This is a genomic window from Clostridium sardiniense (assembly GCF_016907995.1).
GTDB lineage: Bacteria > Bacillota > Clostridia > Clostridiales > Clostridiaceae > Clostridium > Clostridium sardiniense.
Map to the genome: position 1 here is coordinate 1 of NZ_JAFBDA010000002.1, position 57,671 is coordinate 57,671.

General features: G+C 27.4%; 56 protein-coding genes, 1 pseudogene and 1 riboswitch. Of the genes and pseudogenes, 46 read left to right on the top strand and 11 right to left on the bottom strand.

Annotated features, from left to right (window positions below):
* Positions 1-144: 144 nt before the first annotated feature.
* The 8 genes from JOC62_RS02295 to JOC62_RS02330 all read left to right on the top strand — a co-directional run bounded on the left by JOC62_RS02295 (position 145) and on the right by JOC62_RS02330 (position 8,437).
* Complete coding sequence (locus JOC62_RS02295; RefSeq protein WP_204593560.1) at positions 145-1,236, top strand: ribose-phosphate pyrophosphokinase; 1,092 nt, start codon at positions 145-147, stop codon at positions 1,234-1,236.
* 267 nt (positions 1,237-1,503) lie between these two features.
* Positions 1,504-2,217 carry a glycerophosphodiester phosphodiesterase gene (locus JOC62_RS02300; RefSeq protein WP_204593561.1) on the top strand — a complete coding sequence of 238 codons (714 nt, stop codon included), beginning with the start codon at positions 1,504-1,506 and terminating at the stop codon, positions 2,215-2,217.
* A gap of 389 nt (positions 2,218-2,606) precedes the next feature.
* Positions 2,607-3,713, top strand: coding sequence for an ABC transporter ATP-binding protein (locus tag JOC62_RS02305; RefSeq protein ID WP_204593562.1), 1,107 nt, complete (start codon positions 2,607-2,609; stop codon positions 3,711-3,713).
* A complete protein-coding gene (locus tag JOC62_RS02310; RefSeq protein WP_204593563.1) occupies positions 3,694-4,971 on the top strand; it encodes an ABC transporter substrate-binding protein in 1,278 nt (425 codons plus the stop codon). The genes JOC62_RS02305 and JOC62_RS02310 overlap by 20 nt, the downstream gene beginning before the upstream one ends.
* The gene (locus JOC62_RS02315; protein WP_204593564.1) at positions 4,961-5,839 is read left to right on the top strand and encodes a carbohydrate ABC transporter permease; all 879 of its coding nucleotides are present in this window, start codon (positions 4,961-4,963) and stop codon (positions 5,837-5,839) included. The genes JOC62_RS02310 and JOC62_RS02315 overlap by 11 nt, the downstream gene beginning before the upstream one ends.
* Complete coding sequence (locus tag JOC62_RS02320; protein WP_243424993.1) at positions 5,820-6,659, top strand: carbohydrate ABC transporter permease; 840 nt, start codon at positions 5,820-5,822, stop codon at positions 6,657-6,659. Before JOC62_RS02315 ends, JOC62_RS02320 begins: the two co-directional genes overlap by 20 nt.
* Positions 6,656-7,588 (top strand): prenyltransferase, encoded by a 933-nt coding sequence (locus tag JOC62_RS02325; RefSeq protein ID WP_243424994.1) that lies wholly within the window; start codon positions 6,656-6,658, stop codon positions 7,586-7,588. Before JOC62_RS02320 ends, JOC62_RS02325 begins: the two co-directional genes overlap by 4 nt.
* A gap of 12 nt (positions 7,589-7,600) precedes the next feature.
* Complete coding sequence (locus JOC62_RS02330; protein WP_204593565.1) at positions 7,601-8,437, top strand: ABC transporter substrate-binding protein; 837 nt, start codon at positions 7,601-7,603, stop codon at positions 8,435-8,437.
* 75 nt (positions 8,438-8,512) lie between these two features.
* Here JOC62_RS02330 and JOC62_RS02335 read toward each other — a convergent pair whose 3' ends face one another.
* Together JOC62_RS02335 and JOC62_RS02340 are read right to left on the bottom strand one after the other, a co-directional pair.
* Entirely contained in the window at positions 8,513-9,037 is a 525-nt protein-coding gene (locus tag JOC62_RS02335) for a Gx transporter family protein (protein ID WP_204593566.1), read from the bottom strand.
* Between the two features lie 5 nt (positions 9,038-9,042).
* Positions 9,043-9,438 (bottom strand): NusG domain II-containing protein, encoded by a 396-nt coding sequence (locus tag JOC62_RS02340; protein ID WP_207758136.1) that lies wholly within the window; start codon positions 9,436-9,438, stop codon positions 9,043-9,045.
* A gap of 202 nt (positions 9,439-9,640) precedes the next feature.
* On the opposite strand from JOC62_RS02340, the gene JOC62_RS02345 reads away from it, so the two are divergent.
* From JOC62_RS02345 to JOC62_RS02365, 5 genes are all read left to right on the top strand, one after another.
* Positions 9,641-10,117, top strand: a complete 477-nt coding sequence (locus tag JOC62_RS02345) for an FMN-binding protein (protein WP_204593567.1) — start codon at positions 9,641-9,643, stop codon at positions 10,115-10,117.
* A gap of 298 nt (positions 10,118-10,415) precedes the next feature.
* Positions 10,416-11,462, top strand: a complete 1,047-nt coding sequence (locus JOC62_RS02350; RefSeq protein ID WP_204593568.1) for an FAD:protein FMN transferase — start codon at positions 10,416-10,418, stop codon at positions 11,460-11,462.
* A gap of 14 nt (positions 11,463-11,476) precedes the next feature.
* Positions 11,477-12,355: a LysR family transcriptional regulator gene (locus JOC62_RS02355; protein WP_204593569.1), complete on the top strand. Its 879-nt coding sequence runs from the start codon at positions 11,477-11,479 to the stop codon at positions 12,353-12,355.
* 280 nt (positions 12,356-12,635) lie between these two features.
* Positions 12,636-14,561, top strand: a complete 1,926-nt coding sequence (locus JOC62_RS02360) for an FAD-dependent oxidoreductase (protein WP_204593570.1) — start codon at positions 12,636-12,638, stop codon at positions 14,559-14,561.
* A gap of 89 nt (positions 14,562-14,650) precedes the next feature.
* Entirely contained in the window at positions 14,651-15,619 is a 969-nt protein-coding gene (locus JOC62_RS02365) for a polyprenyl synthetase family protein (RefSeq protein WP_204593571.1), read from the top strand.
* A 36-nt stretch (positions 15,620-15,655) separates the two neighbouring features.
* On the opposite strand, the gene JOC62_RS02370 is transcribed toward JOC62_RS02365, so the two are convergent.
* Positions 15,656-15,802, bottom strand: coding sequence for a hypothetical protein (locus JOC62_RS02370; RefSeq protein WP_204593572.1), 147 nt, complete (start codon positions 15,800-15,802; stop codon positions 15,656-15,658).
* 379 nt (positions 15,803-16,181) lie between these two features.
* Here JOC62_RS02370 and JOC62_RS02375 point away from each other — a divergent pair.
* The 9 genes and pseudogenes from JOC62_RS02375 (at position 16,182) to JOC62_RS02415 (ending at position 27,237) form a co-directional block, all read left to right on the top strand.
* Positions 16,182-17,352: pseudogene (locus JOC62_RS02375) on the top strand (AI-2E family transporter).
* Positions 17,353-17,944: 592 nt separating this feature from the next.
* Positions 17,945-19,678, top strand: a complete 1,734-nt coding sequence (locus JOC62_RS02380; RefSeq protein ID WP_204593573.1) for an ABC transporter ATP-binding protein — start codon at positions 17,945-17,947, stop codon at positions 19,676-19,678.
* A gap of 1 nt (position 19,679) precedes the next feature.
* Positions 19,680-21,461 carry an ABC transporter ATP-binding protein gene (locus JOC62_RS02385; protein WP_204593819.1) on the top strand — a complete coding sequence of 594 codons (1,782 nt, stop codon included), beginning with the start codon at positions 19,680-19,682 and terminating at the stop codon, positions 21,459-21,461.
* Between the two features lie 181 nt (positions 21,462-21,642).
* Positions 21,643-22,218: a TetR-like C-terminal domain-containing protein gene (locus tag JOC62_RS02390; RefSeq protein WP_204593574.1), complete on the top strand. Its 576-nt coding sequence runs from the start codon at positions 21,643-21,645 to the stop codon at positions 22,216-22,218.
* Positions 22,219-22,418: 200 nt separating this feature from the next.
* Positions 22,419-22,910, top strand: coding sequence for a CarD family transcriptional regulator (locus JOC62_RS02395; RefSeq protein ID WP_204593575.1), 492 nt, complete (start codon positions 22,419-22,421; stop codon positions 22,908-22,910).
* Between the two features lie 105 nt (positions 22,911-23,015).
* Positions 23,016-23,183 carry a hypothetical protein gene (locus JOC62_RS02400; protein WP_204593576.1) on the top strand — a complete coding sequence of 56 codons (168 nt, stop codon included), beginning with the start codon at positions 23,016-23,018 and terminating at the stop codon, positions 23,181-23,183.
* Between the two features lie 97 nt (positions 23,184-23,280).
* Complete coding sequence (aroQ, locus tag JOC62_RS02405; protein ID WP_204593577.1) at positions 23,281-23,727, top strand: type II 3-dehydroquinate dehydratase; 447 nt, start codon at positions 23,281-23,283, stop codon at positions 23,725-23,727.
* A 202-nt stretch (positions 23,728-23,929) separates the two neighbouring features.
* Positions 23,930-25,600 carry an ABC-F type ribosomal protection protein CplR gene (gene cplR, locus JOC62_RS02410; RefSeq protein WP_204593578.1) on the top strand — a complete coding sequence of 557 codons (1,671 nt, stop codon included), beginning with the start codon at positions 23,930-23,932 and terminating at the stop codon, positions 25,598-25,600.
* Between the two features lie 209 nt (positions 25,601-25,809).
* Positions 25,810-27,237 carry a potassium/proton antiporter gene (locus tag JOC62_RS02415; RefSeq protein WP_204593579.1) on the top strand — a complete coding sequence of 476 codons (1,428 nt, stop codon included), beginning with the start codon at positions 25,810-25,812 and terminating at the stop codon, positions 27,235-27,237.
* A gap of 55 nt (positions 27,238-27,292) precedes the next feature.
* Here the strand turns inward: JOC62_RS02415 and JOC62_RS02420 are convergent, their stop codons facing one another.
* A complete protein-coding gene (locus JOC62_RS02420) occupies positions 27,293-28,057 on the bottom strand; it encodes a MerR family transcriptional regulator (RefSeq protein WP_204593580.1) in 765 nt (254 codons plus the stop codon).
* A gap of 262 nt (positions 28,058-28,319) precedes the next feature.
* Here JOC62_RS02420 and JOC62_RS02425 point away from each other — a divergent pair, with 262 nt between their 5' ends.
* The 9 genes from JOC62_RS02425 (at position 28,320) to JOC62_RS02465 (ending at position 36,848) form a co-directional block, all read left to right on the top strand.
* A complete protein-coding gene (locus JOC62_RS02425; protein WP_204593581.1) occupies positions 28,320-29,351 on the top strand; it encodes a YeiH family protein in 1,032 nt (343 codons plus the stop codon).
* A gap of 202 nt (positions 29,352-29,553) precedes the next feature.
* The gene (locus JOC62_RS02430; RefSeq protein WP_204593582.1) at positions 29,554-30,501 is read left to right on the top strand and encodes a nucleoside hydrolase; all 948 of its coding nucleotides are present in this window, start codon (positions 29,554-29,556) and stop codon (positions 30,499-30,501) included.
* 72 nt (positions 30,502-30,573) lie between these two features.
* On the top strand, positions 30,574-31,392 hold the full coding sequence (zupT, locus tag JOC62_RS02435) for a zinc transporter ZupT (RefSeq protein ID WP_204593583.1): 819 nt from the start codon (positions 30,574-30,576) through the stop codon (positions 31,390-31,392).
* A gap of 211 nt (positions 31,393-31,603) precedes the next feature.
* Positions 31,604-32,791 (top strand): multidrug efflux MFS transporter, encoded by a 1,188-nt coding sequence (locus tag JOC62_RS02440; protein ID WP_204593584.1) that lies wholly within the window; start codon positions 31,604-31,606, stop codon positions 32,789-32,791.
* Between the two features lie 65 nt (positions 32,792-32,856).
* Positions 32,857-32,901: riboswitch (PreQ1 riboswitch) on the top strand.
* Positions 32,902-33,020: 119 nt separating this feature from the next.
* Positions 33,021-34,001, top strand: a complete 981-nt coding sequence (locus JOC62_RS02445) for a nucleoside hydrolase (RefSeq protein WP_204593585.1) — start codon at positions 33,021-33,023, stop codon at positions 33,999-34,001.
* 56 nt (positions 34,002-34,057) lie between these two features.
* A complete protein-coding gene (locus tag JOC62_RS02450; RefSeq protein WP_204593586.1) occupies positions 34,058-34,618 on the top strand; it encodes an ECF transporter S component in 561 nt (186 codons plus the stop codon).
* Between the two features lie 91 nt (positions 34,619-34,709).
* Positions 34,710-35,270 (top strand): GNAT family N-acetyltransferase, encoded by a 561-nt coding sequence (locus tag JOC62_RS02455; protein WP_204593587.1) that lies wholly within the window; start codon positions 34,710-34,712, stop codon positions 35,268-35,270.
* A 261-nt stretch (positions 35,271-35,531) separates the two neighbouring features.
* The gene (locus tag JOC62_RS02460) at positions 35,532-36,323 is read left to right on the top strand and encodes an HAD family hydrolase (protein ID WP_204593588.1); all 792 of its coding nucleotides are present in this window, start codon (positions 35,532-35,534) and stop codon (positions 36,321-36,323) included.
* A gap of 99 nt (positions 36,324-36,422) precedes the next feature.
* Positions 36,423-36,848 (top strand): UDP-N-acetylglucosamine pyrophosphorylase, encoded by a 426-nt coding sequence (locus JOC62_RS02465; RefSeq protein ID WP_204593589.1) that lies wholly within the window; start codon positions 36,423-36,425, stop codon positions 36,846-36,848.
* A 55-nt stretch (positions 36,849-36,903) separates the two neighbouring features.
* On the opposite strand, the gene JOC62_RS02470 is transcribed toward JOC62_RS02465, so the two are convergent.
* Genes JOC62_RS02470 through JOC62_RS02480 form a run of 3 tightly spaced genes read right to left on the bottom strand, consistent with a single transcriptional unit; the run spans position 36,904 to position 37,934 of the window.
* Positions 36,904-37,473 (bottom strand): manganese catalase family protein, encoded by a 570-nt coding sequence (locus tag JOC62_RS02470; protein ID WP_204593590.1) that lies wholly within the window; start codon positions 37,471-37,473, stop codon positions 36,904-36,906.
* A gap of 20 nt (positions 37,474-37,493) precedes the next feature.
* Positions 37,494-37,742, bottom strand: coding sequence for a spore coat protein CotJB (locus JOC62_RS02475; RefSeq protein ID WP_204593591.1), 249 nt, complete (start codon positions 37,740-37,742; stop codon positions 37,494-37,496).
* An 18-nt stretch (positions 37,743-37,760) separates the two neighbouring features.
* Entirely contained in the window at positions 37,761-37,934 is a 174-nt protein-coding gene (locus tag JOC62_RS02480; RefSeq protein ID WP_243424995.1) for a spore coat associated protein CotJA, read from the bottom strand.
* 256 nt (positions 37,935-38,190) lie between these two features.
* Between JOC62_RS02480 and JOC62_RS02485 the strand changes: the two genes are divergently transcribed.
* From JOC62_RS02485 to JOC62_RS02495, 3 genes are all read left to right on the top strand, one after another.
* Entirely contained in the window at positions 38,191-38,535 is a 345-nt protein-coding gene (locus JOC62_RS02485; RefSeq protein ID WP_204593592.1) for a hypothetical protein, read from the top strand.
* A 145-nt stretch (positions 38,536-38,680) separates the two neighbouring features.
* Positions 38,681-39,148, top strand: coding sequence for a L,D-transpeptidase (locus tag JOC62_RS02490; RefSeq protein ID WP_243424996.1), 468 nt, complete (start codon positions 38,681-38,683; stop codon positions 39,146-39,148).
* Between the two features lie 180 nt (positions 39,149-39,328).
* Complete coding sequence (locus tag JOC62_RS02495) at positions 39,329-39,766, top strand: DUF2383 domain-containing protein (RefSeq protein WP_204593593.1); 438 nt, start codon at positions 39,329-39,331, stop codon at positions 39,764-39,766.
* A 26-nt stretch (positions 39,767-39,792) separates the two neighbouring features.
* Here the strand turns inward: JOC62_RS02495 and JOC62_RS02500 are convergent, their stop codons facing one another.
* Positions 39,793-41,415, bottom strand: coding sequence for a GxGYxYP domain-containing protein (locus JOC62_RS02500; protein WP_279381494.1), 1,623 nt, complete (start codon positions 41,413-41,415; stop codon positions 39,793-39,795).
* 32 nt (positions 41,416-41,447) lie between these two features.
* Positions 41,448-42,350, bottom strand: a complete 903-nt coding sequence (locus tag JOC62_RS02505; protein ID WP_204593594.1) for a fused DSP-PTPase phosphatase/NAD kinase-like protein — start codon at positions 42,348-42,350, stop codon at positions 41,448-41,450.
* 186 nt (positions 42,351-42,536) lie between these two features.
* Here JOC62_RS02505 and JOC62_RS02510 point away from each other — a divergent pair, with 186 nt between their 5' ends.
* The 6 genes from JOC62_RS02510 (at position 42,537) to JOC62_RS02535 (ending at position 48,256) form a co-directional block, all read left to right on the top strand.
* Positions 42,537-42,809 carry a hypothetical protein gene (locus tag JOC62_RS02510; protein WP_204593595.1) on the top strand — a complete coding sequence of 91 codons (273 nt, stop codon included), beginning with the start codon at positions 42,537-42,539 and terminating at the stop codon, positions 42,807-42,809.
* A 205-nt stretch (positions 42,810-43,014) separates the two neighbouring features.
* Positions 43,015-45,291 carry a carbamoyltransferase HypF gene (gene hypF, locus JOC62_RS02515; RefSeq protein WP_204593596.1) on the top strand — a complete coding sequence of 759 codons (2,277 nt, stop codon included), beginning with the start codon at positions 43,015-43,017 and terminating at the stop codon, positions 45,289-45,291.
* A gap of 12 nt (positions 45,292-45,303) precedes the next feature.
* Positions 45,304-45,528: a HypC/HybG/HupF family hydrogenase formation chaperone gene (locus JOC62_RS02520; RefSeq protein ID WP_204593597.1), complete on the top strand. Its 225-nt coding sequence runs from the start codon at positions 45,304-45,306 to the stop codon at positions 45,526-45,528.
* A 1-nt stretch (position 45,529) separates the two neighbouring features.
* Complete coding sequence (gene hypD, locus JOC62_RS02525; protein WP_204593598.1) at positions 45,530-46,606, top strand: hydrogenase formation protein HypD; 1,077 nt, start codon at positions 45,530-45,532, stop codon at positions 46,604-46,606.
* Between the two features lie 21 nt (positions 46,607-46,627).
* Entirely contained in the window at positions 46,628-47,635 is a 1,008-nt protein-coding gene (gene hypE, locus JOC62_RS02530) for a hydrogenase expression/formation protein HypE (protein ID WP_204593599.1), read from the top strand.
* 87 nt (positions 47,636-47,722) lie between these two features.
* Positions 47,723-48,256, top strand: coding sequence for a flavodoxin domain-containing protein (locus JOC62_RS02535; protein WP_204593600.1), 534 nt, complete (start codon positions 47,723-47,725; stop codon positions 48,254-48,256).
* A gap of 37 nt (positions 48,257-48,293) precedes the next feature.
* Here JOC62_RS02535 and fba read toward each other — a convergent pair whose 3' ends face one another.
* The gene (gene fba / locus JOC62_RS02540; protein ID WP_204593601.1) at positions 48,294-49,157 is read right to left on the bottom strand and encodes a class II fructose-1,6-bisphosphate aldolase; all 864 of its coding nucleotides are present in this window, start codon (positions 49,155-49,157) and stop codon (positions 48,294-48,296) included.
* A 319-nt stretch (positions 49,158-49,476) separates the two neighbouring features.
* On the opposite strand from fba, the gene JOC62_RS02545 reads away from it, so the two are divergent.
* A complete protein-coding gene (locus JOC62_RS02545; protein ID WP_204593602.1) occupies positions 49,477-50,532 on the top strand; it encodes a polysaccharide deacetylase family protein in 1,056 nt (351 codons plus the stop codon).
* Positions 50,533-50,569: 37 nt separating this feature from the next.
* Here JOC62_RS02545 and JOC62_RS02550 read toward each other — a convergent pair whose 3' ends face one another.
* Positions 50,570-51,958, bottom strand: coding sequence for a tetratricopeptide repeat protein (locus JOC62_RS02550; protein WP_204593603.1), 1,389 nt, complete (start codon positions 51,956-51,958; stop codon positions 50,570-50,572).
* A 526-nt stretch (positions 51,959-52,484) separates the two neighbouring features.
* Here JOC62_RS02550 and JOC62_RS02555 point away from each other — a divergent pair.
* The 5 genes from JOC62_RS02555 (at position 52,485) to JOC62_RS02575 (ending at position 57,610) form a co-directional block, all read left to right on the top strand.
* Positions 52,485-52,988, top strand: coding sequence for a DedA family protein (locus JOC62_RS02555; protein WP_204593604.1), 504 nt, complete (start codon positions 52,485-52,487; stop codon positions 52,986-52,988).
* 231 nt (positions 52,989-53,219) lie between these two features.
* Positions 53,220-54,548, top strand: coding sequence for an FAD-dependent oxidoreductase (locus tag JOC62_RS02560; RefSeq protein ID WP_204593605.1), 1,329 nt, complete (start codon positions 53,220-53,222; stop codon positions 54,546-54,548).
* 271 nt (positions 54,549-54,819) lie between these two features.
* Positions 54,820-55,692 (top strand): GDSL-type esterase/lipase family protein, encoded by an 873-nt coding sequence (locus JOC62_RS02565; RefSeq protein WP_204593606.1) that lies wholly within the window; start codon positions 54,820-54,822, stop codon positions 55,690-55,692.
* Positions 55,693-55,705: 13 nt separating this feature from the next.
* Entirely contained in the window at positions 55,706-56,188 is a 483-nt protein-coding gene (locus JOC62_RS02570; protein ID WP_204593607.1) for a DUF4358 domain-containing protein, read from the top strand.
* 15 nt (positions 56,189-56,203) lie between these two features.
* Positions 56,204-57,610 carry an MBOAT family O-acyltransferase gene (locus JOC62_RS02575; RefSeq protein WP_204593608.1) on the top strand — a complete coding sequence of 469 codons (1,407 nt, stop codon included), beginning with the start codon at positions 56,204-56,206 and terminating at the stop codon, positions 57,608-57,610.
* Positions 57,611-57,671 lie beyond the last annotated feature (61 nt).

Genomic DNA, 57,671 nt, shown 5'->3' on the forward strand with positions numbered 1-57,671 from the left:
ATAAAATAAATGTAATTATATTAAATTTTATTATGCAAAATGTATTTATAGATATAAAATATTGATATATACTAATAACTAAAGAAGTTTTTTTGAGACAAGTATATTTTATTCTCAAAAATTATTAGAAGGAGAGATAAACAGATGAGTGAATTAAATCATGATCTTGGAATAATAGCATTAGAAAGCTGTAAAGAATTAGGTAATGCTGTAGATAAATATATTCAAGAAAAAAGAAATTGCACAGAAACTTTTTTAATACCAACTAATGAAATAAGATTTTCAAATGGAGAAGGAAAGGTTAAAATTTCTGAAACTGTTAGAGGAAAAGATATTTACATTTTATGTGATATTGGAAATTATAGTTGTAAATATAAAATGTTTGGGTTCACAAATCATAAAGGACCTGATGAACATTTCCAAGATATAAAGAGAACTATATCAGCTATCAAGGGAAAAGCTTCAAGAATTACTGTAATTATGCCACTTCTATACGAGTCAAGACAACATAGACGTAAGGGTAGAGAATCACTAGATTGCGCATTAGCACTTCAAGAGCTTGAAAGATTAGGTGTTGATGAAATTATTACTTTTGACGTTCATGATCCTAATGTTCAAAATGCTGTTCCTTTATTATCATTTGAAAACATATATCCAACATATGATATAGTAAAATCACTTACAAGTGATCAATCTTCATTAGAATTAAATAAGGAGAAGTTACTTGTAATAAGTCCAGATACAGGAGCTATGGATAGAGCTATTTATTATTCAAGTGTATTAGGTGTAGATGTTGGTTTATTTTACAAGAGAAGAGACCATTCATTAATAGTTAATGGTAAGAATCCTATAGTTGAACATGAGTATATGGGAAGAGATGTTTCTGGAAAAGATGTATTAATAGTTGATGATATGATAGCATCAGGAGAATCAGTTCTAGATATTGCTTTAGAATTAAAAGCAAGAAATGTTAGAAATGTATATGTTGCAACTACTTTTGCTTTCTTTACAGAAGGATTAGAAAAGTTCAATAAGTTCTATCAAGATGGAGTAATATCAAAAGTTTACTCAACTAACTTAACATATATACCAAAAGAGTTAAGTAATTCAAAATGGTTCTACGGTGTTGATATGTCAGAATTCTTAGCAAGAATAATCAATAGATTAAACTATGGTAAATCTATTGCTAAGTACATGGATGCGACAGAGATAATACGTAGATTATTAAATGAATAGTTTATAATTATATAAAGCAAATAACAGCAGAAATATTTAATATTTCTGCTTTTTTATTTTTAGAATAACTTATATTATTATCTTGATATGTTAGTATTAAGTTGCTACTAAAAGGTCTTAACATATCAAAAGATTTCATTTCATGAAATATAATTTAATATAAGTGCTTTTAGTACAAGTGTTATTAATTAAGATAATAGGGTTAAGTTTGGATATTTTTAGAGTTACTATGAATATAGTATTTAAAAATAGTTGGAGGTGGATGTAATGGTTAATTTTGCACATAGAGGAGCAAGTGGTAATTTCCCAGAAAATACACTACTTGCATTTGAGAAAGCAATAAATATTAAAGCATCTGGTATTGAACTAGATGTACATAAGACTAAGGATAATAGATTAGTTGTAATTCATGATGAGGATATAGAACGTACTTTTTATGGGAAAGGATTAGTTAAAGACTTTACTTTAGAAGAACTTAAAAAGTTTAAATGCAGAAAAGAGCTATTTAGAGATAATGAAAAGTGTAAGATACCTGCCTTAGAGGAAGTATTAGACTTAACTAGGAAAACTGATTTAATACTTAATATAGAGGTAAAAACAGATAATATCCATTATAAAGGAATAGAAAAAGATGTTATTGACTTAATTAACAGATATTCTTTAAGAAATAGAGTAATATTATCAAGTTTTAACCATGAAACAATTCAAATATGCAAAAAAATAGATAAAGGTGTAGCTACTGGAATGCTGTATGATGAACCTATAGAAAATGTAGTTGAATATGCAAAAAGGATTAAAGTAAATGCAATTCATCCAAGTAAGGATTTAGTATCAAAAGAATTAATAGAAGAAGCTCATAAGAATAATATTTTGGTAAATATATATACTGTTAATGAAATAGAGGATATGAAGAGATTAAAAGAATATAATGCAGATGGATTATTTACAGACTATCCAGAAATACTAAAAGAAATATTTTAGAAAGAGAGATAAGTGTATTAGTTATATTTTATAATGCTTATATATTTAAAAAATGAAATAAGTTAGGGATATATCAGAAGGGAGGAGTGGTTAATAACTACTTCTCCTTTTATTTTTAATTGAATTCTTTTATAAATAGGTGTAATTAAGTGTTATTTAGGGCTAACCTACTAATTTTATGAAATTAATAATTCAAGCGAGTAGAAAATATATTTAATTTATAATGTAGTAAGAAATATTAAATAATATTTCTATATAAAATTTATTTATAAATCTGTTATTAAAGTTATTTATACTGTATAGAAGAATCCTATTTCTCATAAAAGATATATATTTGTATAATTTAAACTGCTTTCAATATTAACAATTAATATATTTATAAACTGGAGATGAGAAGAATTAATTATGTAGTTTTTGAGGATTTAGTTAAGAGGTATAAAGGTAGCAATAAAAATGTTATAGAAAAATTCAATCTATTCATAGACAAGGGTGAATTTATTGTAATTGTAGGTTCTAGCGGAAGTGGCAAATCTACTCTATTAGAAATGATTTGTGGATTTGAAGAAATAACTGAAGGTAGGATATCAATAGATAATAAAATTATAAATGATATAGAACCAAAGGATAGAGATATATCTATGGTATTTCAAAATTATGCATTATTGCCTCATTTAACAGCTTATGAGAATATAGCTTTTGGTATGAAAATTAGAAAAGTGAAGAAAGAAGAAATACATAAAAAAGTAATATGGGCAGCTAGGATTTTGCATTTAGAAGAATATTTAAATGTAAAACCTAAAAAACTATCTGGTGGCCAAAGGCAAAGAATAGCCTTAGCCCGTGCAATTGTCAGGGAACCAAAGTTATTTTTAATGGATGAGCCACTTTCAAATTTAGATGCTAAGTTAAGAAATGAAACCTGTAATGAAATAGTTGCACTACATAAAAAGATAAATGCAACAACAATTTACGTTACTCATGATCAAACAGAAGCATTAACTATGGCGGATAGAATAGTTGTACTAAATGATGGAAAAGTAGAACAAGTAGGGACACCAAAAGAATTATATACAAATCCAAGTAGCATATTTGTAGCAACATTTCTTGGTAAACCTCAAATGAATTTGTTTGAGATGAAAATAAAAGAGGAAAGAGTAATATTAAATGATCTTATAGATATAGGTATATTAGATGAATCTAATATACTAAATAAAGATGAATACATAATTGGGTTTAGAGCTGAAGATATACAAATCAGTGAAGAAGGCAATTGGTCTATAAGAGCAATAATTGAGAAAATAGAGTATTTAGGAAGTGAAACAATTCTTTATTTAGATTATAAAGGAATAAAATTTACAACTAAAACTTATAAAATAAAAGATTTTAAATTAAATGAGAATGTTAATATTAGTTTTAATTTACAAAATGCTAATATTTTCAATAAACATAATAAAAGGAATATAAGGGGAGAACAAAATGAAGAAAAGAATAATTAGTATGATGATAATGCTACCTCTTTTACTTACAGGGTGCGCAAAAGGGACTTCTTCTGTTGCAGAAGGAGAAATAGGTGGAACTATTACAGTAATAACAGATAGAACTGACGCTGATAAATTATTTGAAGAAATGGAAGCTAAGTTTAAAAAATTACATCCTAAAGTAGAAGATATAGTTTTCGAATCATCAAGTGATTATGATAATTACATTACAACTCGTATGAATACAAAGAACTATGGAGATGTTTTATTTGTACCATTTAGTATGAATGCAAATCCAAATGAATATGAAAATTATTTTGAACCTTTAGGTAAAGTTGATGAATTAGAAAAGAAGTATATAGATGTTACAGAGGCAGATTTTAATGGAACTGCCTATGGTATACCAGCAGCTCTTAACTCTTTAGGAATTATATATAATGAAGATGTTCTAAAAAAGGCAGGAGTAGAAAAAATGCCAACTTCATTAGAAGAAATGGTTGAAGCATGTGAAAAAATTAAAAAGCATACTGATGCAATTCCATTCTATACAAACTACAATAACACACTTGGAGTCTGGGGAGGATCTTTAACTTCTTATGGTGGAGAGCAATATAGATCAGAAATGCTTAAAAAGGGAACTGCATTTAAAGAAGGACAACCAATAAGACAAGTTATGGATTTATTCTATACATTATCTTCAAAAGGTATTACTGAAAAGGATCCAATTACAGGAGACTATGCTAAGTCACAACAAATGCTTGCAGATGGAGAGGTTGCAATGTTTATGATGGGATCACAAGAGATTCCAGATATTCAGAAGCTTGTTAAGAATGGAAACAAAATAAATATAGCACCATTCCCAGTTAAATTTAATGGACAAACAAGTATACCATTTGGAGCACCAGCTGTAGTTGGAGTTAATAAAAATAGTGAAAATAAAGAAACTGCAAAAGCTTTCTTAGAGTTCTTAGTGTCTGATGAAAGTGGATATGCAAAAGAATTTGGTGGAATGTCACCAAATAGAGAAGATTTAAATGAAGAACAACAAAAAATGTTTAAAGAAAATAATATAATATTAACTGTTCCGACAGAAACACCAGAAAATGATAAATTATATAGTACTATAGCTAATGAGGTTGGAGTTGGAAGACTTACAGATGTATTACAAAAGACTATAAATATAGGTTTATATCCAAATCAAAATGAAAGTTATGATGAATATGTCAATAAATTAGAAGATAAATGGGAAAAAGCTATAAAGAATAATGAAAAATAGTAACCTAAAAAAAGAAAGAAAGATTATTTTTATCTTTCTTTTTTTTCCAATATTATTATTAATTTTATTTGGATTTTTACCTATAATATCTTTGATTAGTTATAGCTTTACTTCATGGAATGGTTTATCCACTACAAAAGAATTTGTTGGATTTGATAATTTTATAAAGATACTTACAGATCCTAGCTATATTGAAGTGTTTAAAAATAGCTTATATTATTTTGCATCTGGTATATTGCAAATTATAATTGGATTAACCTTTGCAATAATATTGTCTTTTAAGGTTAGGTTTAAAGGTTTCTTTAAAGCAGCTTTTGTATTTCCTTGCCTTATAAGTGGTGTTGCAATATCAATGATGTTTAGAGTTTTTTTCTCACCAGATGGAACATTTGATCAAATATTAACGTCTTTAGGTCTTGCAGATATTATTCACTTTTGGCTTGGGGATCCAAGGTTTGTAAATTATACTTTAGCAAGTATATCCTTATGGAGATTTACTGGAATGAGCTTTATTATGTACTTTGGGGCAATTCAGTCTATTCCAAAGGAGTACTTAAAGTGTGCTGAAATTGAAGGAGCGTCAATATTCCAAAAAGTTAGATATGTTATATTGCCAAACATACATACAGTAATTAAGATAAATTTCATTCTTTTAATTGTAGGATCAATTTCTGTATTTGAAATACCTATGATAATGACAAATGGATCTAATGGGACAAGTACCTTTTTACTTATGACTATGAAGACAGCCTTTGAAAAGAAGCAGATAGGTCTTGCGGCTAGTATGGCAGTTATAATAACTATTCTAATCGTAGTTATGACTTTAATACAAAAGAGGATGTATAGAAATGATGAAGATGAATATTAGGAAGATAATACTAAAGACAATTAAATATACAGCATTAATTTTATGGTTATTAATTTTGTTTATACCTATTATAACTATATTTTTTGGTTCATTTAAAACTTACAATGAGTTTAATAATACAGCTGGAATAGCACCTCCTGAGAGTTTTTTAAATTTATCAAATTATAAGGATGCATTTATAAATGGGAAGATGTTAGTAGGATTTTTCAATACCTTTATCCTAATTCTTTTTGGAGTTTTTGGAAGTGTAATAATTGGTTCTATGGTAGCATTTGCTGTAAATAGATTTAATTTTAGAGGTAAAAAAATAATTTTATTTATGTATTTATTAGTATCCATTGTTCCTATGGAAATATCACAAGTTGCAACATTTAAGATTATTAATGCAATGGGTATATATAATACACGCCTTGCACCTATAGTTTTATATTTAGGGGCAGATGTACTTATGGTATATATATATCTTCAAATGCTTGAGAAGATTCCAAAGGATATAGATAAAGCGGCAAGACTTGAAGGCGCAAGTTATTTTAAGATATACTGGAAGGTTATTTTTCCATTGCTTAAACCAGCAACAGCAACAGCATGTATGATAAAAATAATTTCAATTTATAATGATTTTTATATACCATTTTTATATATGCCAGGTGAGGGGTTAAATACAGTATCAACAGCTTTATTTAAGTTTATTGGACCAGCAAGAACAGATTGGCAGATTATATGTGCTGCCATAATAATTAGTATGATACCTATGATTATATTCTTTTGTTTTCTTCAAAAGCATATATACGGTGGTATAACGTCAGGGAGTATTAAATGATGAGAGAAAAAAATTTTTTTAAGAGAGTATATACAGTATTAGAAGTAAGAACTGGTTTTGCAACTGGACTACCTGTTTTAAGTGGTGGTTTATTTGGAGCTTATCTGGCTGGAAAGTTAGATATAGCTTTATTAGTTCTTATGTTTATTTCAGGATTTAGTTTTAACATAGTATCTAATATAGCAAATGAAATAAGAGGATACTTAAAAAGTGAAGAAAGTGAAGAGACACTAACAGGACATATAGGAAGCGAAGGTCTTGCTAGAGGTGATGCTAAGCTTAAAGATGCAGTTATTGCACTTATATTTATGACTGCGCTTGGAGGAGCATCAGGACTTCTTATAGTATTTATAACTAGAGATTTAAATATATTGCTTATAGGAATTCTTAGTGCATTAGCTGCCATATGTTATTCTTTAGGACCTAAGCCGTATATTCTATATCCAGTAGGAGAGCTTATATCTGGAATTTTTGTTGGATTTATAAGTTGTTTTGTATCTATATATATTCAATTAGGTACAGTAACTGTAGATATAATTCTATATTCAGTTATATCAATGATAATGACAGTATTTTTAATGTCTACTAACAATACATCGGATTATAATAAAGATATGGGAAATAGAACAACACTTCCTCATGTTATTGGATTTAGAAATTCGATTAAGATAATAATACCAGAGGCTATAGTTATGATATTAGCTTGGATAGGGCTATTCTTTAATGGAAGCATAACACTTATTATGTTTATAACTGGTCTTGCTACTTTCTATTATTATGGATATGTTCGTTGGTATAAAGATTATTATAAGATAAAAGAAGTTTATAAAGAGATGGGAAGAGAATGGGGACCAAGACCATTATTATTAATATATAGCTTTCATATAGTAGTATCTTTAGAATTTTTAATTATGATAATAGCAAAGTAAGAGGAGATAATTATGAGTATAATTAATATTACTTTAATAAAGAAAAATCCATTATGTATACCTGCAATTATGGCAAGTGAAATGGGGATATTTAAAAAGTATAATATAGAGGTTAATTTAGAGCTTCCAGATGATTTTGATTTTGGTGGTAAGAATCCATTTCTAGCAGGTGAATCTCATGCTATGATGGGAGATATAACATTCTTTTTCTATATGCTTAAAAGAGGAAAGAATGCTGTTATAACATCAAATTTAACTCGTACTATAAGTTTTTTAGTAAGGAAGGATGCCCCTAAAGATTTAAGGGGATTAAGAGTTGGAGTAAATAGAGCTGGACTTTTTAAATTATTTTTAGAAAATGATTTAAAAAATAAAGTAGAAGATGTAAAAATTACTTGGATTAATAACACATATGAAAGAATTAAAGCAATTGACAATGGAGAAATCGATGCTTTAGTTGCTATAGAACCATTTATAGGAGAACTTGTAGATAAGGGTTATCAAAAGGTATGGAGCTTAAGAGAAAGTGAAAAAAATTTAGTTATGTGGTGTTTTGAAGAGAAATTCTATAGAGAGAATAAAGAAGCGGTTAAAAGCTTCCATAAAGCTTTAGAAGAGGCTAAAGTAATATTTAATGAATTTAGTAAAGAAGAGAAGGTAAGGATTGCTATAGACTATGCAGGATATAGTCTAAATGCAGCAAAAAGATTAGAAGGTTTTACTTTCGAAAAAGGGGAAGTTTATAGGGAAGAAGACTTTAATCTTTGCCAAGAGTGGATGTATAGAGAAGGGGATATTGATAGATTATATAGTCCTAAAGATTTAATAATTAAAGATACATTTATATAAAATAATAAGCCAAAAGTAAAATATATATTTTACTTTTGGCTTTAAAACTTTTAAGGTACTATTAGATTTTAAAGTTTAATTAGTTCTAAAATAAGGTATCTTTCTTAAGTGTGATAATAAATAATTTGCAGATAAGCCTACAAATATTCCGGTTCCTATACCTGCTAATGATAGGACAGGTAAATATAAAAACACACCGAAATTTTCTAATATAAGGGATGCTACAAAAAGCTGACCTATATTATGAAATACTGCAGCAGAAGCGCTAACGCCTATTATTGATACATATTTACTACCAAGTTCCTTAACTAAAACTATAATTGCAAAGCTAAGTAGACCACCAGCTGCACTATATAAAAGTGTTGATATACTTCCTCCTAACATAGTTGATAAAAGTAGTCTTAAAAGCAACACTAAGAATGAGTCTTTATAGCTATCTAATGTATATACTGATATCATTATTACAAGATTTGCAAGTCCAAGTTTGGCACCAGGTGTTATAAATGGTACTGGTATCATACCTTCAAATATGTATAAAATTAGAGCCATAGCAACAAGTAGAGACATATAAAGCATTTTTGAAGTTTTGTTAAATCTCATAATATCTAATGGGAAAGTATAGTATCAGAATCACTATTACTTTCATCTCCTTTAATTTCTATTATTAATTCATTGGGTAAACAAACAATGGTTTGTCCTACCTTGGATATAACTCCTTGCTTAATACAAAGGTCATCCCTGCAATCAGCTTCTATTATTTTAATTGTATTATCTTTTATTGAAATAGTGTTGTTTCCATGATTAGTTTTTACTACTAAAGTCTTTTCACCTTTAAAAGATGAAAGTGGAATATTATCATATACATCGCCAGAAATTTTGATGTTAGCATAAGTACTACTGTAGTCTTTAGATAGAGTTTTTGCAAATATCAAATAAGGAACGAATGACAATATAATAAGAAATAATATTATAATTATGTCTAATTTCTTGAAGATCTTCATTTAACATTTCTCCTAAGTAAATTTAATTGTAGTTTTTTTATTAAAGCTACGATTAGATTTTAAATTATATAAAAAGAAAGGGGTAATAGAAAAAACTTATACTGTATAAAAAATATATATTAATATAAAATGTCAAAATCGTTGTATAATCCTCTTGGGAATAATAAAAAATTAATCTATATATTTTTAGGAGGAAATTTTAATGAAAAAGAAGTTATTAGTAGGATTATGCACAGCTGCATTAGCAATATCACTTGTAGGTTGTGGTGGAAGTGATGATAAAAAGGCAGAAACACCAGACAAAGGTTCAGAAGTTACAATGAAAGATGGTACTTATGAAGTAGAAACAAAGAATGCTGATGATAATGGTGGAAAAGCTAAAGTTGTTCTTACTGTTGCAGATGGAAAAATAACAAAAGCTGCTTACAATGAATTTACTGACAAAGGTAATAAGAGAGAAGACAAAGAATATAATGACATGATGAAAGAAAAAGCAGGTACAAATCCAGCGGCATATGAAGTTGAATTAGAAAAGAAAATTGTAGAATCTCAATCAGGAGATTTCGATGCAGTAACTGGTGCAACAAGCTCATCAGATAAAGCTAAAGTTTTAGTTAAAGAAGCTATAAACAATGCAAATGAAGGAAAAGCAGAAAAAGAATTAATAGAAATTAAATAATTATAATTTATAAAACAAAATTTAAATTAAAAGATTTATTTAATAAATATAAGACTATTAATATAGTAATTTACCATATTAATAGTCTTTTTTTTATTGTTTTAACTTTAAACTAGAAAAAATGTTAATATTTATCAATAGGAGTTTGAGAAAATAGAGCAAATTAAAGAATAATTTGTTGTATTTTACCGGAAAAACTTATAAAATATAAAATACATATGAATAATATGAATAAAAAATTAACAATACGATGAATGGAATCAATTGAAATGATTTCTTTTGGAAGGAGAATACACTTATGGGCAAAAAAGTTATTACTTTTTTTATAACAACTATTTTGATCATTAGTTTAGTAGGATGTACTAAAGAAAAATCGAAAGATACTAAATTGAAAGATCCCATTAGTAGAACTGAATTATTTATGGGAACTGCTATAAAGATAACACTTTATGATGTAGGAAGCGAAGAAATATTGGACAAGGCATTTAAAAGAGTTATTGATCTAGAGGATTTAGTTAGTATTAATAAGTCCGGAACAGAGATTGTAGAACTTAATAAAAATTCAGGGATAAATCCGGTTAAGCTTAGTGATGATAGTTTTAATATTATAGAAAAAGGGTTAGAATATTCAAAAGCATCCAAGGGAGGATATGATATTACAATAGGTCCTCTAGTTAAGTTATGGAGTATTGGACTTCCGGAAGCAAAGGTTCCAAATGAAAATGAAATAAGAGAAGCTATTAAACATGTTGATTATTCCAAATTAAAAATCAATAAAGATACTAATGAGGTATTTTTAAGTGAAAAGGGAATGATGATAGACCTTGGAAGTATTGCAAAAGGATATGCAGCAGATGAAATTGTAAAACTTTTAAAAGAAGAAGGGGTAACAGAAGCTATTGTTGATTTAGGTGGAAACATATATGCTCTAGGTAAAAAGGAAGGTAATAAAAACTGGAAAATAGGAATCCAAGATCCTAATACAGAAAGAGGTAATGTAGTCGGAATGGTTGAGACCTATAATAAATCTGTTGTTACCACTGGGGTTTATGAAAGATTTATAGAAAAAGATGGAGTTAAGTATCACCATATTTTAAATCCTAAGATAGGATATCCTTACAAAACTGATATTGCAGGAGTATCTATAATCGCTGATAAATCAATGGATGCAGATGCATTATCAACTTTAATATTCACTAAAGGATTAGATGAAGGTATTAAATTTATAGAAACTTTAGATGGGGTAGATGCAATATTTATAATGAATGATAGAAAGGTTTATATAACTGAAGGAGTAAGAGAGAGCTTTAAATTAACAAATGAAAGTTTTGAACTTGCAAACTAGAGAGGAGGAAAATTATGCAAATAGATAGTTTGAAATATTTTTATGAAGTGGCAGAACTAAAAAGTATATCAAAGGCCGCTAATAATTCACATATATCACAACCAGCTTTAAGTCATCAACTTTCTAAGCTTGAGAAGGAGCTTGGTGCAAGACTTCTTGAAAGAAGTAATAAAGGAGTTAAACTTACTAGTCAAGGAGAGATACTTTATAATTATGCTAGAGAAATTCTTATATCTCACAATAACTTAATTGAAGAGATAAGTGCAAATAATGTTAGTAAAGAAGAAATAGAAATAACTAATTCAAGTATGTATGCTAATTTTTTAGTATCTAATATTGCTAAAGATATTAGCAAAATATTTAAGAACTTTAATGTGATCATAAACAATCAATTAGAAATTAATGAGCAAGTTTTATTATTACATAATAGATCAGATGTAGTAGTCGGTTGCAAAATGATATATGATGTTGACCTATCATCAAATTATATAGGAAGTGATAAGTTAATACTTATAAGTAAACAAGAAGTTAAAAAAGATAAGTTTGATAAATTATCTATTGCGTTACTAGATGATAATTTAAGTATTCCAAGAAGGGAACTTGAAAAATTAGATAAATCCAATATATGCTTAAAAACAAATTCAATAGATACGATAAGGGAATATTTAAATAACTCTAATACAGCTGCTATTGTTCCAAGAATATCAGTTCAAGCAGAATTAGAATCAGGAATATTTAAAGATTTAGAATGTAAAAGTTATGAAATAGAATATGATTTATTTATAACTTATAAAAAAGATATAGAAAACAGTTTGAAAAAGAAGATTAATCTATTCAAAGATGAATTAGAAAAGATTCTAAACAAAGAGATAGAGAGTAAGGTGAAGTTGTAAGTATTGAGTATGCCTAATATTTAAAATGTTCATACTTCATAAAGAAAAGTTATAACAAAATTGAATAAATTAAATTAAGTTATGTATCTAAAGCGCCTAAATATAAGGGGTTATAAAGTTTCGTTAAAATGAAACGTTATTCATAAATTATATTTATTTAGTAATAAAACATGCTAGACAGTTATAGTTATTAAATATAGAATAGACATGCAAAACAACTTTTGAGATTATTTTAACAAAAGAATATTGGTTAATAATTAAAATGAAATGAGGGAATTATATGTCTACGAAAATTGTTATTTTAGGCGCTGGTTATGCAGGTGTACATGCAGCCAAAAAGTTAGCAAAAAAGTATAAAAAGAATAAAGAGGTAGAGATTACTTTAATTGATAAGAATCCTTACCATACTTTAATGACAGAATTACATGAAGTTGCAGGGGGGAGAGTTCCAGAAGAGTCTGTAAAGGTAGAACTTTCTAGAATATTCCACAGAACCAAAGTAAATGTTGTTGTTGACTACATAGAAAATGTAGATGAAAATAAAAATATAGTAAAGACAAAACAAGGTGAGTATCAGTATGATTATCTAATGATAGGAACAGGAAGTGAACCGGCATTCTTTGGAGTACCGGGAGTAAAGGAAAATGGATTTACTCTATGGTCACTAGAAGATGCCATTAGAATAAAAGCTCATATAAAAGATAGAGTTAAAGAAGCTTCTTATGAAAGAAATGCTGAAAAGAGAAAGAGAATGCTTACTTTTGTAGTTGCAGGATCAGGATTTACTGGAATAGAAATGGCTGGAGAACTATTAGAATGGAAAGAGACATTAGCAAGAGAGTATAGAGTTGATGTTAAGGAAATTAAGATATTAGTAGTTGAAGCAATGTCTACTATACTTAATATGTTAGATAGGAAACAAGCTGATAAAGCTGAAAAATACATGGTCAAGCATGGAGTAGAAATCTTAAAGGATTCTCCAATTGTAGAAGTTACTAAAAACACTATAAAATTAAAGAGTGGAAAAGTAATTCCTACAGAAACTTTAATTTGGACTTGTGGAGTTCAAGCTAATCAAGATTTAGATCAAATTGAGATTAAAAAAATTAAAGCTGGAAGATATGCTGCTAACAAATATATGCAAGCAGAAGGAAAAGAAAATATATTTGTAGTTGGTGACATTGCATATGTAGAAGAAACACCAGGGAATGGTAATCCGCAAATAGTTGAAGCGGCAGAACAAACAGCAGTAACAGCTGTTAAAAATATAGTAGCTTCAATGGAAAATAAAGAAAAAGTAGAATTTAAGTCAAATTACCACGGATTTATGGTATCTATAGGTGGAAGATATGCTGTAGCTAATTTAATGGGAATGAAATTATCAGGTTTCTTTGCTATGGTAATGAAACATCTTATAAATATGGTATATCTATTTAGTGTTAATAATGTTCACGCAGTATATAATTATCTTCAACATGAATTCTTCGCTATGAAAGAAAGAAGATGTATAATGAGAGGACACTTATCATCTAAGGGAAATAGATTATGGTTAGTTCCTTTAAGAGTTTATATAGGTTTCCTTTGGTTAATTGAAGGGCTTAAGAAATTAATTGGTGAAGAAACTTGGACTAAAGCTTTTGATTCAGCTTCTAGCGCATCAGATGCAGCTGGTGGAAGCATAACAGCTTATTTTGATAGTTTAAGCAGCAACTTAACAGTTGGTTGGGATAGCTGGATGAAGATGGGGAATGTTAAGATGCCATTTTCATGGCTTCAAGATACAGTCTCAGGAGCATCACAAGCAGCTGAAGGTACAGCAACAAATATGCCAACACCTATATTTGAAAGTATGCCAAAGTTCTATGAATCAATAATGGAAATATTTATGCCAAATGCTGAAATTGCAGTTTGGTTCCAAAGAATAGTTGTTTTAACTGAAATAGCTATAGGGTTATGCTTAATTGTAGGATTGTTTACATTCTTAGCTTCAGCAGCATCTGCATTTATGACAGTTAACTTTATATTCTCAGCAATGGCTGGGTGGGATATATTATGGTTCACATTTGGTAGTATCGCATTAATGGCTGGAGCTGGAAGAACTTTTGGATTAGATTACTATGTAATGCCTTGGATCAACAAACTTGTAGGTAACTTCTGGATGGGAAAGAGAGAACCTATCTATGATATACATGGTGGAAATAAGTAAAACAATTTAAATAAAAAAGCAGGAATATATTCCTGCTTTTTAATTCAATAAAATTATAAGTCATTTGGAGATGAAACGAGGGGATAAACATGAGTAAGTTTTGGAGCAATTATCCTATAATTGATAGAGAAATTGAAGAGGTTAAAAAACAAATTAGCAAAAATGCTAAATGTAAAGATAAAATTATAGAAAAAAGTATATTAGAGTTATTGAATTCTGGTGGTAAGATGTTAAGACCTGCTTTTACAGTTATAGCTTCAAAATTTGGAGATTATAATGAAGAGAGAGTTATTGCGCTGGCATCAGTAATAGAAATGTTTCATATGGCCACATTAGTTCATGACGATGTTATTGACGATGCGGAGTTAAGACGTGGAAAAGAGACAGTTCAAGCAAAGTATGGTAAAAACTATGCCGTATACATAGGTGATTATCTTTTCTGTTTATGTTTTAGAATATTAGCTACAACTTCATCAATAGAAAGAGGCGTGGATATTGATACAAAGGTAATGTCTAGGATATGTATGGGAGAAGTTGAACAATTAAGCTCAAGGTTTAATAAAGATGTATCAATTAAGGATTATTTAAAAAGAATATCAGGTAAGACAGCAGAGTTATTTTCATTAAGTTTATATATAGGTGCTGCAGAAAGCTCATGTGATAAAAAAACCTGTAGATTGTTTTGGGAGATAGGTCATAATATAGGTATGGCATTCCAAATAATAGATGATATATTAGATTATGTAGGAACAGACGAAGATATAGGTAAAAAGTCTGGAAATGACATAAAGGATGGTATATATACTCTTCCATTACTATTAGCTATGAAGAATAATAAAGAAGTATTTGATAAAATATTAAAAGAAGATAATTATACTGATGAAGAGGCTAGAAATATAATAGAAAAAGTCAAAGAAAATAATGGGGTAGAAGAATCTATTAAACTTGCAGAAAAGTATTCTGAAAAATCTTTTAAATATATAAATAAATTACCTGATAATGAATATAAAGATATACTTTTAGAAGTAACGAAAAAACTGCTTAAAAGAAAATATTAAATAAAAAATAACGGGCAATCCCGTTATTTTTTATTTTTAAAAATGATTGCTTATTTCTTCTCTTTGAATTCTTTTTAAATCTTTAAGTCTTAAGTGTGTTTTATCCATAATTTTTTCAAAAGTTTCTCCATCAATAATCATTTGTTTAGCCGTATCGTGAGCAGACTTATTGTTATTATCCATAACACATTCCTCCTATAATTTTTTCATTAATTATTTTGTGATTATAGATAAAAGTATATTCATTAAAATTTGATATCTATAAAAGTTTGATGATTTTCATGAAGGAAGTTTAATATTCAATAAAAAAACTTGAAAAATCTAATAAAATAATTAAAAAGTTCTTAATATATCTTAAAAATACTTTAGTATATAATTTAGATATGAGTTTTAGTATATAATGGATATGAATAGAAATTTACTATATAAACTAATAATAAGTAAGGATACAAAGAGATACTTTAGTACATATATGATATAATTTAAAACATTAATGTACTAATATAATTAATTTTAAATAAATAGTTAGATATTTATGATAGAGAGGATGAGGGGTGAAAAGATGAAGATTGATTGGAATAAAAAATATAATACTATTTCTGTTTATGCATTTCTTGTTGTATGTGCAATAATTTTATTTAGCAATATCTCAGCTAGGTTCTCTTATGAATAAGATACATGTTGCAATAGGTATACTTAAACCATTTATTTGGGGATTTGCTATAGCATATATACTAGATTTTGTTTTAAGGTTTTATGAAAATAAAGTGTTAGAATTTTCATTTTTTAAAAATTTTTTTAAAAAATTTAATATTAGATCAAAAAGGGGACTTGGATTATTATTTACATATATAACTGCTTTTATAGTTGTTGGATTGTTTATTCAATTTGTACTACCACAGCTGATTAATAGTATAGTTGGTTTAGTTAATGATATACCATCATACATATCTAATACTAGTAAGTTTATTAATGATATAGTAAATAAATTAGATATTCAAGAACACTATTTAGTAATAATAAATGATAAGTTTAACGGTCTTATTGATTATGTAATTAAGGCATCAGCAAACTTAATTCCTATGCTTGGAGGAATACTTACAGTTATTTTATCAAGTATCTGGAATATAGTATTAGGGATAATAGTTTCTATATATCTTCTAATAGAAAAAGAGAAGTTTTTTGGCCTAAGCAAGAAAATGACTTATGGAATATTTCCTATGAAGGCGGCTGAAAAGATATTAGAGTTAACACATAGAAGTAACGATACTTTTGGAAAGTTTTTAAGTGGAAAAATATTAGATTCACTTATAATTGGAGTATTAACTTTTGTTATTTTAACAATAGTCAAGATGCCATATACTCTTTTAATATCTGTAATTATAGGTATAACCAATATAATACCATTCTTTGGACCGTTTATTGGTGCAATACCATCAATTATAATAGTTCTATTTGTTTCACCAATTAAAGCAGTATGGCTTGCAATAATTATTTTAATAATACAACAAATTGATGGAAATATTATAGGACCTAAAATACTTGGAGATTCCATTGGAATATCCGCTTTTTGGATATTATTCTCAATACTAGTTGCAGGTAAATTCTTAGGATTAGTTGGAATGGTTATAGGGGTTCCATTATTTGCAATTGTATATTCTATAATTAAAGAGATTGTAGAGGATAGGCTGAAGAAAAAAGGAATGAAAGTTCGTACAAAGGATTATATGTAAAAATTAAAGGTCATTACAATATTGTAGTGACTTTTTAATTTGTATTTTGTGAGTATATCTTTATTATATATAAATTGAGAAAAGTGTATCAGATATTGATGAGAATAATATAATGCATACAGTAAATATGCATATAGTATACGTGAGAAAACAAATTTAAAATAGATAAGAATATACAGTTTTAATTAAATACACTTGAATTATAAATATTTACAATTAAGATAATATATGATATATTGTGATGAGAATATAAGCAGTAAGGAGTGGTATTAGATGAAAAAAAATTTAGTGAAATCAGATAATGGAAATAGAAAAAAATATACTGCTCTAGAATATTATACTGTTTAAGATGAAAAATTTTAATTAAGAGAGTATTATACCTCGGGCAGGAAAAAATTCTATGCTAAGGTATTTTTTTATACTTAAATTTAATATTTTAATAAGAATTATATTTAATTTATTTAAATAATCGTTAAGTAAAAAAAGATAATCATTTTGGGAATAATAAAATATAAATGTTATTATCTGTAGAATACAAGTGAGTATTTAAATTAATTTTATAAAATGAAACAATAGGAGGAGATGAGGATTAATGAAATTAATTTTAAGGTATTTAAAAAACTACAAATTACTGTTCATAATAAATGTGATATCTGTATTTGGTTTTGCATTAGTTGAGCTCGGGATACCAACAGTAATGGCAAAGATAATAGATATTGGTATAGTAGAAAATGATATACCGTATATAAGAAAAATGGGAATTATTATTGTAGTTATTTCTATAATAGGATCTATGGGAACAATTTTACTTGGATATTGTTCATCAAAGATTTCGACAAGTGTAACAAGAGATATTAGAAATGATATATTCGAAAAGGCACAAGAATTTTCTCATAGTGAGTATGATAAGTTTGGCATATCTTCAATGATTACTAGAACTACAAATGATGCTTTCCAATTGCAACAATTCGTAAATACTGTTCTAAGGGTCGCACTTATAACTCCAATCATGTTTACAATTAGTTTAATAATGATAATAAGAACAAGTTTATCCCTATCTTTGGTTTTAGCTGTCACAATTCCATTTATAATTGCTGGAGTTGTAATCATAGCTAAGGTTTCTCACCCAATGTCAAAAAGTCAGCAAAAAGGTTTAGATAAATTAAATCGTATATCTAGAGAAAATCTAACTGGTATAAGGGTAATAAGAGCCTTTGGAAATGATGATCATGAAACTGAGAGATTTAAAGATACAAATGAGAATTATGCAAAAATTTCTAAAAAGCTTAATAAACTTATGGCAATTACTCAACCGACTTTCTTTTTCTTACTTAATATAGCTATAATAGCTATATTCTGGATATCAAGCAAGATGATAAATGTAGGCTCATTAGAAGTTGGGCAATTAGTTGCGTTTATAGAATATCTATTCCACGCAATGTTTTCAATTATGTTATTTTCACTAGTATTCGTAATGTATCCAAGAGCTGAAGTTTCAGCAAATAGAATACAAGAATTATTAGAAGAAGAACCTCTAATAAAGAGTCCTAAAAAAGGTGTAATAGATACAGTAGAAGAGGGATATATAGAAGTTAATAATGTTACATTTACTTATCCATATGGAGAAGAACCAGTACTTAAAAATATATCCTTTACTGCAAAGAAAGGGGAAACAGTAGCCTTTATAGGTAGTACTGGAAGTGGTAAGAGTACACTTATTAATTTAATACCAAGATTTTATGATGTTACAGAAGGTAGCATAAAAATAGATGGAGTAGATGTAAGAGAATATGACCTTAAGGCCCTAAGAAAGAAAATAGGTTTCATTCCACAAAAAACTTTACTATTTACAGGTAGTATAGGTCAAAATATAAAGTTTGGTAAAAGAGATGCAAATACAGGAGAACTTGAACATTCAGCTAAAGTAGCTCAAGCTTATGAATTTATATCAAAGAAACCTCATAAATTTGATGAAGAAATTAGTGAAGGTGGATCTAATGTATCTGGTGGGCAAAAGCAAAGATTATCTATAGCAAGAGCTGTAGTTAGAAGACCAGAAATATATATATTTGATGATAGTTTCTCAGCATTAGATTTTAAGACAGATGCAGTTTTAAGAGCTAAATTAAAAGAAGAAACTCAAGATTCCATAGTTTTAATAGTAGCACAAAGAATAAGTTCAATTTTGGATGCAGATAAGATTATAGTGCTTAATGAAGGGGAAGTTGTAGGAGAAGGTACTCACAGAGAATTACTTGAAAACTGTGAAATCTATTATGAAATAGCAACATCCCAGCTTACAGAGGAGGAATTAAAAGATGCGTAGAATGAAGAATTTAAAGACAACTTTTAAAAATATTTCTCCATATGTTAAACCATACAAAATAGGATTTATAGCCTCTATATTATTTATAATAGGTGCAGCAACTATAAGTGCAGTATCACCTAAGGTTGAAGGGCTTATAATAACTCAACTTACTGAAGATGTAATAGAAATGGCAAAGGGTATATCAGGTGTTACTGTAAACTTTACTTATATTACTAAAATACTTGTAATTCTTGGATGTCTTTATACAACTTATACTATATTAACTTACGCAGCAAACTTTTTATTAACAAATGCAATTCAAAACACTATTAGGGACTTAAGAAATGCAGTACAAAATAAAATTAGAAAATTACCTATAAGTTATTTTGATAGCAATAGTTATGGAGATGTTTTAAGTCGTATATCAAATGATGTTGATACAATATCTAATGCACTTCAACAAAGTTTTAGCCAGGTAATAAATTCTATATTAGCTGTAACATTAGCACTTGCAATGATGTTTACTATCAATGTAAAAATGGCACTTTTAGCAATGCTTATAATTCCAATTAGCTATCTTGTTTCAAGATTTATTGTAGGTAAATCACAAAATTTATTTGAAAAACAGCAAAATGCTTTGGGAAAATTAAATGGTACAGTTCAAGAAATGTATACAGGATTTAATGAAATAAAATTATATGGAAAACAAGAGGATGCAATATCAGAATTTAAAGAAATAAATGAAGAGCTTTGTACTAATGGGTTTAAAGCACAATTTGTATCTGGTATTATGTCACCGTTAGTTTCATTAGTGACATATTTGGGAATAGCTGTAATGGCATTTATAGGTCCAGTTTATGCTATAAAGGGAATAATAACAGTAGGTAATCTGCAAGCCTTCATTCGTTATATATGGCAAATTAATCAACCTCTTTCTCAAATAACTCAATTATCTTCAACTATACAATCAGCTTTTGCAGCTATGGAACGTGTATTTGAAATATTAAATGAGAAGGAAGAGACACCTGATCCAGTAAATTCAGTAAAGATAAAAGAATTACGTGGAGATGTCACATTTGAGCATGTTAAATTTGGATATAATGATGATAAGATATTAATAAATGATTTAAATGCAGAAGTAAAGAGTGGGCAGATGGTCGCAATAGTTGGACCAACAGGAGCAGGTAAAACTACATTAATAAATTTATTAATGAGATTCTATGATATTAAAGGTGGTTCAATTAAGATAGATGGAGTAGATACTAGAGATATGAAACGTGAGGATTTGCGTTCCATGTTTGGTATGGTACTTCAAGATACATGGTTATTTAATGGAACAATACATGATAATATAGAGTATGGTAGATTTGGAGCAACAAAAGAAGAGATAGTGAAAGCTGCTAAGATTGCAAATGTACATCACTTTATTAAAACTCTTCCAGATGGATATAATATGTTCTTGAATGAAGAAGCATCTAATATATCACAGGGAGAAAAGCAGCTTTTAACTATAGCAAGAGCTATAATATCAGACCCGTCAATTCTTATACTAGATGAGGCAACAAGTTCAGTAGATACAAGACTCGAACAATTACTTCAAAAAGCTATGCAAAATATAATGAAAGGCAGAACAAGTTTTGTTATAGCGCATAGACTTTCAACAATACGTAATGCGGATTTAATTTTAGTTATGAATGATGGAAATATTATAGAACAAGGAAATCATGAAGAGCTTATGGCAAAAGGTGGTTTCTATGAAAAACTTTATAATAGTCAATTTGCAAGCAAAGAAGCAAAATAATCTCTAATACAAAGGAAGAAATAAAAGCATATATCAATTTTGATATGTGCTTTTATTTATTAGATATATGAATAGATATAATAAATAAAAGAAAAAGATATTAAATAATAGATTAAAAAGAATGATTTCTACTTTATGGTATAATAAGAATAATTTATTTCAAGGTATGGAAGGTGGTAGTATGTCTAATTCTTTAAGCACAAAGAAATCTTTAGCATGTTCATTAAAAAAATTAATGAGGAAAACTGAGTTAAATAAAATATCTGTAAAGAGCATAGTAGATGATTGCAAAGTCAACAGGCAGACCTTCTATTATCATTTTATAGATATATATGATTTACTTGAGTGGATTTATAAAACAGAAGCAATTGAAAGTATATCCGAATGTAAAAGTTATGAGACTTGGACTGAGGGATTTTATAAAATATTTGTTTATATAGAAAATAATAGAGAGTTTTGTATGAATTCATTAAATTCTTTGGGAAGAAATCATTTAGATAATTATATATACTCGGTAACTAATGATTTAATAATAGGAGTTATAAATGAGATATCAGAAGGAATGATTGTAGAAGATTCTGATAAGCAATTTATTGCAGATTTTTATACTGTAGCTTTTACAGGACTTGTTGTAAAATGGATGCATAATGGGATGAGAGAAAAACCAAAGGAAATAATAGAAAAGTTAAGCGAGTTAATAGAAGGCAATTTTTTAAGAGCCTTAGAGAGATATTCTAAAAAAGAGAATTGTAGTTAATAAAAATATACTAATTTTAAATAATAAGAATAATAATTTATTATTCTTATTATTTTTTTATTTATTGTCTCTGATTAAAGGGAGTAAATTATCAGTAGAATATGTTTATTGACATAATAATACTATTATGATAAAATAAAAAATTTATATATATGTTAAAAGTGTGATATAATATAAATATAGAAAAAAGGAGGGATTAGTTGTTTAATATAGGAGATAAAATAGTTTATCCAAGTCAAGGTGTTGGAATAGTTGATTTCATTGAAACAAAAGAATTTAAAGGTGAAATGAAAAAATATTATAGGATACATCTTTTTAATAACACAATGAAATTAATGTTACCATTTAGTAGAGTAGAGCAATCAAATATAAGGTTAGTTAGTGATATTAAAACAATGGATTATAATTTAGACAATATGGATAAATTTATAACTAAAGGTGATGATTTAATGAATCATAACTTTAAAGAAAGATTAGTTATTAATTCTACAAAAATAAAATCAGGTTTACTATCAGATTATTTTGAAGTTATATGTAATCTTAGTCAAATTGATTCTAAGCATCCTCTAAATACTAGTGAAAAGCAGATGTTAACTAGTACAAAGAAAATTCTAATTGAAGAGATATGCCAATCTAAAAGTTTATCTAATGAAGAAGCTTCCAATTTATTGGAACTTTCTATAGTCTTTTAATTCATAATAATATAAGAAAATACTTCAATATTATTTATAAATAAACTAGGGAAAAGAAAATTTTTGATGTGACCATTTAAATTTTAAATAAAAAGGAGTGATTAATTGGGAAATTTAATAAAGATAAACATGTATGTAGAAAGAAAAGAACCTAAAGATATAGATATGATTTTATTAAAGGAAAATTTTCTTTCCTATAATAAGTGGTTAGAAAAAATGAATAAAGAAGATATTATTGAAAGTTATAAAATGTTTTTAACTACAATATCTTAATTTAAGAGAAATAAGGCAGAGTCTAAAGGCTTTGCCTTATTTTAATTTTAGTGATAACTTTATAAGTATAATAAAGTGTAATCTGGAGGGCTAGAATATGAAAATAATGATTATAAATGGACCTAATATAAATATGATTGGGGTTAGAGAAAAAGGTATATATGGTACAAAGAGCTTTGAAGAAATTTGTTCATACATAAGATCAGAAGGAGAAAAAAGAGGTCATGATATAACTCTTCTTCAAAGTAATTGTGAAGGTAAAATAATAGACTTATTACAAGATGCATACTTTGAAAAGTATGATGGTGTGGTTATAAATCCAGGGGCATATACTCATTATAGCTATGCTATACATGATGCTATAAAAGGAAATACAGGAATACCAACTGTTGAAGTACATCTTTCAAATGTTCATGCAAGAGAAGATTTTAGAAAAGAATCAAAAACTGCACCAGCTTGTATTGGACAGATTGCAGGGTTCGGAGAAAAAGGATATATACTAGCAATTGAAGCATTAGAAGATTATAAGGAAAAAAATATTTAATTTAGATTAAATAATATAAAATTAGACATATTATATTGAGATAAGCAAATAGAGTTGGAATTATAAACCTTAAGTGTAATTATTTAAAGTTACATTTAAGGTTTATTATTTTTGTATGAAGATAAATATTTAAAAAGTATTATCTAATCTATTTAATGAAATAATAAACTTAGGTTTTATTATAAATAAGGAAGTGTTCTATATGGAGTTAGCTATATTAAATAAAGTAAAGAAAAGCTATGGAAATAGAGATATATTGTATATTGAAAAGTTTGAGATATTAGATGGAGATAGGATTGGGATAGTAGGTAGGAATGGCTCCGGAAAGACTACATTAATTAAATGCTTAATAGGAGAGATAGATATTGATGAAGGAGAGAGGTTTATTACAGACAGTTATTCTTATATAAGCCAGATTGAGGATGATTATGGGGATTGTACAGAAGGTAAGATAAAGAGTTTGTTTGCAGCGTCGGATAAGTATAATGAGTTTTTATCAGGTGGAGAAAAGATAAAAATTAAAATAGTAAATGCACTTAGTGAAAATAAAAATCTTATAATAGCAGATGAACCAACATCAAATTTAGATAGTTCTAGTATTGAGGTATTAGAAAATATGCTAGAAAGTCATAATGGTTCATTGATTTTAATATCTCATGATAGAGAATTCTTAGACTGTTTATGCAATTATATAGTAGAAATAGATGATGGAAAGATAAAAAGATATAAAGGTAATTATACAGATTATATAAATCAAAAAAAAGAGGAGAGAAAGATAGCAGATAGAGAATATCATAGTTATATTAAAGAAAGAGAACGTTTAGAAAAAGCTATATTAAAGAAAGAAGGATTAAGAGATAGAATAAAGAAAGCCCCAAAAGGAATGGGAAAATCCGAAGCTAAAACTATAAAAATGGGCGATCAAAAGGGAAAGAAAAATATTGATAATAATATCAAAAATATAAAAAGTAGAATAAATCATTTAGATATTAAAGAAAAGCCTAAGGATGAAGTAGAAATTATAATAAAGGTAAAAGAAGCAAGAGATTTTAAAGCTAAAATACCAGTAAAGGTAAAAGATCTAAAATTAACTGTTGGAGATAAGGTTCTAATAGAAGAATGTGAGTTTAGCATAAACAAAGGAGATAAAGTTGCTATTATAGGAGAAAATGGATGTGGTAAATCAACTCTCTTAAAGGAAATAATAAAAAATGATAATGACAATATTAAAATTTCTAAAGGGGTAGAAATAGGTTATTTTGATCAAAGTCAAAAAATATTAGATGAAAGGAAGAGTGTGCTAGAAAATGTAAAAGTGGATTCCTATTATGATGAAAGTTTTATAAGAAGTAAATTAAATAATTTCGGATTTAAAGGAGAAGCTGTAAATAAAGAAGTTAATTTATTAAGTGGTGGAGAAAGAGTTAAGGTATCACTTTGTAAAATACTTTTATGCGACAATAATTTATTAATATTAGATGAGCCAACAAATTATTTAGATATAAAATCAATGGAAGCTCTTGAATCAGCATTAGTTAATACAGATAAAACAATTATATTAGTTTCACATGATAGAAAATTTATATCAAATATATGTAATAAAATTATAGAGATAAAAGATAAGAAAATAAATAAATTTGATGGAAATTATAAAGAGTTAAAAGAATCTATAAAGAAAAGAGACGAGAGTAAAGTGGAAAAACATAATAAAGATGAAATTTTAGTATTAGAAAATAAAATTTCAGAAGTCATATCAATGCTTTCAATTGAAACAGATGTTAATAAAAAAGAGAAGTTAGATAATGAATATAATATACTATTAAAAGATATAAAAAAACTCAAAGAAGAAAATATTAAGAATCTAAACAAGTAATTTAAAATATAATAGCATTATATAAAATTTAATTTAAAGGTTAAAAATAAGTTAAAATGATAAAAAAACTTTATATTTTTAACAAATTATAATACAATTATATTAATATTTGAAATATTCGGTAAAATTTATTGAATTTAGTAGAAGGGTATATCTACTTATATAATTAAATTTTACTTGTATATAAATATATTTTGGAGGTGGTAGATGTGATAAACTTGATGATCATTTGTGCTTTGATTCTACTAGTATGTGTAACCTCTACTAAGATTTTATACAAATTTGGGGTACCTATTCTTTTAATTTTCATCATATTTGGAATGTTATTTGGTTCAGATGGAGTTATAGGAATATATTTTGACAATTACGAATTAACAAGTCAGTTATGTTCAATTGCATTAATTTTTATAATGTTCTATGGAGGTTTTGGTACCAATTGGAAGATGGCCAAACCTGTCGCAGTACAATCTGTACTACTCTCAACAATAGGAGTTGTTATAACAGCAGGACTTACTGGATTATTTTGTTTCTGGGTGTTTAAGACAACTATATTAGAGGGACTGCTTATAGGTTCAGTAATTGCATCCACTGATGCAGCAGCAGTCTTTGCAATTTTGCGTTCTCAGAAATTAAATTTAAAAGGTTCTTTAGCATCAATATTAGAAGTTGAAAGTGGTAGTAATGATCCATTTGCATATATGTTAACAATAATCATATTGGGATTAATGGCAGGTAATGGTTATGGATCAATAGTGCCAATGCTTTTAACTCAAGTAATAATTGGAGTATTATGTGGAGCAATTTTAGCAAAAGGAACTGTATATTTATTAAAGCGTGCAAATTTCGAAATAGAAGGATTTTATCCAATATTCGTTACAGCAGTTGCAGTTTTAGCTTATGCTTTAAGCGAATATTTAGGAGGAAATGGATATTTAAGTGTATATATTGCAGGTATAATAATAGGTAACAAAAAAATACCTCATAAAAAGAGTCTTGTTCATTTCTTTGATGGTATATCATGGATAATGCAAATAATGTTATTCTTTATACTTGGATTATTAGCATTTCCGTCACAGTTACCGGCAGTCGCATTTAAAGGTGTATCAATATCATTATTTATGATTATAATTGCAAGGCCAATTGCAGTATTTGGAATACTAAGCTTCTTTAAGATGACATTTAAAGAAAAGCTTTTTATATCATGGGTAGGACTTAGAGGAGCAGCATCTATGGTATTTGCAATCTTTGCTGTAACTTATGGAGTACCTATAAACAATGATATTTTTCATATAATATTCTTTTTAGCATTATTCTCAGTTGCTGTGCAAGGAACGCTTGTGCCAACTGTAGCAAAAAAGCTTGACTTAGTAGATGATGAATCACCTGTACTAAAAACATTCAATGATTATAAAAGTGAAAAAAGTACAAAGTTATTAGAAATTAAGGTTAAAAAAGGTAGTAAGTATGCAAATAAGTCAATTATGGATTCAGATATACCAGAAGAAATTTTAATTGTTATGATAAAACGTGATGGTAATGTATTAGTACCAAAGGGTTCTACTATAATAATGGAAGGTGACATAGTTGTATTAACTGGTGAGAATTTAGAACAATTAAATGATTTAGTTTCTAATTGATAAAAGGACTAGTAAGTATACTAGTCCTTTCAATCTGTATTTTTTTATATTTAATTTATTTGTTCATTCCTGTGAAAATGAGAATAGAGTCTCTTAAAAACTCTGCAAGGCCATCTTGTTCTTTATCATAATAAGCTTTAAATCTTTCATCATCAACATACATCTGTGCAAGACCTGCATGAGCTTCCTTGATATACTTAGGCCAAGTATATAATAACCATTCTTTATGCATATTAGCTACTTTTTGAGCTAAATCACTTGAAGGATCGTTAGTTTTAAATGCTTCTAAAAGAGTTTTATTTATTTCTTCTGAAAGGGAATTAAATTTATTATAATCTTCTTCACTCATATTAGTAAATAATTTATTTGACTTATCTATTGTATCATTACCATACTTAGTTCTAATTTCTTTTCCATATTTTTTTTCATTATCATCTATAATTTTTTGTTTAAAGCCCTTAAATTTTTCTTTATTATCCATTTTTACATCTCCTTTTACTGAGGCAATAGTTTGCTCAACATTTTCTATAAGCAAGTCTAATTGCTTTCTTTTTTCAAGAAGTTTGTTATGATGATCTTTAAGAGAATTTAGTTTATTAAATAAGGGATTTTCTAATATTGATTTTATAGTATCTAGATTTATACCAAGTTCCTTATAAAAAAGAATTTGTTGTAGAATATCAATTTCTTCCTCACCATAAATTCTATATCCAGATGAATTGATTCTTGCCGGCTTAAGAATTCCAATTTCATCATAATATCTTAAAGTTCTAGTACTAACTCCTGCTAGCTTGCTTAGTTTTTGTACTGTATATTCCATATTTCCACCTCCTGATAAGATAACTATATACCTTTACGTAGCGTTAATGTCAACAATATAAATAAGGAAATTTAGATTTAAAAAATAAACATAAAAAATCTATATAATAACCTCTTATTAATAATAGGTTATATAAAATTATATTAATAGTTAAATACATATAAGTATATACTTATAATATATATAACATAATAATATTTTACTTAAGAAAAACTTTATGTATAATTTGAAGAAGGAAAATATACATAGAGGAGATATATAATTGAATAAAATAAAGAAAATAATTCCAGGAATAATAATTTGTATAATTATTGGGATAATATCAGAAGTACTTGGAAAAAAATTTACTACAATTGGAGCTGCAACATTTGCAATCTTCATTGGAATAATAGTTGGAAATACAATTTTTCATGATAAAAAGTATGAGGATGGAACAAAGTTTGCAGAAAAAGACCTTTTAAATTATTCCATAGTACTTATGGGAGCAAATATAAATTTAACTGAAATATTGAGTTTAGGTTTTAGTGGATTAATTTTTATAATTATACAAATGACCTTAACAATATTTATAGCATATTTTATTGGGAGAAGACTTCAATTTAATAAGAAATATTGTCTTCTTATGGCATCAGGTAATGCTGTGTGTGGATCTTCTGCAATAGCAGCTACAGCGCCAGTTATTGAAGCAGATGATTCAGATAAGGTTATATCAATAACTATAGTAAACATAATTGGTACAATATTAATGATAACCTTACCCTTAATAGCATCATCATTATATTCTAATGATACACTTCAAACATCGGCTATTATTGGAGGAACCTTGCAATCTGTAGGACAAGTAATTGGTTCAGCTAAATTTGTTGGAGATAGTGTTGTAGAATTAGCTACAGTATTTAAAATAATTAGAATTATACTACTTGTAGTAGTTGTATTAGTTTATGAAAAGATACATATTTCAGAATACAATAAAAATATAAAATATGATAAGAACATAAGAGATAATGAAAATATAAATATTAATAAGAGAAAGAAAAGAATTAATATACCTTGGTTTATAACAGGATTTTTCATAGTCTGTATTCTTTATACAATAGGAGTAGTTCCAGATTTCTTATCAAAATTATTTAAATGGATAAGTAGTAACTTTGAAATTATAGCATTAGCTGGTATAGGGATGAGAGTAAAGATAAGGGACCTTGTAAAAGAAGGGCCAAAAGCATTGTTATATGGAGTGTTAGTAGGAATATGCCAAGTTATATTTGCAATAATATTAATTAGAATATTATTATAAACATAATAATAAGCATTAAATTGGAAAGTAGAAAGCTTTTAAGGAAGTTTTCTACTTTTTATTTTATAAGAGAGAATTCTTAAAGCACTAAATATTGAAAAAAGTAATATAAATAAAATTACATCACAATAGCTTTACTGTATAAATACTATAAAAGTATATAAGTTTCTTATAGTATTTTAAAGGTTTTAGGGGGATAATTATGAGGAAATTTATAATTGATACTGATACGGCAACAGATGATGTTGTTGCTATAATTGCAGCATTAAGAGCAAAAAATATAGAAGTTTTAGCACTTACTGTTGTGGCTGGAAATGTAGAATTAAAGCAAGCAGTTAAAAATTCATTAATTGCAGTACAAGTTGCAAACACATATAGACCACCTGTATATATAGGAATGGCAGAGCCACTTTGTAGAAAACTTGTTAAAGCTGAAAATGTTCATGGAGATGATGGAATGGGGAATACACATTTATTTCCTTCTAAATTAAAACCTAAAAAAGAGCATGCAGTATGTGCTCTAATAAGATTAATAGAAGAAAATCCATATGAGATAGAACTTATAACACTTGGGCCTCTTACTAATGTTGCTATGGCATGCTTAAGAGCTCCGAAAACAATGGAAAAACTTAAGTCAATGACATTAATGGTTGGATCGGGGCCCAATACACCAGGAAATACTACAGAAACAGCAGAATTCAATGCATATGTTGATGCTGAAGCATTAAGTATAATATTAGATTTAAATGTACCTAAATTTTTAGTAGGGTTAGATGTTATTACAAGAGATGCCTTTGTCGGAAAAGATAATCTTAAACATTTACAAGAAAGTAACTTTTTCACAACAAAATTTATATTAAGAATCACAAAATCTATTAAAAAATTTAATGAAAATATGGGGAATGAAGTATTTGATTTAGCAGACCCTACAGCGATGGCAGCCACAATATGGCCAGATATTGTAGAGCAGACAGAAGAGGTGTATGCAACAGTTGAAACTAATAATGAAGAGAATTATGGTCAGATGTTTTATAGTATAAAGAAAAAGAAGGAAGAAATATATAATGCAACAATATGCTTGAAAATACATAGAGAGAAGTACAGAAAGCACATGATAGATGTAATTTTTAATGATGGATATTTAGAATAATGTTTTTTAGGTAGACAAATCCGAGTAAAAAGGTTATAATTGATAAAAATTATCAGTTAAGGAGGGGATGATATGAGTAATGTAGCAATGGCATTTTTACTAACACTAATTGCAGGATTAGCAACAGGAATAGGAAGTTGTATAGCATTCTTTGCTAAAAAGACTAATACAAAATTTCTTTGTGTAAGTTTAGGATTTTCAGCAGGAGTTATGATATATGTTTCAATGGTAGAAATATTTCAAGGAGCTAAAGAGTCATTAATTGGTGCAATGGGAGTTAAAGCTGGCAATATAATAACTGTAGTTTCATTCTTTGCAGGAATAGCAATTATAGCAATTATAGACAAGCTTGTGCCAAAGGAAGAAAATCCCCATGAAGTAAAAACAATAGAAGATGTTAATAGTTTAGATATTACTGATCATAAATCAAAACAAGACAAAATGCTTTTAAGAACTGGCTTAGTTACAGCACTTGCAATTGGGATACACAATTTTCCGGAAGGACTTGCAACATTTGTTTCGGCACTGGATAATGTTAGCCTTGCAATACCAATAACTGTAGCTATAGCTATTCATAATATTCCGGAAGGTATATCAGTTTCTGTACCTATTTATTATGCAACTGGAGATAGGAAAAAAGCTTTTATATATTCATTTTTATCAGGGATGTCAGAACCAGTAGGAGCTATTATTGGATATGTATTGCTTAGAAATATTTTTAATGATGTAACTTTAGGAATTTTACTTGCAGCAGTTGCTGGTATTATGGTATTTATATCAATTGATGAGCTTCTTCCAACGGCTAGGAAGTATGGCGAACATCATTTATCAATATATGGATTAGTAGCAGGAATGGCAGTTATGGCAATAAGTTTAATTTTATTTATTTAGTAAATATCATATTTGTATGTCTAAAGAGTATCAGTTAAAACTGATACTCTTTAATATTTATTAAAAAATTATTCTTAAAACTAACATTTAATAGCAATAACTATTAGTTATTACTATGATATAATAAATTTTATGTAATATAATGCAAAATTTACTTATGAGAAAAGAGGTTATATAGGAACAATAAAATAACGGAGGTGATAAACAATTCATGGAGAATTGGAAAAGAAATCTAATAATTTGTTGGTTTGGAACATTTATAACAATGGTAGGAATGAGCCAAATAGCACCTATTTTACCTATATACATAAAGCAACTTGGTATAAGTGATGTTACAATGATTGAACAATTATCAGGTATAGCCTTTGGGGTTACCTTTGTAGTATCAGGGATATTTTCTCCAATTTGGGGTAAACTTGCTGATAAATATGGAAGAAAACCGATGCTTTTGCGGGCAAGTCTCGGAATGGCTATTGTGGTTTTACTTATGGGATTTGTACATAACGTATATGTTCTAATAGGGCTTAGGCTTCTACAAGGAACTATATCTGGATATAGTACTGCATGTACTACACTTATTGCAACACAAACTGATAGAGAACATGCTGGAACTGCACTTGGTACCTTATCAACCGCTGGAGTTGCAGGTTCATTACTTGGACCGATGATAGGAGGGTATTTAGAAGGCGTAACAGGAATAAGGAGTGTTTTCTTTATAACTGGAGTATTATTATTAATAGTATTTATAGCTACTATATTATTTGTAAAAGAAGATTTTCAAGTATCAAAAGAAAAAGCACTTAAGTTTAAAGAGGTATGGGATATTATTCCTAATAAGAATTTAATGATTGCAATGTTTGTAACATCATTTGTTCTTCAGTTAGCATTTTATTCTATAGAGCCTATTATAACTGTATATGTAACAGACTTATCTAAAAATGCTACTAATATTGCATTTATTTCTGGGATGGTATTTTCAACATCAGGACTCGCAAATATTTTAGCAGCAAGGAGACTCGGTAGATTATCAGATAGGATTGGTGCACATAAAGTTATGCTAGTAGCTCTTATATTTGCTGGAATTATATTTATACCGCAGGCCTTCGTTAAAAATCCATGGCAACTTATGGGGCTTAGATTTTTCTTAGGATTATCAGCAGCGGGACTTAATCCATCAATAAATGCAATAATTAAAAAAATAACACCAGATAAGATTGTTGGAAGAGCCTTTGGATTTAATATGTCTGCACAATATTTTGGAACGTTTGGAGGTTCAATATTAGGTGGACAAGTAGCTGCTTTTTTTGGAATTAAATATATATTCTTTATTACAAGTACACTTTTATTATTGAATGGGCTTTGGGTATATAAACTAGTTTATAAAAAAATGGAAGAATAAAATATCTTGAAAATATGATGTAATTATAGTAAATTTAAATTAAGTGAATAAAAGAAATCCACTAAGTGGTAGAGGTTCGAGACCATCCCTCTATAAAAAACTAGGCAAACATGACTTTTATAGGTTGCACGGTCTTTTCGTGCAACCTTTTTTAGTTTTATTTTAATGCCTTGAGATAGTCTCAAGGCATTTTTTTTGTTCAATTAATTATATAAAAGGAGAGTTTTTTATGGATAAAAGAAAGGTAATAATAGATTGTGATCCTGGTATAGATGATTCACTAGCTATTATGTTAGCACTAAATTCAGAGGAGCTTGATGTATTAGGAATTACGATTGTATCTGGAAATGTACACGGAGAAAAGGGAGCAAAGAATGCATTAAAGATACTAAAGAAGCTTAATAGATTAGATGTTAATGTGTATATAGGAGAAGTAAATCCAATAAAAAGAGAACTTATTACAGCTGAAGATACTCATGGGGAAGATGGACTTGGAGAAACATTTTTAGAAGAAGTGACAGAAGTATCATACAAAGAAGGGGCGGTAGATTTTATAATTGAATCATTAAAAAAGGAAGATGATATATCAATAATAGCATTAGGTCCACTTACTAATATAGCAATGGCTATTGAGAGAGAGAAAGAAGCTATGAAAAATTTAAAGGAATTAGTTTTAATGGGGGGAGCTTTTAAAAGTCATGGAAATTGCTCACAAGTTGCAGAATTTAATTTTTGGGTAGATCCTCATGGGGCAGAGAAAGTATTTAATGAATTAGAAAAAAGTATAACAATGGTGGGACTAGATGTAACAAGAGATATAGTATTGACTCCAAATTATATTGAAATGATAAGACAGTTTAATGAACCATTAGGAGATTTAATTGTTGATATAACTAGATTTTATGTAGATTTCCATTGGATGCAAGAGAGAACTCTTGGTTGCGTTATAAATGATCCACTTGCAGTTGCATATTTTATAGATAGAAGCCTTTGTACTGGAGAAGAATATTATGTAGATATAGTTACTGAAGGTAAGGCTATAGGTATGAGTTTAGTTGATGAAGGAAACTTCTATAGAAAGAATCCAAATTGCTTAGTTTTAAGAAAAGTTGACTCTAAAAGATTTATGAGAATGTTTTTAGGAAGATTATTTAAAGAGCACATAAAAGATATAGATATTGTTTTAAATTCTGATAAATATAGTTATTAATAGTTTAAATGATAGATGAAATAAGATATATGTAGTAAGAAAGAGAGAGATAAGAAATGAAAAAAATTAATGTAAGTATGATTGTATTTATGGCACTATGTATAGTTATAAATATTTTAGGTGGTTTTATTGCATTATCATTAAGATTACCAGTATACATAGATACAATAGGAACAATTATGTCAGCTGTAACTTTGGGACCAATATGTGGAGGAATAGTTGGAATATTGACATCTATAGTTAATGCTGCAACATTTGACCCAATATCAATTTTCTTTATACCAGTACAGTTAGTTGTAGGAGTAAGTACAGGTTTATTATTTAGAAGTAGTAAATTTAATGGGGTAAAATCTATTCTATCTATAATATTAATTACAGTTTTAGGATCAATTACAGCCTCTGTTATTGCAGCAATAGTATTTGATGGAGTTACTTCATCAGGTTCAAGTATATTAGTCGCTATACTTAAAAATTCGGGAGTAAATATAATAGCATCAGTATTTTCTACACAAATATTTACTGATTTATTGGATAAGGGAATTAGCTTTTTTGTTGTTTTTAGCATACTTAAAGCAATGCCTAATAGCCTTAAGCTAAATTTATGTAGAGAGAGTTAGTAAAAAAGAGGAGTTATTGACTTTAATGTTGAAGTAGGTATAATGAAGATAAAAATTTCATTAGCAATAAGTAAATAGAAAGGTGATAAAAATGATAAGACAAGCAGAAAAAGAAGACGTAAAGCAAGTTGTACCATTACTACTAAATGCAATGTATGATATAGCTTTTATGTTAACTGGGGGAAAAACAGAAAGTGAGGTAGTTGAAAATTTAGAATACTTATTTAAAAAGAAAGGTAATAGGTTAAGTTTTGAGAACACGCTTGTAAAAGAAGTAGAGGGGAAGTTTGCAGGGGTAATTGTTTGCTATCATGGAAATGATTCTAAAAAGTTAGATAGTCCAATTATTTATAACTTGAGAGAAAATACAGGAAAAGAAATTCATTTCTTTGATAAAGAAGCGGAAGAGGATGAATTCTATATAGATACTTTATCAGTTTCAAAAAACTTTAGAGGAAGAGGGCTTGGAACAGATCTTATTAAAGGAGCAGAAAGAATAAGTAAAGAAAGAGGGCATAAAAAAATTTCTCTAAATGTAGATGTAGAAAATGTACGTGCATACAATCTTTATAGTAAATTAGGTTATAGAGTTGATAAAGAGATTCTAATAAATAACCATAAATATTTTCATATGATAAAAAAGATACAGTAATTTAATTAATATAAATATAAAACACTAACTCTAATTAGAGTTAGTGTTTTATATTTATATTGTAGAATTTATATCAGTTACTTATAGTTTATATTCAATCGATGTAAAATAATAACAATTAAAAACAATAATAAATAATAACAAACAATATGATATAATAAAAAATATTAATAAAATGAAAACTTAGATCTATAGATTTAATATTATATATCTAAAGATTATTAATAATAGTAAAAATAGTAGTAGGCAGGAGAGAAAAATATGATAAAATTAATTGCAACAGATATGGATGGAACTTTATTAAATGAGAATGGACAACTACCAAAAGAGTTTTTTGATACTTTAAACAAATTAATTAAAAAAAATGTAAAGTTTGTTGTTGCGAGTGGACGTTCTTATGTTAATCTTAAGGAAACATTTAAAGAGATGAAAGATAAACTCTATTATATATGTGATAATGGCGCTTTTGTAGTAGAAGACAATGAGATATCAAGTGTTGAAATTATTGATAAAGAAGAAGTAAATAATATAATAAAAGTTTGCTCGGATATAAAAGATATACAAATAGTTTTATGTGGAAAAAAGGGCGCTTATCAAACAGAATGTTCTGATGAATTTAATAAAGAAATAGATAAATATTATAATAAGAAATATATAGTTGAAGATTTATGCGATGTTGATGATGATATATTTAAAATAGCTATTTGTGATTTAGGCAATTCTGCTAAGAACTCCTATAAGGTTTTAGAGCCAATATTTGGACATGATCTTAGTGTAGTAGTGTCAGGGGCTGTTTGGTTAGATATAATGAATCAAAATATAAATAAAGGTAATGCTTTAGAAAAAATTCAAAATGATTTTAATATATCTAGAGATGAAACTATGGTATTTGGAGATTTTTATAATGATGTGGAAATGTTAAAAAAGGCTCAATATAGCTTCGTTATGGAGAATGCCAATGAGGACATGAAACAATATGGAAACTTTATAGCTAAAAGTAATATAGAAAATGGAGTTATAGAAGCTATTAAAGAATACGTGCTAAATGAATAAATAAAATATATAATAATTATTATTAAACCATATCTTTTATCTTACAAAAGCTGTATAATAAAATAAATAACTATAATAGAAGCGAGGGATAGATTTAAGATGAAGTTTGAATTAACTATAAATGAATTAGGAAGATTACTTAAAAAATTAGGTGATGAATATAAATTAGAATTAATGACTAAAATGGAGCTAAGTGGTGGATGGATGACTATGCATGGAGAAGCTACAATAGAAAGTATTCCAGCTGAAAGTGTAGGATGCAAAAGTAAAAGTAACAATATAATAAGTATAAGAGTTAAGTCAAATGATAGTGAACATGGTACATCATTAAAGCTTACAGGAGCTAAAAACTTAAAGTTTAAGATTAATGTTGCATCAACAAGATATAAAGAGTTAGCTCCAGGTAAATTAACACTTAATCAAATAAAAGTTAATGATGAAGAATGTAAATTAAGAATAGATGAAAATATTATATTTAAAATTCCAGGAACAGTAGAAGAGGTAATAGATTTTATAGAAAAATAAAAGATGAAAAAATAGAGACGAAATAACGTCTCTATTTTATTTAATTATAAATTATTTAATATTTAATCTTGTCCATATTTTCTTGAACGTTTACCAAAGCTTCTCCAAATCTTTGGAAATGAACAATTTCTCTTTCTCTTAAGAATTTTAATATTTCTTTTATTTCGTAGTCATCTGATAAGTTTATTAACCATTGATAAGTTGCCCTAGCTTTTTCTTCTGCTGCCATATCTTCGTGAAGATCAGCAATGACATCATCTTTATTTTGAATATAAGTAGCTGTCCATGGATTTCCAGTAGCATCTGTATAAAATAGACCTTTTCCATGATCAGTATAATGACCACCAAGACCAGCTTTTTTAATTTCATCAACGGTCGCATTTTCCATTAATTGATATACCATAGTTCCTATCATTTCAACGTGTGCCATTTCTTCAGTTCCTATATCAGTTAGTAATGCTTTAGATTTACCTGTAGGCATTGTGAAGCGTTGATTTAAATATCTTAAAGCTGCACTTAATTCCCCATCTGGTCCCCCATATTGAGATATAAGAAATTTTGCCATTTTAAGATCTTTAGATTTAAGATTTATTGGATACTCTAATGTTTTTACGTAATACCACATAAATTAATAATTCCTCCCTTTTAACAATTTTCCCAAGGCCATGGAGCATCTGTCCAAGCCTTTGGATTTTCTACAAAAGCTGAACCAAAGTTAGTAAGTGGTCCATAAAGATTTTCATACTTACATATTAAACAATTTAAGGTACTAGATATTGCAGCATAATCTTCTGTAGCTTGCTTATTTTCAGGGAAGTTATCAAGATAAAGGTTTAAGTCAATAGCATAAAATTGATGTTTCATAATTTTTTCTAATAATTCTTGTTTAGACATACATTTACCTCCAATAATTTATTTTTCATGATAGGGTTTATAAAGATCTTTAAATATAGTACCTTTTTTTAAAGCAGAATTTATTGTGAATAAATTTTCGTATAATTGAGGTAATACATATGCTTTTGCATAATAATTTTTTCTAGAGTTACCATCTTTACAATTTGGCATTAATTTATCGTAATTACACATTTGATATTTTCATCCTTTCGATAAAACTTATTTCATGATTATATTATGGTATTTAAACTCATGATGTGATATAAAAAAATGAAAAATGCAATTTAAAGGTGTAAATTGTGGTACAAACTTAAATAGAAAATATTAATGTAAAAAAATAGTGATTGAAATTATTTTTTTTGGTAGTATAATCATATTATTAACAGATTATTAAAGGAATAAGTTCTAGATAATTTGTATATTTAAAGACTAATAGGGGGTGGACATAATGTTAAGGGATTATTATGTAGAATTTCAGAATATTTCACGAATATTCAATGAGTATTGTAAAAATAATGAGGAGTGTATTAAAGAAGCTAAAGATGATATTATAGATTATTTAAGCAGATTAGATATGAAAATAATAAAGGATATTAAAGTAATATTACATATAGGAAAAAATGAATCAAATAATTGTATACATACACCAATTGAGTTATATAAAAGAACAATGACTACATTTGATGTGTTTAAAGGTTGGGGTGATAAAGAATCAGAAGTAGCAAGTATTATAGAAAATACTTCACTTAATGAATATTTTGATAATGGACTATCAGTTCTAGATATGAAGTAATTAATTATAAAAATAGCTGTGAATAGATACTATTATTTAGAGCTATTTTTATTTTTGTAAAGAAAAATTTAATAGTGTTGCAATATAGTACTTAAATACATACTAATATAATAAAAATATTTAGATAAGGAAAATTAATATGTATATGATGGATCCCGTTGAACTTTACAACTCTTTTGATTATAAAAACTTTAATACTAATATGTTATTATTTGTTAATGAAAACAAGATAAAAAGTAGTACAGATTACTTGATAACAACTTCATTAAAGGAAAAATATACTTATATTTTTAAAAAGAATAATGATAAATGGATGCAATTATATAAATGGATATGTACAGTTGGTAAACCATCTACACCTACAATAAAGGGGATATTTTATATAACAGGAAGAAAACCTGGATTTGGTACTGAAGACTACAGGGTAAAGTATGCTACTAGAATAATAAATGGATATTATTATCATTCTATTCTTTATGATAAGACTGGAAGCTATGTAATAGATGGAAGACTTGGGATGGCATTAAGTCATGGATGTATAAGACTTTTAACTAGTAATGCAAAGTGGATATATGATAATATACCAAATGGAACAACTGTTATAATTGCATAGAGATTAAAATAATAATTAAAAATCTTTCTATATTAAGAGGAATGTATACTATTAAGTTTGTAAAGTAAAATGCTGTATATAATTTTTTTAATAACTAGGGAGTTTTTATTGAGTATAAGGTTTAAAATAACTAATAATAAGCATACTAAGGGTATAAAAGCTTTAAAAGAGGTGTTTTAAATGGAATCAAGTAAAGTAAAGGAACTTAACTCACAATTAGAGGGAGTTATAATGGGAGAAAAAGAATTTATTAAATTAATAGAGAAAGCTAAAGATGAAAAGCTAGTAGACTTATTAAATAATAATATGGATTCTATAAAGAGTCATAAAGAAGTATTAGTTAATGAAATAAATAGTTTAGATGAAGAGGCAACAAGAGATGAAGGAACTTTAGGTAAAGTAATCGAATTCTTTAGTGGATTCACTAACATGACAATAGATACAGATAAGAAAGTGGCAAAAGCAGCTCTAAAAGGTATAGAGATGGGATATACTTCTATAAATGATTTAATGATAAAGGATATAGAATTAAGCGAGGATTTAAGCAGTAGATTAATAGACATATCTAAATCATATTCTAAAGGTATTAATTCTATACAAAAATATTTATTTGAATAAATTAAAAGGCCGTAATTTGTGGCCTTTTAATTTTTAACATTTTTCTTTATTAATTTCATAAATGTATCAGGAGTAACTATTCGTACTTTTGAATTTTTATTAAGCTCATTAACTACATTTTGCACAATATCCATATCTTTTGTCCATACATGGATATATACAAAAGTATAAGCATTAATATTAGTTATATCAGTATATCCAGAGTTAACTCTTTGATTTATTGTATTTACAAATTCAGATTCTTCTTCAAGTCCTCCCCAAATAAGATCTCTACAAGAAACTACAGGTTTGTTATTTGACCAAACTATTTCACCTTTATAATTGTTATTTCTAGCATAATCTAAATAAAATAAGCCGTGTATATTGTCTTCTTTAGTATATTTATCCCATAGTTTTATATTATTAAAGGATGAATCATCTATTATGGTGACATATCTTTGGTCAACATTTTTCATATAATCACTTAGCCTTTTAGTATAGGAATCAAGTTTATTATAAGGGTATTTACTTGGATAAATATATCCAGTACCAGAAGGAGCAACTACAAAATCATCATTAAATTTACCATAGCTTGAATTTTTATAGTAATTCTTAAATACAGTTGGTGCTAAATAATATAATGATGGACTAATACTCCAACCAAGATTAAAATTACCTTTATTTTTAGAGCCATACCATTTAGGAGAGGTGAAATTATCACCCATAAACCATTGAAGATTATCACCATCTGACATCATAATTGTTACATAATGAACATCTTTTTCATTAGAAATATTAGTTTTAGTATTTTGTTTTATAGGTTTAGAAGGGAAAGCGCTAAGGACAGTTAGGTTATATGACCAATCAGCAGCCACCATATCAATACCATATTTAGAAGTTAAGCTTACATTTTTAAATTCATCAGGTCCCCAACCAAGGCATACACTATAGGAATTCATAGAGCTAAATATTTTTTCTCTAAAATCTAATGATGATGCATTATCTTCATAAAAAACAAGAGATTTAGTCATAATTGCATAATCTCTTAAAGCAGTAGCGTGGCTAGGAGATAGCTCAATAATAGTAGAATGATTTAAACCAGAATTCCATAAATTTTTATAAGCCCATTCTTTATCTGTGTTTCTACAATCGCCAATGAGTTTATTTATTCTATGATTTTTAACTGAATCTTCAAGCTCTTTAGTAATTACTAAGGAGTCATTTAAAGAAGCTAGTGAGCAAGCATTGTTAATTGAAGGATCATTTTTAGAATTACGCTCATAGAGTACATATCCATTTATATAGTTTTTGAATATGTCGATAAGTTCAAATGGATTAGAAATCATCTTATAATTAATATTATAGTTATCCTTTAAATCATCAAGCCATACTTTATAAGCAGGTTCACTAGAGGTTAATATATAGATTTGAGAGCTACTTTTATTTGATATAATACCTTGGAGTGATGCTATCATAGTTCTCTCATCCTTTTTTAATAAATTCTCGTTAATAACATATAAAAAGTTTGGAATTTTAGTATTTTTAATAAAAGATGATTCTATATTATTTGAATTAGTAGTAATACTTTCTTTTACTTTAGTATTCATGATTATAGAAAATATTATAAATATACTTAGAGTAATACTAATTAGTTTTGTGAATTTTTTCAATATAATCACCTCATATTCATAAAAAAATTAAGTTAATTCTTATTTTTTATCCATTCAGACCAAGGTTTTGAACATGAATCAGAATTTTCTTTGCAATAAGTATAAAAATTCTTTAATAAATCCATACGTGGAGCACTAGCTTTAAAAGAATTTATAGTAGTCTCTTTGAAGTTAGCCAAAAGTAATTGTCTATTTACTATATCATCATAAGAAACTTTATTAGAATTTTTCATCATATCATACATAATCATAAAGGTAGTTGTTCTCCCAATTCCACGCTTGCAATGAAAATATATCCATTTATTATTGAATTTACTGTTTACTAATGAAACAAAATAATCCACCATATCATCTGTGGGAATTTTTCCATCTGTTACAGGAATTCTTATATATTTAAGAGAATTTTTGCTTACTAATGCATTTTCATCCTCTATAAAAACTGGAGTTATTATTTTGGGATGACTGCCACATAAAGTTAATGGAGTGTTTAGGGGGATACTTAATAATTGTGAAGTTTCACGTATTAGAACTTGATTTCTAGATAAACCTTCATTTGCATTATTTAGTTTATTCATAAAGCTTATAGCTATTCCATTTATGAATCCATGAGATTCTTGGCGAAGGTCTACATCTATAATATCTAAAGTAGTTCCTGTTTCTTTTATTAAATTTTTAATATTATACCCAGAGAATTGCTCACTTCCTGAAATATTAAGTTTATCTAAGCCATAAAGATTTAAATTATTATAATTTTTAAGTATTTCAAGATTAGATGTTTTTCGAAAGTTACTTAGAACAATTTCATTTAAGGAAGAATCTTGTACTATATAAACAAGATTATTAGTAATAGGAGAAGCAAGTGAAGAAATTTCTGGACAAATAGTTATAAGTATTGTTAATAATATTATTAGAAATTTTTGTAGTTTTTTTATCATTTGTATCACCTCGATAAAGATAATATTTGTTATATATAAATTAATATGTATTATAGGTATGATATAAATAAATATTATGTAGATTTATAAACTTAATAATCTAGAGAATAATTTAATAAATTTATTCATATATTAATCAAATTACTATGATAGAATAAAAAAAAGTCTAAAGATGGAGAATTGAACATGAATTATTTAAATAATAAAAAAAAGAAAACCATAGTTTTAATTGTAGCTGGAATGGTAGTAGCGATTGCAGGTGGAGTAGCAGTTGAAGTATCTAGTAATTTAAAAAAAGCTCAAAATGATAGGATTATAGAAGAAGAGAAAAAATTAATGGATGATATAAAACAAAATAAAATAACAAGACCAAGTTATAATTATGGATATGAAGAAGATGATGAACATATCCATAATCATGGCGCTAATGGAGGAGAAAATAATGAACATAATCATTAGTTAAAATATTAAAACTAATAGGAAATATATTTGCATAATAATAAAATTAGATATCTTATAATATACAATTTTATTATTAAAGTATAATATTTTAATAATATTAAGCCTAATACAATTAAAGTGTATTAGGCTTTTCTTATTTTATTATGTAAAGATTGTAATAAATTATAGTTTATATAAGTAATTATAAAGTAGAGGTGATCTCATGGTTAGAAGATTTATTATTATAAAAGGTATTGTTCAAGGAGTTGGATTTAGACCATTTATATACAAAATAGCTTTAGAGAATAATCTTTATGGAAGTGTATATAACACATCAAAAGGAGTTTATATAGATATAGAGGGGGAGAAGGAGAATATAGATATATTTATTAAAGATATAAGAAAAAAAGCTCCTGTATTAAGCAAGATAGAAAATGTGCATGTAGAGGATAGAGAATTTATAGGATATAAAAAATTTAAAATAGTTGCTAGTAAAGATGAAGAAGGAATAACATTAATATCCCCAGATATCGGAATATGTGATGATTGTATAAATGATATAAAAAATAATATAGAGAATAGGAGATATAACTACCCTTTTACTAACTGTACAAATTGTGGACCAAGATTTTCTATAATTAAAAAACTTCCTTATGATAGAAAATTTACTACTATGAATGAATTTAATATGTGTGATGATTGCAAAGATGAGTATGAAAATCCATTAGATAGAAGGTTTCATGCAGAGCCTACTTGTTGCAAAAAATGTGGACCAAAGATTTCTCTTTTAGATAAGAAGGGAGAAGTGGTTAAATGTGGTGATCCTATAGAGGAAGTTAGAAAGTATATTCTTAAAGGAAAAATAATTGCAATTAAAGGTATAGGTGGCTATAACATAGTATGTGATGCTGATAATAAAGAAAGCATTCTGAAATTAAGAGAGAGAAAGGTTCGGAAAAGTAAACCATTAGCTGTAATGTTTAAGGATGAAAACATTGTGAATAAATACTGTTATTTAAATGACGTAGAATTGAAGGTACTTAAAAGCAATAAAAAGCCTATAGTGCTTTTAAAAAAGCAGAATGAAGAACTACCATATAATATATCATTTGATAGTCCAAGCATAGGGGCAGTGCTTCCATATAGTCCACTACATTATTTATTATTTGATAATAAAATAGAAAGCATTGTTTTTACAAGTGGAAATATAAGTGGAAGCCCAATGATATATATGGATAATGAGGCATTAATTAAATTAAATAGTATTGTAGATTATTATTTAGTTCATAATAGAGAAATTAATATGCCAGTTGATGATTCTGTAGTAAAAGTTATTAACTCAAAAGAGAGAATAATTAGAAATGGACGTGGATATTCTCCTTTATCAATAAATAAAGAGAGTAAAGATGAAATATTAGCACTAGGTGGGGAGCTTAAGAATACTTTTTCTATAAGTAGTAAAGGGTATATTTTTTTAAGTCCATACTTAGGAGATATGAACAACATACAGGGAAGATATAATATTAATAAAAATATTGAACATATGATAGGTATGTATAATATAAATCCTAATGTTATATGTTATGATATGCATCCTAATTACTGGAGCAGAGAATATATAAAGGAGCTGCCATTAAAAAAAATAGGCGTATATCATCATCATGCTCATATTGCTAGCTGTATGGGAGAGAACAATATAAAGGATAAAGTTATCGGTATAGCCTATGATGGTGCAGGTTTCGGAGATGATGGCACTATATGGGGAGGAGAATTTATAGTATGTAATTATAAAAAATTTAAAAGAGTTGGACATGTTTCGAACTTCAAGCTTCCAGGTGGAGATAAGGCTACAGAAAATCCATGGAGGATAGGAGTAAGTCTAATTTATGAAGCATTAGGTTATGATGATGAATCATTAGATAGAATGGTAGATGTTATATCTAAGGATAGAAGAGAGATAAAATTTATATTAGATATATTAGATAAAAAGATTAATACACCTGTATGCTCAAGTATAGGTAGATTATTTGATGGAATTTCATCAATGTTAGGTTTTACAATGAAGAGAAGTTATGAAGGAGAGGCAGCTATATATCTAGAGAATTTAGCATATAAATTTTTAGAAAATAATAATTTATATAAAGAGCATTATAGTTATGAAATTAGAAAAGATAACGAGATGTTACAAATTGATTTTAAGAGAATGATAATAGAAATCCTGAAGGATATAGATAATAAAAAGTCTAAAGAGGAGATAGCATTAAAATTCCACAATACTGTAGTAGAATTTACTATAAATTTAGCTATTAAATTAAGAGAAGTTTATAGATTAAATAATATTGCTTTAAGTGGAGGCGTATTTCAAAATGAAATTTTACTAAGTGGAATAAGTAGAGGATTAGAGGAGAAGGAATTTAATGTTATAACTCATAAACTTATTCCATGTAATGATAGTGGTATATCATATGGACAATTACTAATTGGAAATAATCAAATTTAAATGGAGGATAGTATGTGTGTTGCAATACCTGGACGAGTCATTGAATTATATAAAGATGAAGCTTTAGTGGAGTTTATAGGTAGCAAAAAGATAGTAAACACGTCTTTAATTAAGAATGTTAAGATTGGCGATTACTTGCTTATACATGTAGGTATAGCTATAGAGAAAATAGATAAAGATGAAGGCAGAAAGACAATTGATATTTTTAAAAGTATGATTTCAAAGTTAGAGGAGTAATATGAATAATCTAATTAAAGAAGAGATTAAGTTATGTAAAGATATAATTGAAGAAATAAAAGTTAATGCCAAGAAAAAGATAAATATTATGGAGGTATGTGGTACTCATACAAGGAGTATATATAAATATGGAATAGATAAGATATTACCTGAGAATATTAAACTAATATCAGGTCCAGGATGTCCAGTATGTGTTACAGGAGAATCTTTTATAGAAAATGCAATAGAATTATCTAGGAGGGAAAATATAATAATAGCAACCTTTGGAGATATGATAAAGGTACCTTGTAGTAAGGGTTCTCTTAGAAGAGAGAAGGCAAAGGGAAGAGACATAAGAGTTATAACATCACCTATTCAGGCATTGAATATTGCCAAAAATAATGAGGATAAATTAATAATTTTTCTAGGAGTAGGATTTGAAACTACAATGCCAGCTATAGCTGTTTTATTGAAAAAGATAAAAGAAAATAATATAAATAATTTTTATATACTTCAAGAGGGAAAGCAGATGCCTAAAGTAATTGAGACATTGCTAGAAGATAAAGATATTAAAATAAATGGATTTTTAGTTCCAGGTCATGTTAGTACAGTTATTGGGGTAGAGGAGTTTAGAGAATTAGGAGAGCGGTATAGTGTTCCTATGGTAGTTAGTGGATTTGGATGTCTAGATATTCTAGGAAGCATACTGATGATAGTTAAGATGATTAATAAGAAAGACTATAATTTAAAGAATTTATATAAAAGAGCTGTACGAAATAGTGGGAATATTGAGGCTAAAAATATACTAAACGAAGTATTTTTTACTTCAAGTGGAATGTGGAGAGGACTTGGAGAGATAAATGGAACTGGATATGACCTTAGAGAAGAATATGAAAAATATGATGCAAGGTTATATTTTAAATTAGATAATAATAAAGAGTATATGGATACTGGATGTATTTGTGGAGATATATTAAAGGGGAAAAAAACTCCAAATGAATGCAAGTTATTCAAAAAAGTTTGCAATCCTAATAATCCTAAAGGTCCTTGCATGGTATCTAATGAAGGGACATGCTCAATATTATATTCATATAGATAATTTAAAAATAAAGGAGAGAAGATGAATATTATAACATTAGCTTGCGGAAATGGTGGAGAAGAAAGCCATAGGTTAATTAATGACCTATTTTATAAATATTTTAGAAATAATGAATTATTAAAAGGAAATGATTCTGCTATTTTAGATACAATGAGTAAAAGGATGGCGGTTACAACAGATAGCTTTGTTATAAAACCTATATTTTTTAAAGGCGGAGATATAGGAAAACTTAGTGTTTGTGGAACAATAAATGATCTAGCTGTAAGCGGAGCTAAACCTCTTTATATGACAGTTGCATTTATAATAGAAGAGGGATTTTTAATAAAAGATTTAGAAAAAATAGTTGTATCAATAAGTGAAGAGGCCAAAAGAAATAATATATTAATTGTTTCAGGAGATACAAAAGTAGTTGAGAGGGGTAGCTGTGATGGTATATATATAAATACTACTGGAATAGGGATTATACCTAACGAAAAAGGAAGATTAGATTATAAAAACATTAAAGATGGCGATAAAATTATAGTAAGTGGAACTATTGGAGATCACGGAATAAGTATAATGTGTGATAGAGAGGAACTAGAATTAGATAGTGAAATAAAGAGTGATTGTGCAAGTCTTTATAAGTTAACAGAAGAAATATTAAAATGTAGCAATAATATAAGGGTTATGAGAGATCCAACAAGAGGTGGAATTGCTACAACACTAAAAGAAATTGTGGACTCTTCTGGAATGAGTATGAGAATTAAAGAGGATAGTATACCTATAAAGGATAATGTTAATAATGTGTGTGACATGATAGGACTTGATCCTTTGTATATAGCTAACGAGGGGAAAATTATATGTATAGTTTCTAAAGAGGATAGCAATAAAGTTTTAAAGACAATGAGATCTCTACAAATTGGGAAAGACTCAACTATTATTGGTGAAGTTATAGATGATGGAGCAAGAAAATTATATTATGAGACGCTGATAGGGGCAGAACGAACTTTAGAGAGAGTTAAAGGAGAACAGATACCAAGAATTTGTTAGAATGGAATTATATTTATTTACATTATAATAAAAATATGGTAATTTATTCTCATGAAGATTTAAGAATAATAAAAGGGGAGAAATTGTGTGAGTGGGAAAATAGCATTAGTTTATAAATCAAAGTATGGGAGCACTAAAAAATATGCTAAATGGATCCAAGAGGAATTAGATTGTGATATATATGAAAGAGATAAGGTTAATATTAAAAAAATATTAGAATATGACACAATAATATATGCTGGGGGATTGTATGCAAGTGGCATAAAAGGTTTTAAATTAATAAAAAAGAATATTGATAAGATAAGTGAAAAAAGATTGATTCTTCTTGCAGTTGGATGTTGTCTTGGAAGTGAAAAAGATATAGATACAATAAAAGAAAGAAATTTACAAGATGGATTAGATAAAAAATTAGAGTTCTTTTATCTAAGGGGAGGATTAAATTTTAATGAATTAAAATTTTTTGATAAGACAGCAATGAAAATGCTTAGAAATAAATTAGCAAATAAAAAAGAACCATTAACAGAAGAAGAAACCTTACTATTAGGATGCTATGAAAAACCTCATGACTGGACAAATAAGAAAAATATAATTCCTTTAATAGAATATATTAAAGGAAAATAAAAAAACCACCATATGGTGGTTTTTTATTTAATGAATATTAAGCTCTGTTTACTGAACCGAATAATTCCATTTTTTCTTTAACTATATCTTTAATAGCTTCAAATCCTGGAGCAAGAAGTTTTCTTGGATCGAATCCTTTTCCTTCTAAATCTTTTCCAGCTTCGATGTACTTTCTTGTAGCTTCTTGGAATACTAATTGACATTCAGTATTTACATTGATTTTTGAAACTCCTAATGAGATAGCTTCTTTAATCATATCAGCAGGGATACCAGTACCACCGTGTAATACTAAAGGCATTGGTGCAGTAGCATCATTTATAGCTTTTAATGCAGCAAAGTCTAATCCCTTCCAGTTTGCTGGGTATTTTCCGTGGATATTACCGATACCAGCAGCTAACATTGTAACTCCTAAATCAGCAATTTGTTTACATTCTTGAGGATCTGCGATTTCTCCAGCTCCAACAACTCCGTCTTCTTCTCCACCGATTGATCCAACTTCAGCTTCTAATGAAACACCTTTTTCTGAAGTTAATCTAACTAATTCTGAAGTTTTTTCTATGTTTTCAGCTAATGGGTAGTGTGATCCGTCAAACATTACTGATGAGAATCCAGCTGCCATAGCTGCCTTAGCTCCTTCATAGCTACCGTGGTCTAAGTGTAATGCTACAGGAACTGTTATGTTTAATTCTTCTAACATTCCGTTAACCATTCCAACTATTGTTTTGTAACCACACATATATTTTCCTGCACCTTCTGATACTCCTAAGATTACAGGTGAATTGTTTTCTTGAGCAGTTAATAGAATAGCTTTAGTCCATTCTAAGTTGTTAATGTTAAATTGTCCAACTGCATATTTGCCTTCTCTAGCTTTATTTAGCATTTCTTTTGCTGAAACTAACATGTGCAAAACCTCCATATACTTATATAATTATTATTATTATTTTTGAGAAGTAAATGCTTTTTACATATATTTCTCTCTATCTAGTAGTATAACCCAAAATCATAATTATGAAAATAGTAAAATATATAAAATTACCATAGAATATCTTATAAAAAAGGTATTATACCCAAATATTAGGAAATTATGTCTAAAATATTAACCTTTTATTAAATAGCAATTTTGTTTCCAAAAATTAATCTTTTAAGTTGTTCAATGGTGGTAGAATGTTTGTATAAATTAAAAAAATAAGCAGAAGATAAAGTAGAGGAACTGATTAAAGATGGAAATGGATAACAGAAACAGAAGAAGAATGGAAAAAAGAAAAAAATTTAAGAAAAGAAGGATTATTTCAGGAATTATTCTTGTAGCACTAATTGTTTCAGGTGTAGGTATTTATTCTTATGCTCATCATAAAAGTGATAGTAAGATAGCTACAGAGCAAAAAGACGGAGCAAAAAATATGATTGGGGATAACACAAAAGAGAAAGCGAAACCAAAACCAACTGATATCATGCCAGGACAAAATATAATCTATGCAGCAGATAGCTATGCGGTGCCAGCAAGTGATGTTGATAAGATGATGAATTCTAAGGATCCAGTAAATAATGAAAAACAAGTATTTTTAACATTTGATGATGGTCCAAGTGAAAACACAAGTAACATTTTAAAAATACTGAAGGAACAAGATGTACATGCTACTTTCTTTGTATTAGGATCACAGCTTAAAGATAATCCTAAAAATCAACAATTATTAAAAGATGAAATAGATAGTGGTAATGCTATAGCTAATCATACTATGAGTCACGAATATAAGAAATTATATCCAGGTAATAGTGTTGATGTACCAGTATTTATGAAAGAAATAAATGACAATAATGAGCAAATGAAAAATATACTTGGAGAAAATTTCAATACAAGAGTTTTAAGAATGCCTGGTGGATATATGTCTAGAAAATATTATAGAGATCCACATTTAAAACAATTAAATGAAGCAATGAATAAAGAAGGAATTATATCTGTAGATTGGGATGCTGAAACAGGTGATGCAGAATCAAATACATATTCAGTAGACTATTTAATTTCTAGAGCTAGAGGTTATATGAAGAGTGAAAAGCATGTTATTTTATTAATGCATGATGCAGCAGCTAAAAAATCAACCGTTAAAGCACTACCAGAAATTATAAAAATGTTTAAGGATAATGGATATAAATTTAAAGTTATAAAAAATGCACCTATGAGTTATTTTGATTCAAATAATAAAGAACAAAATTCTCAAAATAATAAAGATACACAAAAGAATAATACTCAAAATAATTCTCAAAAGGAAAGTAAGTAATAAAAAAGCAAGGAATTTAAATTCCTTGCTTTTTTATTTAATTATATAATATTTTTCTTGATGTATCATTGTAGTAAGGTGAACTTGGATATGAATCTTCTAAATGTTGAGCATATTTCTTAGCTTCAGCTTTATCACCTTTATCATTATAGTATAAACATAAGTTGTATAATATTTCAGCTGTATAAAGATCAGAATGAGGATATTTATCTAAATATTCTTTGAAATATTTAACCGCATCATCTTTCTTATCTAAAGAATTTTCAGTTGATCCTAAAAAGTATAATACATGTGGTTCTAAGTAAGTTCCACCACAGTATTTATAAGCTTTTGATAAATTATCTAATGCTACATCAAACTTTTTATCTTTGTAAGCATTTAATCCATCATTATAATATTTCTCTACACCGTCTTTTTTCATCATATCAAGGGCTTTATCATAGCTATCTTTAGCATCAGCTGGTACTTTATCAGCTGGAGTTTCACTTAATAAAGTATAAAGAGTATTTATATCTTTACTTTCAATAGCTTTATCAAGATCCGCTTTTAGGTTTGCTGGAACTTCTTGCACTGGCTCTTGACTTTGTGATTGCTCAGTTTGAGGTGTTGAATCATTTGAATTAAAATGTTTAACACTTGCATAAGCTGCAACAACCACAATAAGTGCACAAACTGCAATTATTGCTGATTTTTTACCTTTAGCTGAAGAGGTTTTAGTTTTACTTGTGGATTGTGAGTTATTAGTATCATCTAATTTTGATGAATGAACTTTATTTTCTATATTATTAGAAATATTAGTATCTACAGATTCAGTTTTATTATCAATTGAATCATTATTACTTTTAACGTCATAATTACTAGTATTTTCAGATTCATCAATAACATATTCTTTAATATCTTCATTAGAAGTAATAGAATCTTCTTTATTAAACTCATCCATAGTAGTTATTTCCTCTTGATCTAAATGAGTAGTATCTATTTTAACTTCTTCTACATCTTCAACAGTTTCAGCAGGATTCTCAGAAGATAATTCTTCAGAGGTGTTAATATTAGTTGTAACTTCTTCGTTAATCTCATGGATTGTAGGCGTAGATGGATTTACAACATCTTCTATCTCATCTTCTGGTGTACTACTTACAGCATTTAAATTATCAAAACTTAAAGCTTGCTCCTTGGTAGACTTATCTATATCTTCAAGACGCATTTTTGCTGTTGGATTATTGTTGTATTCAGAATTAATCTTCCAATTCAAAATTGCCTCGTCTATTCTGTCTAGCTTGTATAAAATTTCCCCCTCAAGTTCTAAAGCTTTTTCATTGTTATAATCTTTTGCTAAAATTTTATCACATAGTTTTAAAGCTTCTTTATATTTTTTATTTTCATAGTATTTGGTTGCCTTATCTAATTTTTTATCAAAATTACTCATATTTCCTCCTTAGTCAATCCATCCTTCTTATTATTTTAATACAAAATGTTAAATAAATTATTTCAAAAGTATTTCATTTGTAGTAATTTATCTAAAAAATTATAAATTATTATAGGTAAGATGTAAAAATAAGTTATATTAATGTAATATTTATATCATCTTACTTTAAAAGGAAGGACTATTCTAAATAAACAATTAAATAATATCACTAAATAAACGAGAATGTTGGTATTTTAATAAAATAATATACAATTAACAAAAAATTCACAATGCACTTGCCTTTTAGGTTATATTATCATCGTCATAGATAGCAAATAGAGAAATAGAATGATCATTATTAGATTTTTATTGACTAGTATAATTTTAGATATAATTAGAAAGTTAGCATTAAAAAACATAAGATTATTAAATGAGAGGTTAAGTTAAGAATTATTTAAGAAAATATAAATAATTAATTTAAAAATATTTTGATAATATAATTATAAGGTTAAAAGAGATGATTATGGGACTATGGGGGGATTAGAATATGGAAATTGAAATAATATTAGATTATTTTTCACAATATGGATTGATATTTCTTTTTGTTATTGTATTTTTAGAATATCTTAATTTACCTGGACTTCCTGCTGGAATAATTATGCCAGCTACAGGAGTTTTAATTGCAAATGGAGAGAGTAATTTTTTTGTTGCAATAATTATTTCTGTAATTGCCGGAGTTTTAGGTAGTGTTTCACTATATATAATAGGAAGAGTAGGGGGAGCTAAATTATTAGATAAATATTTAAAAAAATTTCCAAAGCAAAAGCATTATGTTGATAAGATTGCAAAAATAGTTGAAGAAAAAGGAAATTTTGGAGTTTTTATAAGTAAACTTATTCCGGTGGCAAGAACATTAGTATCAATACCTGCTGGAGTTTTTAAATTAAACTTTGTTAGTTTCGTAGCATATTCTGCATTAGGAATATTTTTGTGGAACACAGTGTTTATATCAGCTGGATATTTTTTAGGGGATATAATTTTATTTAGATAGAATAAATTTGTAAAAAGAGGTTATCTTATTTTAAGATAACCTCTTTTTCTTTATAAAAAATTATTAGTTTTTTTAGTTAATTACTTTACTTTATAGCATTTTAATAAACTTGTATAAATTTTAACAAAAAAACTATTTACAAATAAATAATAAAGAAGTATGATTTAATTATGAAAATTAAAAAATAAAGATTATTAATTAAGAATGAGTATAAATTAGGAGGAATTAATCATGAAAGTTCTTGTTATAGGATGTACACATGCAGGTACAGCAACAGTAGTAAATTTAAAGGCACTATACCCAGATAGTGAAGTAACTATATACGAAAGAAATGATAATATATCATTCTTATCATGTGGTATAGCACTTCATGTTGGAGATGTTGTTAAGGATTTAAATGATATGTTTTATAGTTCACCAGAAGCATTAGCTGAGCTTGGTGTTAAAACAAATATGAAACATGATGTATTAGATATAGATTTTGATAATAAAAAAGTTAGAGTTAAAAATTTAGTAACAGAAGAAATATTTGAAGATAATTATGATAAATTAGTCTTAACAGTTGGTTCATGGCCAATAGTTCCAAACTTTGTTGGTGGAGACTTAGAAAATATAGTTTTATGTAAAAACTACAATCAAGCAAAGGCGATTACTGAAAAGGGTAAGAAAGCTAAGAATGTAGTTATTATTGGAGCAGGATACATTGGTGTTGAACTTGCAGAAGCATTTGAAATGTTAGGTAAGAACGTAACGTTAATTGATGCAGAAGAAAGAATAATGCCTAAATATTTAGATAAAGAATTTACAGATATAGCAGAAAAATCATTTATAGAACATGGAGTTAATTTAGTTCTTGGTGAAAAAGTTAAGTGCTTTGAAGGAGAAAATGGAAAGGTACAAACTGTAGTAACTGACAATGGTACTTATGCTGGAGACCTAGTAGTATTGTGTATTGGATTTAGACCAAATACAGCATTAGTAAATGGAAAGCTTAATACTCTTCCAAATGGTGCAATAATGATTGACGAATACATGAGAACAAGCAGAGAGGATGTATTTGCAGCAGGAGATTGTTGTGTTGTTAAATTTAATCCAACTAAAGAAGAAAGATATATTCCACTAGCTACAAATGCAGTAAGAATGGGAACTTTAGTTGCTAGAAATATAAATGGTCCTACAATTAAGTACATGGGTACTCAAGGTACATCAGGTATTAAAATATATGAAGAATGTATAGCATCAACAGGATTAACAGAAGAAGGTGCTAAACTTGCTGGATTAGAAGTTGAAACTGCAACAATTGAAGAAAATTATAGACCAGAATTCATGCCAACATACGAAAAGGCAATGGTTAAAATTGTATTTGATAAAAATTCAAGAAGAATTTTAGGTGGTCAAATTATTTCAAAAGCTGATTTAACTCAATTTATGAATACTTTATCAGTAGTTATTCAAAATGATATGACTGTAGAAGAACTTGCAATGACTGACTTCTTCTTCCAGCCACACTTTAATAAACCATGGAGTTTATTAAATGCAGTAGCGCTTAAAGCTCTATAATATTGAAGTAGAATAATATATTTAAGAACCTATCATGAATGTGATAGGTTCTTTTTTATTAAGATAATATCCATTATTAGTTAAAATGAATAATTAATAAATAATTAACAAAATCTAAAGTAAGGATAAAAAAATTAAAAAATATTAATTAATATATAAAACATGTTAATGTAATAAAATTTTAATCAAATTTTAACTACATTAAAAAAGATGAGTGATACCATTAAAACATAGTTTGGAAGAGAGAAGAGTGATGAGGGTGAGATCACAGATGTTTAAAATAGATAATAGTATTTATAAAAAAGAAATATTAAGAAGAAAAAGAAGGAAACGAAAAAAAATTGTATTAGGAGTTTTATCGTTAACAGTTATAATATTTATATTTTCTGGGACTTATAGATTAAGTGCACATATTAAAGAAAAGTTAGAGAGAGTTGATATGGTTGAAGAGGGTGTACTAGCTATTAGAAACTTAGAAAATAAGAATGTATCAGATATTCAAAGTAAAATAGAAAAAATAAAACAAGATAAAATAGATGAATTAAATAAGATAAATAAAGAAAGTATAAAAAAGCATGAGAAAAGTAATACAAAGGAACAGAAGAATAGAAGTTATAAAGCGATATTTGAAGATACGGTTTTTATGGGGGACTCTTTAGTTGAACCTTTAGATGAATATAATTTTCTATTAGCTTCATCAGTAGTTGCAACTAAAGGAAGAAATGTTATAACGGCCAATGAAAAAGACATAAGTTCAGTAATAAGTTTAAAACCTAGAAAAATTGTAATGTTATATGGGATGAATGATCTTGGCATGTTTAAATATAAAAATGATTTTATAAATAAATACAAAAAATTAATAGCAAATATAAGAAAGCAATTACCTGGAACACAAATATACATAAATAATATTTTTAAAACTCAAGAAAAAGTTTGGCTAAAGGATAAGAATCTTAGGCCAGAGAGAATAACTGAATTTAACAATGCATTAAAAGATATGTGTGATGAACTAAAAATTAATTATATAGATGTAAGTTATTTAGTTCAAAGTAATAGTAAGTTATATGAACCTGATGGAATTCATTTAATAGCAAACTTTTATCCTAAATGGTTAGAGCAGATAAATAAAAAAATTAATAAATAAAAAGGGGGCTATTATGAAAGATATCAATAAAAGGTCGTGTGTAAAATTACTATTAGTGATATTTTTAGCAATAATATTTAAAGGGTGTACAACTTTTTCAGATACAAAAAATATACCAGTTAATAATATAGTAAAAGAAATAGAAGTAGCACATGATTTATCATCTATGAGAAAGGGAGACAGCAAAGTATTAAAAAGATATTATGGATTAAATTCAAATGATTTAGAAGAATTTTGTTTATACTTACCTTCATCAACGATGGATGTAGATGAAATACTTATAGTAAAGGTGAAGAATAAAAAACAAATTGAATCAATAGAAGATAGTATGGAGGAGAGGGCTAATAAACAATTAGAGAGCTTTAAAGATTATGCACCAGAACAGGCAAATTTAATAGAAAATAATGAAATTGCTGTAAGAGGTAACTATGTAATTTTTGTAATATCAAAAGATGCTGAAGCAATAAAGGACAAATTTAAAGAAGCAATAAAATAGAAAGAGGTAATAGACGTGGTATTTAGCAGTATAATTTTTATTTTTACTTTTTTACCTATTACATTAATTTTATATTACATATCTCCAAGGAAAATAAAAAATATAACATTATTAATAGCTAGCTTAATTTTTTATGCATGGGGTGAACCTAAATATATATTTTTAATGATACTTACTATAATTTTTGATTACTTTGCAGCCTTATTAATAAATAAAAATTCAAAGAATAGAAGAAAAGTAAGACAGATTTTTATATTTACTATAATAATGAATATAGCAATACTTGGATTTTTTAAATATTTTGGATTTATTGTAGAGAATATAAATAGTTTATTCTCTACACATATTGAATATGAATCTCTTCCATTACCTGTAGGGATATCATTTTATACATTTCAAACATTATCATATATAGTAGATGTTTATATGAAGAAAGTTAATGTGCAAAAGAATTTTATAAATTTTTCACTTTATATATCAATGTTCCCACAATTAGTTGCAGGACCAATTGTTCAATATTCTGATATAAATAAACAGTTGGAAAATAGAAATGAAAATATAGATAAGTTTGGTGAAGGTGTAGAGAGGTTTATAGAGGGATTAGGTAAAAAAGTATTACTTGCTAATAATATAGGAATGGTATGGACTGCTATATCTAGTATGAATATAGCAAATATTTCTGTGATTTCTTCATGGATAGGAATAGCTGCATATACATTTCAAATATATTTTGATTTTAGTGGATACTCGGATATGGCAATTGGACTTGGTAAGATGTTTGGTTTTGATTTTATAGAAAATTTTAATTATCCATATATATCAAAGAGTGTAACTGAGTTTTGGAGAAGATGGCATATATCACTTGGATCATGGTTTAGAGATTACATATATATACCTCTTGGAGGAAATCGTATAGGCATAAGCAAACAATGTAGAAATATTTTTATTGTATGGCTTTTAACGGGGTTATGGCATGGTGCGAGTTGGAACTTTATAGCCTGGGGATTATACTATGGGTTCTTTGTTCTTATAGAGAAGATATTTATGAAGAATTTATTAGAAAAACTTCCAGTGGCAATAAGACGTATTTATACAATGATAATAGTTATGGTAGGCTGGGTATTATTTTCTATGAATACATTAGATGAGTCAATACAATATATAAAAGTAATGTTTGGACTGTCTGGAAATAAGTTCATAGACGGAACATCAATATATTATCTATATACTAATATATTAATATTTATAATTTTAATATTATGTTCAACTCCAATTATAAAGAAAATATTTAATAGAATAAGAGAGGTATATAATTCTAAAGGGGTAATAGTAGCATTATTAATACAGATGACAATATTATTACTAAGTATTGCTTATTTAGTTAATGCAACCTATAATCCATTTTTATACTTTAGATTTTAGAAAAGAAAGTAGATGAATATGTTATGTATAAAAAATCTAATATAAATAAAATTAGATATCA

What these genes read in the sequence shown, in the direction of transcription:
- JOC62_RS02430 (WP_204593582.1), top strand. Translation starts at nt 29,554, where the DNA reads ATGAGGAAATTTATAATTGATACTGATACGGCAACAGATGATGTTGTT.
- JOC62_RS02305 (WP_204593562.1), top strand. Translation starts at nt 2,607, where the DNA reads ATGAGAAGAATTAATTATGTAGTTTTTGAGGATTTAGTTAAGAGGTAT.
- JOC62_RS02385 (WP_204593819.1), top strand. Translation starts at nt 19,680, where the DNA reads ATGAAGAATTTAAAGACAACTTTTAAAAATATTTCTCCATATGTTAAA.
- JOC62_RS02345 (WP_204593567.1), top strand. Translation starts at nt 9,641, where the DNA reads ATGAAAAAGAAGTTATTAGTAGGATTATGCACAGCTGCATTAGCAATA.
- JOC62_RS02440 (WP_204593584.1), top strand. Translation starts at nt 31,604, where the DNA reads ATGGAGAATTGGAAAAGAAATCTAATAATTTGTTGGTTTGGAACATTT.
- JOC62_RS02370 (WP_204593572.1), bottom strand. Translation starts at nt 15,802, where the DNA reads ATGGATAATAACAATAAGTCTGCTCACGATACGGCTAAACAAATGATT.
- aroQ (WP_204593577.1), top strand. Translation starts at nt 23,281, where the DNA reads ATGAAAATAATGATTATAAATGGACCTAATATAAATATGATTGGGGTT.
- JOC62_RS02480 (WP_243424995.1), bottom strand. Translation starts at nt 37,934, where the DNA reads ATGTGTAATTACGATAAATTAATGCCAAATTGTAAAGATGGTAACTCT.
- JOC62_RS02325 (WP_243424994.1), top strand. Translation starts at nt 6,656, where the DNA reads ATGATGAGAGAAAAAAATTTTTTTAAGAGAGTATATACAGTATTAGAA.
- JOC62_RS02475 (WP_204593591.1), bottom strand. Translation starts at nt 37,742, where the DNA reads ATGTCTAAACAAGAATTATTAGAAAAAATTATGAAACATCAATTTTAT.
- JOC62_RS02330 (WP_204593565.1), top strand. Translation starts at nt 7,601, where the DNA reads ATGAGTATAATTAATATTACTTTAATAAAGAAAAATCCATTATGTATA.
- JOC62_RS02295 (WP_204593560.1), top strand. Translation starts at nt 145, where the DNA reads ATGAGTGAATTAAATCATGATCTTGGAATAATAGCATTAGAAAGCTGT.
- JOC62_RS02555 (WP_204593604.1), top strand. Translation starts at nt 52,485, where the DNA reads ATGGAAATTGAAATAATATTAGATTATTTTTCACAATATGGATTGATA.
- JOC62_RS02455 (WP_204593587.1), top strand. Translation starts at nt 34,710, where the DNA reads ATGATAAGACAAGCAGAAAAAGAAGACGTAAAGCAAGTTGTACCATTA.
- JOC62_RS02300 (WP_204593561.1), top strand. Translation starts at nt 1,504, where the DNA reads ATGGTTAATTTTGCACATAGAGGAGCAAGTGGTAATTTCCCAGAAAAT.
- JOC62_RS02340 (WP_207758136.1), bottom strand. Translation starts at nt 9,438, where the DNA reads ATGAAGATCTTCAAGAAATTAGACATAATTATAATATTATTTCTTATT.
- JOC62_RS02565 (WP_204593606.1), top strand. Translation starts at nt 54,820, where the DNA reads ATGTTTAAAATAGATAATAGTATTTATAAAAAAGAAATATTAAGAAGA.
- JOC62_RS02465 (WP_204593589.1), top strand. Translation starts at nt 36,423, where the DNA reads ATGAAGTTTGAATTAACTATAAATGAATTAGGAAGATTACTTAAAAAA.
- JOC62_RS02495 (WP_204593593.1), top strand. Translation starts at nt 39,329, where the DNA reads ATGGAATCAAGTAAAGTAAAGGAACTTAACTCACAATTAGAGGGAGTT.
- JOC62_RS02550 (WP_204593603.1), bottom strand. Translation starts at nt 51,958, where the DNA reads ATGAGTAATTTTGATAAAAAATTAGATAAGGCAACCAAATACTATGAA.
- hypE (WP_204593599.1), top strand. Translation starts at nt 46,628, where the DNA reads ATGAATATTATAACATTAGCTTGCGGAAATGGTGGAGAAGAAAGCCAT.
- JOC62_RS02485 (WP_204593592.1), top strand. Translation starts at nt 38,191, where the DNA reads ATGTTAAGGGATTATTATGTAGAATTTCAGAATATTTCACGAATATTC.
- hypD (WP_204593598.1), top strand. Translation starts at nt 45,530, where the DNA reads ATGAATAATCTAATTAAAGAAGAGATTAAGTTATGTAAAGATATAATT.
- JOC62_RS02355 (WP_204593569.1), top strand. Translation starts at nt 11,477, where the DNA reads ATGCAAATAGATAGTTTGAAATATTTTTATGAAGTGGCAGAACTAAAA.
- JOC62_RS02360 (WP_204593570.1), top strand. Translation starts at nt 12,636, where the DNA reads ATGTCTACGAAAATTGTTATTTTAGGCGCTGGTTATGCAGGTGTACAT.
- JOC62_RS02470 (WP_204593590.1), bottom strand. Translation starts at nt 37,473, where the DNA reads ATGTGGTATTACGTAAAAACATTAGAGTATCCAATAAATCTTAAATCT.
- JOC62_RS02450 (WP_204593586.1), top strand. Translation starts at nt 34,058, where the DNA reads ATGAAAAAAATTAATGTAAGTATGATTGTATTTATGGCACTATGTATA.
- JOC62_RS02445 (WP_204593585.1), top strand. Translation starts at nt 33,021, where the DNA reads ATGGATAAAAGAAAGGTAATAATAGATTGTGATCCTGGTATAGATGAT.
- hypF (WP_204593596.1), top strand. Translation starts at nt 43,015, where the DNA reads ATGGTTAGAAGATTTATTATTATAAAAGGTATTGTTCAAGGAGTTGGA.
- JOC62_RS02350 (WP_204593568.1), top strand. Translation starts at nt 10,416, where the DNA reads ATGGGCAAAAAAGTTATTACTTTTTTTATAACAACTATTTTGATCATT.
- zupT (WP_204593583.1), top strand. Translation starts at nt 30,574, where the DNA reads ATGAGTAATGTAGCAATGGCATTTTTACTAACACTAATTGCAGGATTA.
- JOC62_RS02315 (WP_204593564.1), top strand. Translation starts at nt 4,961, where the DNA reads ATGAAAAATAGTAACCTAAAAAAAGAAAGAAAGATTATTTTTATCTTT.
- JOC62_RS02420 (WP_204593580.1), bottom strand. Translation starts at nt 28,057, where the DNA reads ATGGAATATACAGTACAAAAACTAAGCAAGCTAGCAGGAGTTAGTACT.
- JOC62_RS02460 (WP_204593588.1), top strand. Translation starts at nt 35,532, where the DNA reads ATGATAAAATTAATTGCAACAGATATGGATGGAACTTTATTAAATGAG.
- JOC62_RS02570 (WP_204593607.1), top strand. Translation starts at nt 55,706, where the DNA reads ATGAAAGATATCAATAAAAGGTCGTGTGTAAAATTACTATTAGTGATA.
- JOC62_RS02510 (WP_204593595.1), top strand. Translation starts at nt 42,537, where the DNA reads ATGAATTATTTAAATAATAAAAAAAAGAAAACCATAGTTTTAATTGTA.
- JOC62_RS02365 (WP_204593571.1), top strand. Translation starts at nt 14,651, where the DNA reads ATGAGTAAGTTTTGGAGCAATTATCCTATAATTGATAGAGAAATTGAA.
- JOC62_RS02310 (WP_204593563.1), top strand. Translation starts at nt 3,694, where the DNA reads ATGAAGAAAAGAATAATTAGTATGATGATAATGCTACCTCTTTTACTT.
- JOC62_RS02490 (WP_243424996.1), top strand. Translation starts at nt 38,681, where the DNA reads ATGATGGATCCCGTTGAACTTTACAACTCTTTTGATTATAAAAACTTT.
- fba (WP_204593601.1), bottom strand. Translation starts at nt 49,157, where the DNA reads ATGTTAGTTTCAGCAAAAGAAATGCTAAATAAAGCTAGAGAAGGCAAA.
- JOC62_RS02390 (WP_204593574.1), top strand. Translation starts at nt 21,643, where the DNA reads ATGTCTAATTCTTTAAGCACAAAGAAATCTTTAGCATGTTCATTAAAA.
- JOC62_RS02520 (WP_204593597.1), top strand. Translation starts at nt 45,304, where the DNA reads ATGTGTGTTGCAATACCTGGACGAGTCATTGAATTATATAAAGATGAA.
- JOC62_RS02380 (WP_204593573.1), top strand. Translation starts at nt 17,945, where the DNA reads ATGAAATTAATTTTAAGGTATTTAAAAAACTACAAATTACTGTTCATA.
- JOC62_RS02545 (WP_204593602.1), top strand. Translation starts at nt 49,477, where the DNA reads ATGGAAATGGATAACAGAAACAGAAGAAGAATGGAAAAAAGAAAAAAA.
- JOC62_RS02320 (WP_243424993.1), top strand. Translation starts at nt 5,820, where the DNA reads ATGATGAAGATGAATATTAGGAAGATAATACTAAAGACAATTAAATAT.
- JOC62_RS02560 (WP_204593605.1), top strand. Translation starts at nt 53,220, where the DNA reads ATGAAAGTTCTTGTTATAGGATGTACACATGCAGGTACAGCAACAGTA.
- JOC62_RS02505 (WP_204593594.1), bottom strand. Translation starts at nt 42,350, where the DNA reads ATGATAAAAAAACTACAAAAATTTCTAATAATATTATTAACAATACTT.
- JOC62_RS02335 (WP_204593566.1), bottom strand. Translation starts at nt 9,037, where the DNA reads ATGAGATTTAACAAAACTTCAAAAATGCTTTATATGTCTCTACTTGTT.
- cplR (WP_204593578.1), top strand. Translation starts at nt 23,930, where the DNA reads ATGGAGTTAGCTATATTAAATAAAGTAAAGAAAAGCTATGGAAATAGA.